This window comes from Caballeronia terrestris (genome assembly GCF_001544515.1).
Classification (GTDB): Bacteria; Pseudomonadota; Gammaproteobacteria; order Burkholderiales; family Burkholderiaceae; genus Caballeronia; species Caballeronia terrestris.
The window spans coordinates 1-40796 of record NZ_FCOL02000046.1 but is presented as its reverse complement, the minus strand read 5'-3'; the positions used below and the strand labels follow the sequence as shown (position 1 = coordinate 40796).

Below are 40796 nucleotides of genomic sequence, written 5' to 3'. Positions count from 1 at the left end.
GGCGCTCGACGGGCTGCAAGGCGTCGCGGGCGATGCATCGAAGAGGGAAGTGCTGGAAGAGGAGCGCGCGCTGCTCAAGGCGCGCTTGCAGTTGCTTGAACGGCAAGGCGTGGGCACGCGCTCGGTGTTCGGCAGCGAGGCTGCGCTCGATGCGGGCGAGATAGCGCGCTTGCAGGCGCGCATCGAAGAGAACAGCCAGAGGCTCGCGAGCCTCGGCCTGCCGATGGACGCGCTCGAACGCAAGTTCGAGCATGTACGCAGCGTGCTGGCCGAGCCGCAGGAGCGCGCGTTCGTCGAGGTGAAGCGGCTGCGGCTCGACCGGATGAACGTCGTGATGGACGACACGTGCACGCAGCCGGGCGATGACATCGAGTTCCGGCTCGCGCACATTCCGGGCACGCCGCCGGAGACGCGGGCGTTCTCGCTCGTGCGCATCGCGCGGGGCGGCCTGCTGCCGGCGAGAAGCCGTCTCGACGAAGCGGCGCGGCTGATTTAGTGTCCTTATCGGAAAAGCTGGGCCGAAGGAGACCGGTGCCGTGCGAGAACAGACATAAAGCCCGACCAGCTAAATGACGCGTTGTTACGAGGAGATTCACCGTGCCTATACTCACTCAAGAAACCTGCACGCCGCTGAGGATGAAGAGTACGCGGCAAGCTCAGGCATCCAACGTTGAGCAGGGGCGTCTCATGGCGATATCTCTCGTAGGCACTCGGGCCATTGTCGGACTGCTTTCGAGCATCGTGTTGCTCGTCTGGCAATCGCCGGCGTGCGCTGGCAATCTCAGCTTTCTTAAGGACACGCCGATCACGTACATGAAGCAACCCGACCGAGAGGTGCTCAACAAGTCTGCTCGTACGGCTCTCGATACCAAACAAGATGGCGAATCGCTCAACTGGAGCAATGAAGGAACGGGTAATCCCGTCGCCATAAGGGGAACGATCACGCCGCGCGATTCTGTGAAGGACGGCGAGCGCACCTGTCGGAAGTTGACGATCATCGCGGTTGCCAAAGGTCAGACGGAGACATGGGGACCCACTGCTTGCAGGACTGGCAAGGGCGCGTGGGAGGTACAGGAGCGATAGGACCACGTCCAACGGCGATCCTTGTGTGACAGGCGGCGGGGCCGCTTTGCGCAAGACACGTGGAGCACCGCAGGTCTGTTCGGGTGTTCTATATGGACAAGCCGAAATCGACTGTGGACAGCTCCACGACACCGACCGATTCATCCGGTTGTAACGAGGACACTCCCTTCGTCCGTGATGGCGAGAGGCATTGTTACCGGGAGGCCAGACTAAGGTCGATCAAGGTCGGGCCGCGGGCTGGCATGCCCGTTGTAGGACTGGAGCAGAACGATCGCGTGCAAGGCTCGACAAGGTGTGAGAGATTAATTTGCCTTTTCAGAAAACACGTCAATGCGGCGAATGCAAGCGTATTACGCGCCTGTCTAATGCTATGCACCGCACGCGTTGCAACATACATGTTGCGCCTTGACGTGCTGCCGGCCCGTCGCGATGCCCGGCCCGCGTGTCTTCGACTCTGGCAGCACGAAGCCATCGCCAAAGGACGACGACTCGTTTCGCAACACGCTCGAACTGTTGCCATTCGCGATTCTCGTGACGAACCAGCATGGCGAAATCGTGCTGGTCAATGCGGCATCGGAGAAACTCTTTGGCTCCAGCCGCGCCGAATTGATCGGCGCATCCGCCGATGCGCTCGTGCCCGGCTTGCGCGAGGGAACCCATGACGCGGTGCAGTATGACGCAGCTTCGGGTCGCGCCCTTCGCGCCCAAAGCGGCTCTCGCGACGTATTCGCCCGCCGTAAGGAAGGCACCGAATTCCCCGCCGAAGTCACGATCAATCCTTTGACGTCGTCCAGGAAAGCGCTGATGCTGACCGTCGTCATCGATCGGACCGAACGATACGAATTGCAGCGCCTTACCGCCGCAGGGGCGCTCAGGACGTTAACCCGTGGGCGCATTGTCTTTTGATGTCTTTGAACCTAAATTGTAGATGCATCTCCAGGAAATCGAGAAGCTTCGCTTGCAGCTTGTATAGCCGCGCTTACCGTCGAACCGGGGGGGGATTTCTGCTCCGGGGCTGCGCGTGTACCTGCCGCTGCGTCCGTGTTCCCGCTCATCGAAAGGTAACGCCATGGATGCAATCAAGATGTTCCTTGAAGTCCAGCGTCGTTCATGCTTTTTTCGCGGCTGTCCCGGCTATTACGTCGGCGAGGTCAGTGTCAAGGGGGCTCGTGGCTCGGACGCGGCGCTCTTCGTCAGGTAGCGAGATTGATGCTGTGGTATTCGGACGATCACCTTTTTATGCGAAACCGCGCTTGGTCGACGGACAGTTACTCGGAATAGTTAGGTTTCTGGCGACCTTCCTGCCGGAGAGCGATGGGAGCCTTAGCGTGGTCCAGCTCCAACCATGCCGGTTGCCTGGCAAGCTTAACGTGCCGTCGAGTTGGTCTCTCGCGGCAACATGCGAGGAGGCCACCGATGCAGCCCACGCCTACGGCCCGTAGGGTACTATCCAGAGAATTGCTCGATGTACTGATCCGTGCCGGGCTCATTTCTGTTCTCGCTGTATTTTGTTTTCGAATCTTCGTTCCGTTCCTTAATCTGATGGTCTGGGCGATGATCCTCGCGATCACGCTGTATCCGCTGCAAGCGAGACTGCGGGGAAGATTCGCCATCAGGGAGGGCCTTATCGCCACCCTGATCATCCTCATTGCGTTCGGCGTTATCCTCGCGCCGACATATATGTTGGGCGTCGCAGTAGCCGACTCGATCGAGCATGCGATGGCCGTCGTGAGGAGCGGCAGCTTCCGCATTCCACCGCCTGCGGAATCGGTGACCACCTGGCCACTCGTGGGTCAGCGAGTGTTCGACTTCTGGCAGCAAGCCTCCACCGACCTTACCGGTCTCGCGCACAAGTTCGCACCTCAGCTCAAGGATGCTGGCCGCGCATTGCTCGGAACGCTCACCGGCCTCGGCGCGGGGTTGCTGATATTCTTCGTCGCGCTAGTCATTGCTGGCATTCTCATGGCTCACGGCGAGAATGGCCGCCGCAGCGCGGTGCAGATCGCCTCGCGCATATCCGGCCCGGAGAACGGTCCGAAGATCACCGATCTTTGCACCGCCACGATCCGCGCAGTCGCTCAGGGCGTGGTCGGAATTGCGTTCATCCAGATGCTGCTCATTGGTGTCGCCTTCGTGCTCATGGGTATCCCTGGTGCCGGCCTGCTTGCGCTCGTCGTGCTGCTGATCGGCATCATGCAGTTACCCGCCACCCTGATCACGGCCCCGGTGATCATTTTCGTCATCGTCACCGAGGGCCTCAGTACAGCGACGATCGTCTTCTCGGTCTATGTCTTCGTCGCAGGCCTGGCCGACAACGTGCTCAAGCCATTGCTGCTGGGCCGTGGCGTCGCCGTACCCATGCCGGTCGTGCTGATCGGCGCGCTCGGCGGCATGGTCTCAGGCGGCGTCATCGGCCTGTTCATCGGTCCCGTGATGCTCGCGGTCGGCTATCAACTGTTCTGGCGATGGGTGAGGGACCAGCCGCAGTCGGAGCGCTCAAACGAACAGCAGCAGACTTGAACCGCCGGGACTGCTCGGTGTCACTACAATGCACCGGCGCTTCTGAAACCCGAGTGCTTGATCGCTTGATCTATGAGGCGCAGCGGGCCGAAATCAATTCAAAATTCGCTGCTGACTGTGAATGTCCGAAACTCTGCTCAGAGAGCGGATCTTGGCGTGTCAATGATTTCAGTCCTGCGGACGGCAGTTAGCGGCGATAGGGCGCGCTGTGCGTCTTGCTTCTGATTCAATATGCCTTCACAGTGGTTGCTGCCCGGAACCGCTGTATGGGCTGCAATTGCTCCGTGCCGTAGTGTGGGCGTTTTCGCAAGAAATGCGCTGGTGCCGGAAACACGATGGCGCGCAGCCCCTGTTGCGCAGACGCCATGATGCGTCGTTCCCTCCAACGGGCGCTACACCAGCAAGCTGGCGACGGGCTTGGCTGTGCTGGATTTCATCTAGGTCGAACTCCGGCCATAGCGACGCCGCGCGAATCCAAAAGCGCGTGAAAAGCCAGGGAGCATCATGACGCGACGGTCAAAATGCATCACCGCGCTGACAATGGCTGCACTATGTGGCCCGGCGGTTGCAACCGACGCCCCTCCGGGCGATGCCGGCGCACAATGGCAGATTGCAGTCGGGCCTTACCTGTGGTTGCCCACTGTGAGCGGAACGTTCCGGTTCACGCTTCCCGGAGGCGGTGCCGACGCGTCCAGCGGGCCGTACAACTATCTGCAGAACCTCAGATTCGCCTTGATGCTGCAGGGCGAGGCGCGCAAGGGGGAGTGGAGTGTTTTCGCCGACACCATCTACCTCAACTTCGGTCGGCATGAGAGTGCTGTCAATGCGACGAGCGGCGTCCTCGGCACGCGCGGAACGCAGCAGGACGTTCAGACGAGTTTCGCGGGAACGCTGGTCCAGCTGGGCGGGAGTCGTACTGTCATATGGCAGGAATGGGGACACGTCGATGCGATCGCGGGCATGCGCTATCTTGGTGTGAAGGGAACACTCGACGCAATGATCGGCGCGACAGTTGGCTCAGGACCGGGGGCCAGTGCGAACTTTCATGTCGGACAGATGCAGAACATCTTCAATGGTTTCGCGGGCGTACGCGGACGCGCGACGTTCACTCGGAACGGCGCATGGTACGTCCCTTTCTATCTCGACGTGGGGACGGGCACCTCAAAGTTCACATGGCAGGCCCTGACGGGGGTAGCCTACGCGACAAAGCGGGTCGACTTCGGCCTGCTCTATCGATACCTCGCATTTTATGGCTCGGGCGATCAACTCGTCCAAACGCTTCGCTTTAGCGGCCCAAGCGTGAATGTGACCTTCAAGTTCTGATCGCGATTCAGCGACCGTTGCTTGACTTCGCAACCCGATCTGCCTGAAAGCGAGACAATGAGTTGCGACGTTGCACCGGGCGAAACGGGCACGTTTGCGACACGGGTCGTGGGGCGGCCGACGAGTGCTCCGTTGTTGGCGGGCACGCCATTCGATCGGCACTGTCATCAATACTTGATGTCCCGTTTTTGCTGACGACCTTCCTGCTTCGAGTTGCGCTTGTCCTGCCGGCACTGGGAGTTACTCTTCTGGTCTGCGGCACGGCAGTCGACCTTGGTTGTGCGCGCTTCGTGTTTCGCGGCCTGGTTTGCGTTCCTGCCTTGTTGCCGCTGTTGCGACTGGTTGGTGGCCAGCGAAGCCCCCGATAGCGCCAGGAGTCCAGCGGCGGTGAGTGTTGCGGCCGTTCGCGCCCAGAGCTCGTTTTTTGATTCGACCATTTTCACGTTCCTGCGTCTTGGTTGAAATGGCGGTCATGTGTTGAGTAGAGCCGCCTTCGAATTTCGTGGAGAACCTCGACAAGAGCATCCGTCGCTCGCAGTCGATGATGGCACGAAAGCGTGCAACCGGTAGCGAATCAACCGTCGCGCCAGCAGGCTAGCCCGGTCGAGGGAACAACAGTCATTGAATATTGCTCACAGAGGCACTTCTTGGTTCATGCAAAAGAGCTTCCATGGCTGGGTGTCCGGCGCGCATGAATCCCCGCAGGCTGTCGTCTGTATGGCAGCGCACAGAAGAGAGAACGAGGCAGATGGATACTGGTCGCCCTACGAGGCCGATCACGGAATCCTGATGCGAGCCCACCTCTCTGTTCTCCCATGTCTTCTGTCTTTTCTGGTTGCCGGCTGCAACACGCCGCCGATTCCCCAGGGAAAGCCAGTCGATATCCCTACCGCTTTGGAGCAAGTGATGGAGGGCCTGTGCAACTTCAAGAAGAACCAGGCCGCACAAAAGCAGGACTGGGGCGTGGCTATCGACTCGTTGACTGTGGAACTTGAACTGACCGTCGACGGAACAAAGAATCCTCCGGTGGCGGTGGCTCCGGACGTTCAGTTCATCCCAACGGTCAGTTACGGGCAAATGATCACGGCGATCAGAGGAAGCAGGATCTCGGTTACGCTGAAGAATACTGGGGTCTCATCCGTCGACCTGAACTGCAGTGCGTCCAAGGCAGTGAAATAGGCGCGTAGCCTAAAGGCGCACTCGATCGCTTCTGTCCGAAGACGTCTCCCTCATGCAATCGCACCGGCGACCTGCGTCGTCGTCAACCGCCGCCACTGCGCCAAGCGGGTGACGAACTCCCGCTCCGGGGACGTGTCCCCGCCCGGTGGCACCGACCGGGGACACTTGAATGCCGTCAAGGGTAAGCGGCTCGGCAACTCACCTTGAATTTCGCTAAGAAGCTGTTGCGTAATTAAGCAAAGAACAGTGCGAGCTGTGACCAACACATTAAGGCGCAGGCTAGCGAAAGGAAGGCTTCATGAATATGAGGTCGGCCTCAAAAGCGAAGTGCAACACCTATCTCGTATAAGGTGTTGCAATGCCCGACAAACTTCGTACCAGCAGCTTCAACCTGAAGAACGCCTCGCCATCGCAAGCCTACGACTGCAGGATGTGAGTATCAGGGCCATGGCCCTGATACTCGGGCGCTCACCAGCCACCGTCAGATCTGTTTTATCGGCAGCTTGTTTGAGGGTGGTGAGCGCAACGACGTCTCCAGAATAGTTGAAAACTGCCTGCGCGAGTTTCTCGTGCGGTTCTCATGACTTGAAACACCGTCGGAAACATCGCGTCGAGAGTTAGGTGTTTCTTTTGCCGAAGAACGGTTTCGTTGATATTCCGACAGGCCCCGGTCTCGGGATCGCACTTCTGCCGGACGCGCAGAGAATTCGTCCGCCACTGTCCAAACCGATTTCGATGCGTCCGCACTATGACGGGTTCATTGTTGACCAGTAAGGGAGACCTTACCCACGAGCAGCGGGATTGCGCCTCCACCGGCCGAATCGAGGCTGTGGCAGACCGGCCGGCGAAAGCGGTTCGCTCTGGACCGCGCGTCGCACATCGCTGCACGGCGAAAATCCGACGAAAACCTACTGCGAAGCGTTGCTCAATGCCTTCCAAACGACCTTGGTCGCGGTACGAAACGCGACGAGGTCCGGCGCATTTCGCCCCGATCGTCGCAAGAACACGATCAGCCCCTGCCAGTGCGAATAAATGAGCGCGCCGCGCAGACGGCACTCGTCACGTGCGAGCGCGGGGTTGATTTCCGCGACGAGTTTGCTGAATACCTCCTGAAAGTCGCCGCTGACCCTGACCATCAGGTCTCGTACCGATGCCTGGTGCTCGGCGAGACACCAGACTTCGAGCGCGAACGGACTGACGACATTGTCCGGCCCCGTCAGAACGTCGAACGTTTCGTCGAGAAGCGTTTCCAGACGCGCTTCGGGCGACCGCAGCGCATCGTCGGCGAGAAGGCGAAATCGTTCGAGATAACGCTTTCCCATTTCTTCGATGGTCGATTGCAGTAGCGATTCCCTGCTGCCGAAGTAGTGCTGCAACGTGCTCAGGCGCACGCCCGCGTCCGCCGCGACGCGCCGTTGAGTAAAGCCGGCGTTGCCTTCACGCGCAAAGACGCGAATCGCGACTTCGAGAATCTCGGGAACGCGCGTCGTCCGGTTGCCGCGCGACTTCGACGCACCCTTCGCGTCCCTTCCACTGATGTCCTCGGACGTGATGCTCATGAGTTCCATATGGCCGATCTCCTGCGAACCGACTGGGGTCAGGCAAGCCGCGCTGCCTGCAACTCTATCAAACCAAAATTTGGTCAATCAACCCAATTATATAGGTCAAATCTGGTTTTGGTGCCAGGCCCATACGATTGTCCCTTGCGTAAATACGTAGAAGTAGCGCGTATACCCCAACTTCGAATGTCTTGATAATTGGTCACCAGACCACTAATATTTGGTCATTAGACCCATAAAAGCAGTTGCTCAAATATCAGGGCCAGCACGCAATCGCCTGCGGCACATCTGCCGGCAGAAAGGAGCATTGAAATGAACAGCCACGCAAGTTCATTGCATCGCCTGGTGGACAAATGGCTCGGCCCGACGCAAGCCACGCCGGCGCGAGTCGTCCGGATGACGCGCAGCGGTTCTCACCCGACGCGCTGCATACGCGTCGAAGTCGAGCGGCCGTCGGGTTCGCTCTCGGTCCTGTTCTTTCGCCACGACGACGGAACGTGGTGCGTGTTTCCGCCGACGAACCGTCGTCCGTCGATGAACGCATTGCGCTTCGCGGCCTGATGGCATCCGGGCGACCGGCCGCGCTGTTTTGGAAAGCCGTCCCCGGATTTACCCGTCCTTGACATCGCCATGCGAACGTAGCAGTATCGAATCAAAGGTTGATCCAATGAAAAAAAGATAGTTTCACTAGAAGCCTGATTCGAACTCGATCAACAGCGTCAAGGCGACACGCAAAATAGGAGAGGCGACGATGAGCAGCGCACTTGAGGGAACGAAGGTCCTCGACTTTACCCAGATGATGAACGGCCCTTTCGGCACGATGCTCCTCGCTGATTTCGGCGCGGACGTGATCAAGGTGGAACCGCCCGCAGGGGACACGATGCGCCTCACGGGCGAGACCTTCCTCGGCGACGATGCCGTCTATTTCCTCACGCTGAACCGCAACAAGCGCAGCGTCGTGCTCGACCTCACGGCACCGGAAGGACAGCACACCGCGCAGGAAATGGCGAAGCAGGTGGATATCGTCGTGGAGAATTTCCGGCCGGGCATCGCTGAGAAACTCGGCATCAGCTATGAAAAGCTGTCGTCGGCGAATCCGCGCCTGATCTATTGCTCGACTTCGGCATTCGGCCGAACGGGCGCCGACAGCATCCGCCCCGGCATGGACCCCGTCGTGCAGGCGATGTCCGGGATCATGCAACTGACGGGCGACGAGCAGACCGGCCCGCTGAAAACCGGCATGCCGTACGCGGATTTGATCACGCCGCTGCTTTCGACCATCGGCGTGCTCGCGGCGATCCAGTCGCGCAACGTCACGGGCCGCGGCCAGCGCGTCGACCTCTCGATGCTCGACGCGACCATCTTCAGCATGATCCCGCGCGACGCGTATTACTTCGCGACCGGCGAGACGCCGGGACGCATCGGCAACGCGCACTGGCAGATCGTTCCGTACAACACGTATCGCACGTCCGACGATCGCCACGTGATGGTGATCGCGCATACGGACAAGTTCTGGCGCGTGCTCGCGGCGGCTGTCGGCGCCGAAGCTCTGCTCGCCGACGAGCGCCTGAAGACGAAGGACGGGCGCCTCGCGCACCGCGATATCGTCGATGCTGGTCTGGCCGAAGCCTTTGCGAAACAGCCGCTCGCGCACTGGAACGAGAAGCTGCTCGAAGCGCAAGCGATGTTCTCGCCGGTGCTGAATTTCCAGGAAGTCTTCGAAGACCCACGCGTGCAAAGGGATCTGGTCGAGGAACTCGATCATCCGACGGCCGGCAAGTTCAAGGTCGTCACGAACCCGATCCGCCTGTCGGAGACGCCGACTTCGATTCGCCGTCCGCCGCCGACCATCGGCCAGCACACGGACGAGATCCTGCGCGAGTTCGGGCTGGCCGCGAAAGACGCGGAACAGGCGGCCGCAGCAACCTTGGGAACCGAGTGATGTCAGCCATGAACCCGTGCCACGACATCGGCTTGCCCGAACTCGCGCGCGATGAACCGCCGCTGAAGGGCGTGCGCGTGCTCGACTTGTCGCGTGTTCTTGCGGCGCCTTTCTGCGCGATGATGCTCGCGGATCTCGGCGCGGAAGTGACCAAGGTCGAGCACCCGAAGGGCGGTGACCAGACGCGTCACTGGGGCACGGCAATCCAGGGCGGCGAGCGCACTTACTACCTTGCGATCAACCGCACGAAGCAGTCGATTGCAATCGACTTCTCGAAGCCGGACGGCGCGGAGCTCGTCAAGGCGCTGGCCCGCGAGAGCGATATCCTCGTCGAGAACTATCTGCTCGGCACGCTCGAGCGCTACGGGCTCGGCTACGAAGCCTTGCGCAAAGAAAACCCGAAGCTGATCTATTGCTCTGTCAGCGGCTATGGGAGAACGGGTCCGAGTGCGCAACGTCCCGGCTACGACTCGGTAATCCAGGCTGAAAGCGGCCTGATGTCGATTACCGGTGAGCCGGAAGGGGAAGCGTCGAAGGCAGGCGTGCCGATCTGCGACATCACGGCCGGCATGTATGCGACGCAGGCGATCCTCGCGGCCTTCGTGCGACGCCTGCGCAACGGGCGAGGCGAAGCGATCGACATCGCGCTCTTCGACTGCACGCTCGCGAATCACGTCTCGGTGGCGGCCAACGCGCTGCTGTTGAACAAGGCGCCGGGCCGCTACGGCAACAGCCACGCCGACATCATCCCGCAAGGTCTGTATCACGCCGCCGACGGCCCGATCATGTTCCACGTCGGCAGCGACGTGCAGTTCGCGCGTTTCTGCTCGGACGTGCTCGACATGCCGGGTCTCGCCACCGATCCGCGTTTCATCGACAACGACGCACGCCGCGCCAATCGCGACGCGCTCGATGAACTGATGTCGGCGCGCCTCAGAACGCGTTCGCGCCACGAATGGGTGCCGCTCTTTCGAGGCGCGGGCGTACCGGCGGGCCTCGTGCAGAACGTGCTCGAAGCGCTGAACTCGGATGAATCGAAGGCACGCAACATGGTCTGCGAGATCGATCATCCGACCGCCGGCCGCATCAGCCTCGTGAACTCGCCGCTGAAGATGCAGGAAAGCTCGCTGGCACCGCCAAAAGCGCCGCCGCTCTTCGGCGAGCACACCGACCTCATCCTCGGCGAGAGGCTGCATCTCGACGCCGCCGCCATCGCCCGCTTGCGTGAACAAAACATCGTACGTTGATACAAGGAGACCTTTGATGGACGACTACAAAGCATCCGCGCCCGCCTTTCCGATGCGCCGCTGCCCGTTCGCCCCGCCGCCGGAATACGCGGAGATCCGCAAGAACGAAGGGCTCTCGAAAGTGACGATGCCCGATGGCACCGAAGCATGGATCGCAACCCGCTACGACGACGTGCGCGCTATCCTCGGCGACCCGCGCTTCTCGACGGCGCCCTCGACGCCCGGCTATCCGTTCATTGCGCCGGCCCGAGCGGCGTTGCTGAAAGCGGAGTATCCACCGACGATCATCCGCATGGATGCGCCGCAGCATACGAAGTATCGTCGGATGCTGTCGAAGGAATTCATGGTGCATCACATCGATGCGATGCGCCCCGAGTTGCAGCAGACCGTCGACACGTTGCTCGACGAGTTCATCGCGAAGGGTTCGCCCGCCGATCTATTCGAGGACTTCGCGCTCACCGTGCCGACCACCGTCATCTCGCGGATGCTGGGGGTGCCTTACGAAGACCGCGATTTCTTCCAGGAGCGCAGCAAGGCCAAGCTCGACCTCACGGCCGATCCTGAAGTGCCGGTGCGCGCGGGTGCCGAGATGCGCGAATATCTCGACCGCCTGATCACCGAGAAGATGGCGCATCCGGGCAACCGCAGCGATCTGATCAGCCGCCTCGTGACGAGCCAGGTCGTGCCCGGCCACATGACGCGCGAAGAAGCGCTCGCGACCATCGAACTGCTGCTGATGGGCGGCCACGAAACGACGGCGAACATGATCGCGCTCGGCACGCTGTCGCTGCTCACGCATCCCGAGCAGAAGGACGCGCTCGTCGCCGATCCGTCGCTCGTGCGCAATACGGTCGAAGAAATGCTGCGCTTTCACACGATCGTGCATTACAACGGCCCACGCGTCGCGATGGAGGATGTCGAGGTGGCAGGCACGCTCATCCGAAAGGGCGAGGGCGTGCTTGCGCTGATCACGGCCGCCAATCGCGACCCGAAAGCATTCGATCACCCCGACCAGTTCGACATCCGTCGCCCCGCGCTGCATCACGTTGCGTTCAGCTACGGCGTGCACCAGTGCCTCGGGCAACCGCTCGCACGCGCCGAGTTGCAGATCGTCTTCACGACGCTCTTCCAGCGCCTGCCGAAACTGCGGCTCGCCGTGCCGCTGGACGACATCAAGTTCCGCTACGACGCGTTCGTGTACGGCGTCGATGCATTGCCGGTCGAGTGGTAAGCGAATCAGCGAACCGGCTAACGTGTCCGCGCATCCCGCGCGGGCATGCAGCAACCATCAGGAGACAGACATGAAAATCAACGTTGACGCGACGAAGTGCATCGGTGCGGGCTTGTGCGTGGTGGCCGCACCGGAAGTCTTCAGCCAGAACGAGGATGACGGCCTCGTCATCGTCCTGCAGGAGAGCCCGCCGCCGCATCTTCACGAAGCCTGCCGTGAAGCGGCGCGCCTGTGTCCCGCGCTCGTGATCACGTTCGACGAATAAGCAGCGTCCGACGAGAGCCGCAACACGTTCACAAGGGTCATGACATGAATGACGCGGGAATCTTGATCATCGGTGCGGGGCAGGCCGGCTATCAGTTGGCAGTGTCGCTGCGCGACGCCGGCTACGACAAGCGCGTGGTGCTGATTGGCGACGAGCCGGATCTTCCGTATCAGCGCCCGCCGCTTTCGAAGGCGTTCCAGAGCGGCGACTGCGAAGCGGAGCAGGTCACGTTCCAGAAGGAACCCTTCTACGAGGGCCGCAGGATCGAACTGATGCTCGGCGTGCGCGTGCTGCATATCGATCGCGAGCGCCATCACATCTCGACCGGTGACGGTCGGCGCATCGAGTACGAGCATCTCGTGCTCGCGACCGGCGCGCGCAATCGGCTGCTGCCGGGCTGGGACAGTGCGACGTCGGGCCTACTGAAGCTGCGCACGCTGCACGATGCGCATGCTTTGCGTGAGGCGCTCAACCGCTCGAAACGCGCGGTGATCGTCGGTGCGGGTTTTCTCGGGCTCGAGTTTGCCGCCGTGGCCGCGAAGCGCGGCGTCGCGGTGAGCGTGATCGAAGCGAGTTCGAACCTGATGAGCCGCGCGGTCAGCGCACCCGTTGCCGAGGCGTTTCGCGAGCATCACGAGTCGCTCGGCGTCACCTTCAGCTTCGATAGCGGCGTCAAGCGCATCTGCACGGAAGCGGGCCGCGTGATCGGCGCCGAAACGACGGGCGGCATGCTGCACGAAGCCGATCTCGTGGTGGTGAGCATCGGCGTGGTTCCGAACGTGGAACTCGCGAAGGATGCGGGGCTTGAGATTGCGAACGGCATCGTCGTCGATCTGAATCTCGCGACGAGCGATCCGTCGATCTCCGCGCTCGGCGATTGCGCGGCTTTTCCGTCGCGCTTCGCGTTCGGCAACTGCCGGATCGAATCGGTGCAGAACGCCGTCGATCAGGCGCGCTTTCTCGCGCAGCGCCTGACCGGACACACGCACGGCTTCGAAGCTGTGCCGTGGTTCTGGAGCGATCAGGGCGGCGTGAAGCTCCAGATTGCGGGCGTCGCGATGAGCCGCCCCGACGAAATCGTCCTGCGCGGCGACCGCGCCGGCCTCAAGTTCTCAGCCTACGGATTCGCGAAAGGGCATCTCGTGGCGGTCGAATCGGTCAACCGTCCTGCGGACCACATCGCCGCGCGCAAACTGCTCGCCGCCGACGCGCCCGTCACGCCCGCGCAGGCCGCCGATCCGCAATTCGACCTGAAGACCGTGCTCCAGCCCGTCACCTAGAAAAAGGAGTGTTTGCAGATGTCGACGATTTACGAAAGCCTGGGCGCGCAGAGCGCGAGCTTCATCCGCGGGACGCACCGTCTGCTGATCGGCGGACGCTCGGTCGATGCGCAATCGGGCAAGACCTTCGACGTCTTCGATCCGGGCACGGGCGAAGTCGTCGCGCGCGTGGCTGAAGGCGATGCCGCCGACATCGATCTCGCCGTGCGTGCCGCGCGCCGTGCGTTCGAAACGGGCGACTGGGCGAAGATGAAGCCGGCGGACCGCACGCGCGTGATGTTCCGGCTCGCGGATCTCATCGAGCAGCACGGCGACGAACTCGCCGAGATCGAAGCCGTCGATAACGGCAAGCCGCTCGCGGTGGCGAAACGCGGCATCGCGGGCACGGCGGAAATGCTGCGCTATATGGCCGGATGGGCGACCAAGCTGAACGGCGAATCGGTCAGCGTATCGGTGCCGGGCGAATGGCATGCGTACACGACGCGCGAGCCGGTCGGCGTCGTCGGGCAGATCATTCCGTGGAATTTTCCGCTGTCGATGGCGATCTGGAAAATCGCGCCGGCGCTCGCGACCGGCTGCACCGTCGTGCTGAAACCCGCCGAACAGACGCCGCTCAACGCGCTGCGGCTCGGGCAGATCATCCAGGAAGCGGGCATCCCGGACGGCGTGGTGAACGTTGTGACCGGCTTCGGCGCGACGGCGGGCGCCGCGCTCGCGGCACACCCCGACGTGGACAAGATCGCGTTCACGGGGTCGACCGAAACCGGCAAGCGCATCGTCCAGGCCGCGTTGGGGAATCTGAAGAAGGTATCGCTGGAACTGGGCGGCAAATCGCCCGTCTTCGTCTTTCCCGACGCCGACCTCGATCTCGCGACGACGGGCGCGGCCAACGCCATCTTCTTCAACAGCGGCCAGGTGTGCTCGGCGGGCTCGCGGCTTTTCGTGCACCGGAAAGTGTTCGATCGCGTGATCGAAGGCGTCGTCGAGCATGGCGACAAGCTGAAAGTCGGTCACGGACTCGCGCCGGACAGCCAGATCGGTCCGCTGATTTCGAGCCAGCAGATGCAGCGCGTCAGCGCCTATATCCGCCAGGGCGAGGAAGAGGGCGCACGGCGCATGAACCGCAAGAGCGCGCCGGACAACGGCGGCTATTTCGTGCGGCCGACGGTCTTCATCGATACATCGACCAGCATGTCGATCTATCGCGAGGAGATTTTCGGGCCGGTCGTGTGCGCGATGCCGTTCGACGACGAGGATCTCGAAGCCATCGCGGCGGAGGCGAACAACAGCGAGTTCGGTCTCTTCGCCGGAATCTGGACGCAGAACCTGGGTGTTGCGCACAAGCTCGCGCGGCGCATCAAGGCAGGCTCGATATCGGTGAACGCGCATATGGTCAACGAGCCCGCGCTGCCGTTCGGCGGCTACAAGCAATCGGGCTGGGGACGCGAGCGCGGACGTGAAGTCCTTGACCTCTACACGTCCGTAAAGAGCATCGCGATCAACCTCGACTGACGGACCGCCGAGTCCGCACGCGCCCATCCTAAAAGATCAACACGATGACATCCTACGACTACATCATCGTCGGCAGCGGTTCGGCCGGTTCGGTGCTTGCCAACCGCCTGTCGGCGAATCCGTCCACGAACGTCCTGCTGTGCGAGGCGGGCGCGGACCTGCCGAACGACAATCTGCCCGCCGCGATTCTCGACAGCTACCCCGGCACCGCCTATCTGAACCCGAACTACCTGTGGCCCGGCCTGCAGGTGACGACGGTCGCCTTCCGGGATGGCACGCAGCCACGCAAGCTGCGCAAGTACGAGCAGGCGCGCATTCTCGGCGGCGGCTCGTCGATCAACGGGCAGTTTTTCAACCGCGGCGCGCCGAGCGACTACGACGACTGGGCGGCGCGCGGCGTCGAAGGATGGGATTGGGAAAGCGTGCTGCCGTACTTCAAAAAGATCGAGCGCGACATCGATTTCGACGGCCCCCTGCACGGCAGGTCCGGGCCCATTCCGGTGCGCCGGATCTTCCCGGACGCGTGGCCGAAACATGCGACGGCCGTGGCCGCCGCGCTCAAGGAATCGGGCTACGACTATCTGCCCGACCAGAACGGCGAATTCCGCGACGGCTATTTCCCGATCGCGATTTCCAATCTCGACGAACGGCGCGTGTCGGCGTCGATGGGCTATCTCGACGCTGCAACCCGCAAGCGGCCGAACCTCACGATCTGGACCGGAACCGAAGTCGCCGACCTCCTGTTCGAAGGGACGAAGTGCTGCGGCATCCGGCTCGAAACGGCGGGACGTCCCGCTGAAGTGCGCGCGCGCGAAGTGATCCTTTCGGCGGGCGCGCTGCAGTCGCCCGCGATCCTCCTGCGCGCGGGCATCGGGCCGGCGGCGCATCTGCGCGAGCAGGGCATCGCGATCGTCGCGGAGTCAAATGGCGTCGGGCAGCATCTGATGGAACATCCGTCCGTCGCGCTGGCTTCGTTCCTTCGCAAGCCCGCACGCGTGAACGACGCGACCCGCCGGCACATCCTGCTCGGCTGGCGCTATTCGTCGGGCATCGGCGGCGCGCCGGCGGGCGACATGTTCGTCTCGGTCGTCACGAAGACGTCGTGGCACGCGGTCGGCGAACGCATCGGCACGATGCTGATGTACGTGAACAAACCGTTTTCGAATGCGGGCGAAGTGAAGCTCGCGTCGCGTGACTGGCGTGCGCCGCCTTCGGTCGATTTCAACTTCCTCTCCGACGAGCGCGACCTCGACCGCCTCGCCGACGGCTTTCGCCGCATGGCGTCGGTGCAGGCGCTCGCGGCCGTTCGAGCCGTCACCGCCGACCCGTTCCCGGCGAGCTATAGCGAAAAGGTCCGGCAGGTGGCGCTGCTCAGCCGCCGCAACAAGGTAATCACCGATGTGCTCGCCACCTTGCTCGACGGCCCCGCGCCATTGCGGCGTTTCCTGATGACGCGCGTGATCGCGGGCGGCGCGACGCTCGCCGATCTCCTCGCCGACGATGCCGCGCTGCGCGACTTCGTGCGCAGCGCATGCGTGGGCGTGTGGCATCCGTCATGTACGTGCCGCATGGGTCCCGACGGCGATCCGCTCGCGGTGACCGACCATCAGGCGCGCGTGCGCGGCGTGCAGGGATTGCGCGTGGTCGACGCATCGATCTTCCCGCACATCCCGAGCGGCAACCTCAACTTTCCGACGATGATGGCCGCCGAAAAAGTGGCCGACATGATGGTCGGCCAGCGGGTTGCCGCAGCCGTTCAGGTGGCCTAGCGCGTCGGCGGATTCGCGGCGTCGCCGGGGATCAGTACGGCGCGGCCGCGGATCGTGCCGGCTTCGAGGGCATCGAAGGCGCGCATCGCATCGTCGAGCGGGAAGCGCGTGACGAGCGGCTTGATGTCGCCGCGCCGCGCGAGTGCGATCACCGCCGCGAGATCGCCGTAGGTGCCGCCATACGGGCATATGACAGAGACGCCGCGCGGCAGCGGATTGCCCGCCGAGCGTGCGACGAACGGATACGTGCCGCCCGAGAGCCCCACCACGCGTATCGCGCCCGAGCGTCCGACGATCGCCGCTGCGAGCCGCAGCGTCGCGTCGTTGCCGACGAAATCCAGCACGACGTCTGCGCCGAAACCGTCGGTCATCGCGACGATCTGGTCGGCGAGCGCTGGATCGTTCGATGAGAGCGCGACATCCGCCCACGGTCGCGCGGCCTCGATCGCCGCATCGGAGAGGTCGGTGGCGACGATGCGCGTGGCCGTCGTCGCACGCAGGATCTGCGCCGCGAGATTGCCGAGTCCGCCGAGCCCGATGATCACGGTCGTCGAGCCGGGATGCAGGAGTTCGGAACACGTGCGGATCGCGTAGTAGGGCGTGAGCGCGGCGTCGGTGAGCGTGGCGGCGATCGCGGGATCGAGATCGCCGATCGCAACCAGCGCGCTTGCGGGCGCGCACACGTATTCGGCCATGCCGCCGTTTTTCGTCACGCCCGGAGTCTGCGGAGGATTGAGCCGTCCGCCGGTGCGCCGGCATGCGTTCTGCCGCCCCGCGAGACACGCGCTGCACGCCCCGCAGGACCAGCACGGATGCACGACGACCCGGTCGCCCGGGCGCCATTGCGTCACGCCCGCACCGGTCTCCTCCACGACGCCCGCTATCTCGTGGCCGAGCGTGGTGCCGTCGGGCGTGCGCGAGTCGGTGGCGCTGCGAATATGCAGATCGGTTTGACAGAGGCCTGCCGCGAGGACGCGCAACACGACTTCGCCGGCTCCGGCGGACGGGATGGGCAAATTGGCGAGCGCGACGTCGCCCGGTGCGCGAAGTTGCACTCCGTGCATGTGACCACAAGGATGCGCTGACACTTTCTCTCCTTTTGAACAAGCCGACTCTACCGATGAACCCGCTGCCAGGGCACCAAGGTTAAACCCCGAGCCGAGGTTTCTTGACAGCCGAATTCGCACACCCCTATGATAAAGCCAAAGGTTCATCCAATGACACAAGCTTACTTTCAGGCGATTGCCTGAGCCACTATTCGGAGAAGACAATCCATGAAAACGCCACGACGCGCGACGCGCTCGAACCCGAGGTCCGGCTGGACGAAGCTCGCGGGACTGAGTCTTGCAGCGGCGCTTTCCGCCGCGTTCACGCTCACGGCGCGTGCGGCCGAGCCGATCCTGATCTGCTCGATCGACGACCGCAGCGGCGCCGCCGCCGACACCGGCACGCAGGGCTATCAGGGCGTGCAACTGGCGATCGACGAAGCGAACGCGGCGGGCGGCATCGCGGGGCACAAGCTGAAGCTGATCGCCTACGACGGCAAGACCGACCCGCAGCTCACGGCGACGTTCGCATCGCGGTGCGCCGAAGATGACAAGGGGCTCGTGATCATTGGCGGCAATCCGTCGGCGCCGGCGGCGGCGATGATCCCGATCGCGACGGAAAACAAGATTCCGTACTACATGCTCTCGGCCGGCACCGACACGCTGACCGATCCGCCCGCGCCGTATCACTTCCGCTTCGGGCCTGCGAATCGCCAGGACGCGGCGGCGATCGCCGACCTGCTCGCGCAGCAGGGCTTTAAACGCCCGGCAATCATCAACAACTCGCTGCCGTTCGGAACCGACGGTGCGCGTGCGACAACCGCCGCGCTCAAGAAGAAGAACATCACGGTGGTGGCGCAGCAGACCTACGACATCAACGCGACGGATCTCTCGCCGCAGCTCTCCAACCTGCGCGATGCCAAGCCCGACGTGCTGCTCGTATTCCCCTATCCCGCCGATGGCGCGCGCGTCCTGCGCACCGCACGCCAGCTCAACGTCACCGCGCCGATCATCGTGTCGCGCAGCGCGTTGCTCGATACGCTGCGCAAGCTCGCCGGTCCCGCGAGCGACGGCGTGCTGATCCCGAACACGGTCGATCCGTCGCGCGCCGATGTGCAGAAGTTCTTCGCGGTCTTTAACGCGCGCTTCGGTCCGCATCAGCCGACGCTCTATCCGGTGATCGGCTACGACGCGGCGAAAGCTGCGCTTCAAGTGATCGCGACGCCCGCCGTGCTGAAGGCGATCGATGCCGGCAACATCGAGGAAGCGCGCAAGGCATTCCGCGACGGCACCGACAGGCTCACGCAGTTCAAGGGCTTGCAGGGCGAACAAAACGCGAGCTATCACTTCGGACCGCAGCAGCACCATGGGTCGCCGGACGCGAACTGGTACGTCTTCATTCTCGTCGCGGACGGCGGAGCGCGCCTGGTCAAGCCCGACCTGAACAAGTTCAAGCCGCTTTAACCGATCGTGCGACGGCGGCCCGAGCTGCCGTCGCGTTCAGCCTTGCCCTCCAACCTGGCACACGCACATGGATAAAATCAGCGTCTTACTGCTCGCGGGCCTGACCAACGGCAGCGTCTACGGGCTGATCGGCCTGTCGCTGTCGCTGATCTACGGTACAAATCGCGTCATCAATTTCGCACAGGGCGACTTCGTGATGATCGGCGCGATGTCCGCGATCCTCTTCATGGTCACCTACGCGCTGCCCACGCCCATCGCGCTTCTCGCGGTGCTGGCCGTCGTTCTTGTTTGCTCGCTCGCGCTCGAGTTTGGGGTGTATCGCCCGCTCGTCAAACGCGGTGCGCCGCCGCTCACGATCATGATCGGCACGCTCGCTGCGGCGATCATTGCGAGCGGCATCGCGTTGCTGATCTGGGGCGCGAACCAGCTCTACGTGCCGAACATCCTGTCGCTTGAACCGATCACCCTCGGACCGCTCACGACCAATCTGCAGCAGATGGCGATCGTGGTGGCATTCGTCGTGTTCCTGCTAGTCACGTGGTTCCTGCTGTATCGCACGAGCTTCGGGCTGTGCATCCGCGCGACCGGTGCGCAGCCGCGCGTCGCGCAATTGATGGGCATCCGCTCGTCGCGCATCGTGCGCTTCGGCTTCATGTTCAGTGCATTCGTGAGCGGCATCTCGGGCGTGCTGATCGGGCCGCTTCTCGGCGGACAGGTGTCGATGGGCGTCGCGCTGACCGTCAAGGGCTTCATGGCGGCGATCCTCGGCGGACTTGGCAGCCCGTTTGCGGCGGCGGCAGGCGGTCTCGTGATCGGCGTGCTGGAAACGTTCGTCGCAGGCTATGGCAGCAGCCTCTACGCGGAACCGATCATCTTTCTTCTAATCCTTCTCGTCCTGTTGATCCGTCCGTTCGGGTTGCTGGGCGATTTCGAGGCAGTCCGGCGATGAGACAGGCATCCACCCAACCTTCCGCATGGCACGCGCGAGCGCCGTTCGTGCTTTTTCTGGTCGTCGCGGTCGCCACGCCGATGTTCTTCACCACCGGCTTTCAGTTGCGGCTGCTTTCGCTGATCTGCATCTACGCGGTGCTCAGCATGGGCTTCAACCTGCTCTACGGTTACGCAGGGCAGATCGCGATGGGCCATCAGGGCTTCTTCGCGATCGCGGCCTACGCGTACGCGCTGTTGCAACTGAAAGCGGGATTTCCGCCGCTCGTCGCGTTGCCTGCGAGCCTCGTGATCTGCGCGCTTGTTGCGCTTGTGATCGGCGTGCCGCTGCTCAGGCTGCGCACGCACTACCTCGCGATGGCGACGCTCTGCTTCGGCCTCGTGATCTCGGGCGTGGCGAATCGCTGGATCGACGTGACGGGCGGCACCGGCGGCCTCCTGATTCCGTCGATTACGATCGGCGAGAAGCCGATGGACCGCCTGACGCTCTACTACGTGATCGTCGCCGCGACGGCGCTCGTGCTCGCGCTGCAGAACTTCATCGTGTCGGGTCATCTGGGCCGCTCGCTGCAGGCGATCCGCGACGACGACAAGGCGGCTGCCGCGCTTGGCGTGAACGTCGCCGTGCAAAAGCTGCGCGTATTCGTGCTGAGCGCGGTTCTCGCAGGGCTCGCGGGTGTCGGCTTCGCGGTGGTCAGCCGGCAAGTCAGTCCGAGCATGGGCGAATTTCCGATCCTCGTATCGATGCTGACGATCGCCGTGGTCGGCGAACTCGGCACGCGCTATGGACCGATCCTCGGCTCGATCGTGGTCGTCATGGCGCCGCAGTTCCTCACGCGTTTCGGCGAGCTGGAAACGCTCGTCTACGGCCTCTGTCTTTTGTTGTTCCTGATCTTCATGCCGCACGGACTTTCAGGAATGTTCCGGTCGCTCACGGCGAAGCAGAGCGCCCGATTCGCGCGGCGCTCGCCGCCGCGCCTGCCTGCGCGGCACACCGTCAAGAAAGGAGTCGGACGATGAGAACGCAAGCCACACCGCGCACGCCGATCGAAGCGCCGCAACTGATGTCGATCCAGTCTGGCGTGAAGCGCTTCGGCGGCCTCGTCGCCGTCGACAACGTCACGTTCGAGGTCCGCCAGGGCGAGGCGGTCGGGCTGATCGGGCCGAACGGCGCGGGCAAATCGACGACGTTCAACCTCATCACGGGCGTCGACGGACTGTCCGCCGGCGAAATCTTCTTCCGGCAGGAAAACATCACGCATGCTCCGCTTCACCGGCGCAGCGCGATGGGCATGGCGCGCACGTTCCAGATCGTGCGTCTATTCAGCGGGCTGACCGTGCTCGAAAACGTGATGCTCGGCTTTCATCCGCAACTCGTCGATGGCTTCATCGCGTCGCTGCTGCGCTTTCGCAAGGTGGCGGCCGATGAGCGCCGCTCGGCCGAGCGCGCGATGGAGCTGCTGCAGTTCGTCGGTCTCGCGCAACGGGCGGACGATTTGATCTCGACTCTGCCGCATGGACAGCAGCGTCTTGTCGAGATCGCGCGGGCGCTGGCGAGCGAGCCCGGCATCCTGCTGCTCGACGAGCCGGCCGCGGGCCTCAACGACGAAGAGACGGCCGGGCTCGGCCGGATGCTGCGGCAACTCAACGACGACGGTCTCACGATCCTCATCGTCGAGCACGATATCGGATTCATCATGAGCCTGTGCCATCGGATCGTCGTGCTCGATCACGGCGCGAAAATCGCCGAAGGGGACGCGGCCTCGGTGCAGAGCAATCAGAAGGTCATCGAGGCCTATCTCGGAACGGGAGGCGTACATGCTAAAAATTGACGGACTGCGTGCCGGGTACAAGGGCACCGAGGCGCTGCACGGCATCTCGCTCGAAATACGCGAAGGCACGATCGTCTCAGCGGTCGGTGCGAACGGCGCGGGCAAATCCACGCTCATCAACGCCATCTCGCGCCTCGTCGATATCAACGCCGGATCGATGACGTTAAACGGGCGCGACATCGTCAAGCTGTCGGCGCCGGAGGTGGTTGAGCTCGGCATCGTGCAGGTGCCGGAGGGGCGGCAGGTCTTCGCCGCGCTGACCGTGGCGGAGAACCTGCGCCTCGGCTTTCACCGTCTGCGGCATCGCGGCGACAAGGCGCTCTTTCGCGATCGCCTCGACTACGTGTACGAGCTCTTTCCGAAGCTCAAGGAGCGCGCGGGGCAGCGCGCCATCACCCTGAGCGGTGGCGAACAGTCGATGGTCGCGCTCGGCCGCGCGCTCATGGCCGACCCGAAACTGCTGCTGCTCGACGAACCGTCGCTAGGACTCGCGCCGCTCGTGGTCGAGCGCATGTTCGAAGTGCTGCAAGTGCTGCGCCGGTCCGGGCTGACCATCCTTCTCGTCGAGCAGCACGCGGACGAAGCGCTGGCACTCTCCGATTACGGCTATGTGCTTTCCGTCGGCAACATCGCGGCGGAGGGCACGGGCGAATCGCTGCGCGATCACGAAGCGATTCAGCAGGCTTATCTGGGTTGATCGACTTGGAGAGTAGGTATGTCATGTGTGGATCTGGCGATCGTCGGAGGAGGGCTGGCCGGGCTCGTCGCCGCTAACCGGGCGGCGGAACTGGGCTGTTCCGCCGTGCTGCTCGAAGCGGGTAGCAAAGAAAAGTACGCCGCCAATTCGCGCTACGCAGGCGGCGTGTTTCATCTGGCGTTTCAGGACATCAAGTCCGACCCGGAGAGTCTCGAACGAGCGATTGCCGAAGCGTGTCCCGGCCTGCGCGATCCCGCACTGGCGGCTGCGCTCGCAACCGACGGCGCACGCGTCATCGATTGGCTGGCTCGGCATGGCGCGGAGTTCGGGCGGGGCGGCGAGTATCCGTTCATGAGCAACATGCTCGTGCCGTTCAGCTTGCGGGAGACGGGATTCCACAATCACTGGCGCGGCAAGGGCGGGGATTTGCTGCTGCAACGCCTTGAGGCATCATTTGTGGCGGCAGGCGGGCGCTTCATTCGCGGCGCGCGCGCAGAAGCGCTTCGCATGATCGATGGACGATGCCAGGGCGTAGTCGCTGCATTGCCCGACGGCACGGAAGGTGTGATCGAAGCGCGCGCCGTGTTGCTCGCCGATGGCGGATTTCAAGGCAACGCGGACATGGTGCGCGAATTCATCTCGCCGCGACCGGAGCATTTGTGCAAGCGCGGGGCGGGCACTGGAAACGGCGACGGGATCCGCATGGCGCGTTCGGCCGGCGCGGCGCTCGCGGGCATGGACAAGTTCTACGGCCACGTGCAACACAAAGACGCGCTCGACGACGAATCGCTCTGGCCGTATCCAGTGCTGGATATCGTGGCGTCGGCGGCGATCGTCGTGGATCGCAGCGGGCGGCGATTCACCGACGAAGGTCTCGGCGGCGTGGCGGTTGCGAACGCGGTCGCGGCGCTCGATGAACCGCTGTCGTCGTTCGTGATTCTCGATGAAGCGATCTGGGCGGGACCGGGCGGCGCATTCCTTCTGCCGCCGAATCCTGCACTAGAGCGCCTCGGCGCGACGATCCATCGAGCGGACGATATCGAGGCGCTAGCCTCGAAACTCGGCATGCAGGGAGAGACGCTTGCGCAGACCGTGCGGGACTACAACGCGGCGTTATCGAACTGCCATCCCGAGGCGCTGACTCCACGGCGCACCGTCAGGCTGGCGACCCTCGCGACCGCGCCATCGCCGATCGCTGGCCCCGGCTTTCTCGCGATCCCGCTTTGCGCGGGCATTACCTACACGATGGGCGGCGTCGTCATCGATGCGGATGCACGCGCACTCGACGAACAGCATCGCCCGATACCCGGCCTCTATGCGGCGGGCGCGACGACGGGCGGGATCGAGGGTGGCGCGAACGCGGGGTATGTCGGCGGCCTTGCGAAAGCGGCGGTGTTCGGTCTGCGGTCCGCCGAAAGCGCGGCTCGGGAGATAAGGGTATCCGTGTAAGTTCGCGCTGCCGCTGCTTGTTCACTCGCCGCGCTTGGTCTCCGTTTGCTGCAGGAGATAGTGCCGCTGCAAGGCCTTCAGATGCGTCTCCATCTCGTTTGCCGCTTTTTCCTCATCGCGTGCCGCAAGGTGCTTCAGCAAGCGACGGCGCGAAGGCATGACCGCACTGTCGGGCAACGGCGAGACCACTTGCAGCAACTGCTCGTGAATCTCGACGAGCGCATCGGTCAGGATCACGAGCACCGGGTTGCGCGCGGTGCGTGCGAGCAGCCGATGAAAGTCGAGATTGATCCGCACCCGTTCCGGAACGTCGCCCTTCGCGACGGCGAGCTCGCTCTGGCGGAAATTCTCGCGCAAGGCTTCAAAGTCTGCCTCCGTGCCGCGCTGGCAGGCAAGACGCGTTGCCGCCACGCTCACGATCAGCCGTGCTTCGGTCAAATCGGCCGGCCGGATCGCGCCGAGCCGGAACAGGTCCGAGAATCCGGCGATCACCGCGTCGCCCTGGCCTTCGCGAACGAAAGCGCCGCCCGTCGCGCCCTTGCGGAACTCAAGCACACCAGCCATTTCGAGCGAACGCAGCGCCTCTCGCACCGTGTTGCGGCTGAGGCTGAACTGCTCGGCAAGCTCCCGCTCCGGCGGCAAGCGGTCGCCCGGTTGCAGCGCACCGCTCGTGAGCTGTCCACGGATCTGGTCGGCGACGGCCTCGAACGCGCGTCGCGTCTGCACGGGCGCGTAGGCGGGCTTCGGACGCACACGCGCGACCGCGGTGTCTTCAGCAGCGGCTTCAATCGGGCGCTTCGGTGCGCGGGGGCTGGTGTTGGCTGTTTTCAATGGCTAATCCATTCATGTTGTCCTGTTGATCCTAACTCCCGCCGCGCGATTCATCAAGTCAGCAATCCCGCCGCCCAAATAAAGACTTCGCGCCTAAGCGGTTTCGCTACTTGACACGCTTCGCAACTTTCTGGAATATGATACCAATGGTTCATCCAATGCACCAACAGAAGGATGAACTAAGCGGATACGAATGGACGCACCAAAGCGCCCGCGCCGTTGAATGCAATGCGGGCAGCACAACCTTCAGAGGACGAGCGATGAGTGAAGACTTGAGAGACCTCGTGACGTACGAGGCGCGGGATGGCCGGGCATACATCACGTTTTGCCGCGACGAGAAGCGCAACGCGCTGACCTACGAAATGTTCGACCGTCTGATGGAGCATATCGAGCGTGCCGAGCGTGACGACGATGTGCGCGTCGTCATCTTCCGCGGCGAAGGTCGCGATTTCTCGACGGGGCACGATCTCGGCCAGGTCGGCGGCGCGGAATACGGGTTTTCGAAAGAGCCGGGCGCGCGGCGGCCGAGCCAGCGCATTCGTCTCAGCTTCGATAAACACCACGTCGAGCAGTTTCGCCAGATCCTCTATTGCACCAAGCCGACGCTCTCGTTGATTCAGGGATATTGCGTGGGCGCAGGTCTCTACATCGTCGAAGCGAGCGACCTCGCAATCGCCGCCGAAGACGCGAAGATCGGCCACCCTGAGCAAAAGATGGGACTCGCGGGCGCCTCGTACATGACGAGCATCAACATCCTCGCGATGGGTCCGAAGAAGGCGCGCGAAGTGCTGCTGCTCGGCGAAACCATGAGCGGGATCGAAGCCGCACGCATTGGGCTCGTCAACAAGGCGGTGCCTGCGAGCGAGCTGGAAGCGGCCGGCGAAGACTGGGCGGAACGCATCGTCAGGCTGCCGCGCGATGCGATCGCGATCGGCAAGGCCGCGACGCATCTCGCGCTCGATTCGCTCGGCATGACGTCGCAGTTCGTCCACGGTTATGTGATGCATGCGCTCGGCACGAACATCCGCTATGAGCCGGACGAAAACAACTTCATGAAGGAGCGCCGCAGCAAGGGCGTGACGGGCGCTGCGCATTCGCGCGAGAACCGCTACGACGGCGAGGCCAAGGAAGGCAAGTGAACCTGCCTAACCGATCCAGAAACAAACAGAGGGGACAGCATGCTTACTGAACTTACCGGTTCGTCGGCGGTGGTGCTCGGCGGAACGAAAGGCATTGGCCGGGCTTCGGTCAAGAAGCTTGCGCAGAGCGGCGCGAGCGTCGTCATCCAGGGACGCGACGAAGCGGCAGCGTACTCGCTGATCGACGAATGCAGCGCTTTTCCCGGCAAGCGCGTGTTCGTCAACAGCGACCTGCTGACTTACGAAGGCATCGAGCGCGCGGTGGAACAAGCGGTCGTGCAGTTCGGCAAGGTGGACATCGTGGTCGCGAGCGGCGGCCCGCGCGATCCCAAGCCGAAGCTCTTCGTCGACATGGCGCCAGACGAGGGGATCGCCTGCTTGACGAGCCGCCTGATGCCGCGTTTGAACGCCGTGCATGCAGCGACGAAATTCATGCGCGAACAGAAGTACGGAAAGATCGTCCTCGTCACGACCGATGCCGCGCGCATCCCGACGCCGAGCGAATCGATGATCGGTGCGGCCGGTGCATCGATCATGTTCCTCACGCGCGCGCTCGGCGCGGAGCTGGCCCATCTCGGCATCCGCATCAATTCGGTGGCGACCACGCTCACCACCGGCACGCCCGCGCACGACCGCTTTCTCGCGGCAAAGGATGCGGGCTCGCAGGAGGTGATCGTCAAGGCATTCACCAAGGCCGAGCAGCGCGTGAAGTTCAAGCTCAACACGGCCGAGGACCTCGCCGAATACATCCTTTATTTGTCGAGCAGGGAGTCGGATCAGGTGTCGGGATCGACCCTCAGCATCAACGGCGGTCTTTCCTTCCCGAGCTACTGAGCCGGGCAACCAGCACCGAATGACGGAGTGATTATGCGACTGAATGAAGAACTCGTTTCCATCCAGGACTCGGTTCGCCGGATGGTCCAGAAGGACATCGTGCCGCTCGTGGCCGGCATGGAAGCGAACGACCGCTTTCCGTCCGAACTGGTGCCGATCTTCGGCGACATGGGCCTGCTGCAACTGTGGCTTCCCGAGGAGTACGGCGGCCCGGGCGGCAACCTGAAGACCGTGTGCATCGTGAAGGAGGAGATCGCCAAGGTCTCGCTGGCCGCAGCCACACTGTGCGGCAACAACTCCATCTCGTTCATTCTGCCGATCCTCAACTTCGGCACCGAGGAACAGAAGCGACGCTGGCTGCCGCTCGCCGCCGAGGGGCGTCTCGTGACGGCGATTGCGGTGACGGAGCCGCAGGCAGGGTCCGATGTTTCGTCGATTCGCACGCGCGCGGTGAAGGACGGCAGTTCGTACGTGATCAATGGCCAGAAGAACTGGATCACGTGGGGCGGCTACGCGCAATACATCCTGCTCTTCGCGCGCACGTCGGAGGCGAGCGGGTCGGACGGCATCAGCGCGTTTCTCGTCGATACGAAGACGCCCGGCTTTCGCCTGGGTCGTCAGGAACACAAGATGGGCCGCCACGGCGCGCCGAATCACGAACTCTTCTTCGACAACATGCGCGTCGACGCCGACTGCATGCTCGGCGAGGAAGGCCAGGGCTTCAAGGCCTGCATGAAGGTGCTCGACTTGAACCGGCCCACCATCGCGGCGACGTCGCTCGGGCTCGCGCAGGGCGCGCTCGACGTCTCCGTGGCCTACGCGAAGGAGCGCAAGCAGTTCGGACGCGCGATCGCCGAGTTTCAGGGCATGCAGTTCAAGCTCGCCGACATGGCGATCAAGATCGAGGCCGCGCGCAGCCTGCTCTACAACTGCGCAGACGAAATCGATTCGGGCGATCACTCGCGCCTGAACATGCTCGCGTCGATCACCAAATGCTTCGTCACTGACATCGCGATGGAGGTCACGACCGAAGCGGTGCAGGTACTCGGCAGCTACGGTTACTCGAAGGAGTTTCCGGTCGAACGCATGATGCGCGATGCGAAGCTGAACCAGATCATCGAAGGGACCAACGAGATTCATCGGGTGATCGTCGCGCGCCGCCTGCTCGCGAACTGACCGGTCGATCTTCGATATCGACGAAAGAGGCTACGAGATGAAACCCCAACGCGCGATTCCCTGCGTCTACATGCGTGGCGGCACGAGCAGGGCGCTGTTCTTCCACGAGCGCGATCTGCCGGCTGACACCGATGCGCGCGATCCGCTTTTCTGCGCCGCGCTGGGAAGCCCCGATCCTGACGAGAGGCAGCTCGACGGCATGGGCGGGGGCATTACGTCGCTGTCGAAGATTGCCGTGATCGGGCCGCCGACGCACCCTGGCGCCGACGTGGACTACACGTTCGTGCAAGTCGATCCGCGCCGGGGTTCGGTCGGCTATCGCGGCAACTGCGGGAACATTTCATCCGCCGTGGGTCCGTTCGCGCTGGAAGAAGGACTCGTTGATGCAAGCGGCGAAGAAGCCGCCGTCGTGATCCACAACACGAATACGAAAAAGCTGATTCGCGCCCGTTTTGCGACCGTCAATGGATACGCGGCCGTAACAGGCGACTTTCGTCTGGATGGCGTCGCGGGTAGCGGCGCGCCGATCGAACTGGGGTTTCTCGATCCGGGCGGCGCGGCCACGGGCAAATTGCTTCCGAGCGGCCAGGCGCGCAACCGCCTGACGATCGAGTCGCTCGGGGAAGTGGAAGTTTCGATGGTGGACGCGTGCAATCCGGTTGTCATGATCGAAGCGAGAGCGCTCGGTTTGAGCGGCATCGAAACACCGGCCCAACTCAACGCCAATCCCCGCGCGATGCAGCTGTTCGAGCATCTGCGCGTGCAGGCCGCGGTCTCGATGGGACTCGTCGACGACCCCGCCGATGCGCGAACGAAGATGATGAACCTGCCGCTCGTCGCGCTGCTGTCGAAGCCCGCAGCGGTGCAAGACGGCATGCAGGCCGACGTCGTCGTTCGCATGATTTCGTCGGGGCAACCGCGCAAGGCGTCGCCGCTTACGGGCGCGATGTGTCTCGCGATCGCCGCGCAAATCGACGACACGGTGATTCACGACGTTCGGCTGCGTACGACCGCCGACGTGTCGCGCTTCGTCATCGCGCATGCGTCGGGACTGCTGCCGGTGGCCGCGCGGGTCGAGAAGCGCGATGGCCGATTCGAGGCCAGGGAAGCGATCGCGTTCAGGACGGCGCGCCGCCTGATGGATGGGCGCGTCTACGTACCGAACTGAGAAAAGCCCAAACGAACTGGAGAAGACACGATGAAAGTGATGGTCGCCGTCAAGCGGGTGCTCGACTACAACGTCAAGCCGCGCGTCAAAAGCGATGGCAGCGGTCTCGATCTCGCGAACGCGAAGATGTCGACGAATCCTTTCGACGAGATCGCGATGGAGGAAGCCGTGCGCTTGAAGGAGGCGGGAGTGGCAACGGAAGTGATAGCGGTGTCGTGCGGCACGTCGCAATCGCAGGAGACGCTGCGAACCGCGCTCGCGATCGGCGCGGACCGCGCGATTCTTGTCGAGACGAATGCCGACTTGCAGCCGCTGGCGGTCGCGAAGCTGTTGCGGGCGCTGGTGGAAAACGAAGCGCCGGGTTTGATCCTGCTCGGCAAGCAAGCGATCGACGACGACGCGAACCAGACCGGCCAGATGCTCGCCGCACTCGCGGGCTTACCGCAAGCGACGTTCGCGTCGAAAGTTTCGGTGCAGGGCGAACGGTTGATCGTCGAGCGCGAAGTGGATGGCGGCGCCGAGACGCTCTCGTTGCCAATGCCCGCTGTCGTCACGAGCGATCTGCGTCTGAACGAGCCGCGCTACGTGACGTTGCCCAACATCATGAAGGCGAAGAAGAAGCCGCTCGAAACCGTGAGTCCAGAAACACTCGGTGTCGATGTCGCGCCGCGTTTGGAGACCGTGTTCGTCGAGGAGCCTGCCGCACGCAAGGCGGGCGTCAGGGTGCCGGACGTGAGCGCGCTGCTGAACGCGCTTCGTGACGAAGCCAAAGTGTTGTGAGGAGAAAAGCGTGACCATTCTTGTTATCGCAGAACATGACAACCATGATTTGTCCGCGGTGACGGCAAACGTCGTCGCGGCTGCGCGTGAGATCGGCGGCGGAATCGACGTTCTCGTTGCGGGCAGCGGCGCGCAGGCGGTCGCGGAAGACGCCCTGAAGCTCGCGGGTGTGAACCGCGTGCTGCTCGCCGATGCGCCTCAGCTCGAAGGGCAACTCGCCGAGCATGTCGAAGCGACCGTGCTTGCAATCGCCCCAACGTATTCGCACATCTTGCTGGCGGCGAGCAGCCAGGGCAAGAACCTCGCGCCGCGTATCGCGGCGAGCCTCGATGTCGCGCAGGTCAGCGACATCGTCGGCATCGTCGATGCAGATACGTTCAAGCGCCCGATCTACGCAGGCAACGCGATCGCAACGGTCAGGTCCATCGATTCCATCAAAGTGATCACGGTGCGAACCACCGCGTTTGATGCGGCAGCATCGCAGGAGGCCGCCGCCATGCTCGAAACGGTCGTGGTGGAAAGAGGCAAAGACAACAGCCCGCAACTGATGGAACGAACGCTCGTCAAGCCCGATCGACCGGAACTCGGACAGGCGTCGACGGTGGTGTCAGGCGGCCGCGGCCTCGGCAGCGGCGAAAACTACGACCGCGTGCTCGCGCCGCTCGCGGACAAGCTCAACGCGGCGCTCGGCGCCTCGCGCGCAGCAGTGGATGCCGGCTTCGCGCCGAACGATGCGCAAGTCGGGCAGACCGGCAAGATCGTCGCGCCGCAGTTGTACGTGGCGGTCGGCATCTCCGGAGCGATCCAGCATCTCGCGGGCATGAAGGATTCGAAGGTGATCGTCGCGATCAACAAGGATAGTGAAGCCCCGATCTTCTCCGTCGCCGATTACGGGCTCGTGGGCGACCTGTTCCAGATCGTGCCCGACATGGTGGAGGGCCTGTGATGCATTCGAACCTTGCCAACCTCGACGGGAGCCGCCATGAATGAAGCCGTGATGTCCGACACCCTGCAGCGACAGGCGCTGGCCGAAGAACTCGACAGCTTCAACTGCCGCGTCGCACAACCGACCGACGGGCCGCTCTTCACGCGCGAACCGCAATCGGCAATGAAGGCGGCCCACTGGCAAGCAAGCGATCTGGAACGGCTGCTGGAAAAGATCGGCGCGAAGCTGAAGCTCGAAGCGGGCGGCCAGCGCAGAACGCTGCGTCTCGCGAATCGCGGCCTGCCGTTCGGCACGACGCCGACGATCTGGGCATCGATCCAGTACATCCTGCCCGGCGAGATCGCGACCGCGCATCGTCATACGGCGAGCGCGCTGCGCTTCATCATAAAAGGACGCGGCGCCGATACGATCGTCGACGGCGAGCGCTACGAGATGAACGAAGGCGATCTCGTGCTGACGCCCGCGTGGACCTGGCACGACCACGAGCACAAGGGCGATGAACCGATGATCTGGCTCGACGTGCTCGACATATCGCTCGTGCGCTCGATGCATGCAACGTTCTTCGAAGGCTCCGATGTGCCGCGACAAGCGGTGTCCGACATACCGGACCGCTCGTACCGGCACTACGGCAGCGGTCTGATGCGGCCGCTCAACGACACGAGCAGGCCGGCGCTCAATCCGCTGCTCGTCTATAGCGCGGGGCGCGCGCAGGAGGCGTTGCGTCTTGCCGCCGCGCTGCCGCCCGATCCGTTCGACGACACCGCGCTCGAATACCTGAACCCGCTGACCGGCGACTCGGCGCTGCCAACGATCGGCACCGCGCTGCAATCGCTACGGCCGGGCATGCATACGAAGGCGCATCGTCACACGGGCAGCGTCGTCTACTGCGTGATGCGCGGAAATGGCGCGACGATCGTCGATGGAACGACCTTCGAATGGGGCGCGGGCGATTTCATGTCGATACCGCCGTGGGCCGTGCACGAGCACATCAACCGCTCGGACGACACGCCCGCGATGTTGTTTCAGGTCAACGACTTCCCGGCCCTGAAGAAGCTCGGACTGTATCGCGAGGAAGCGGTGTAGCCCTGGCTTCCAGGCAACGCCACAACACGAACTCGAATTTTTTGGAGACTGCAAATGAAAACACCGGTATTGATCGTGGGCGCGGGCCCGATTGGACTGGCACTCGCCGGCGACCTGGGCTTTCGCGGCGTGTCGTGCATGCTCATCGAACGCAGCGATGGTCAGGTGATTCAACCGAAGATGGACATGGTCGGCGTGCGGACGATGGAATATTGCCGCCGCTGGGGCATCGTTCCGTGGGTTCACGAGGCCGGTTACAACCGCGACTATCCGCAGGATTGCGCATGGGTCACGGGCTTGAACGGCTACGAGTTCGGACGTGAAGTCTTTCCGAGCCCGAACGACGAAAAGTGTCCGCCGCAAAGCCCGCAGAAGCGGGAGCGTTGCCCGCAGAATTTCTTCGATCCGGTCCTGCGCCGCTTCGCACAGCAGACGCCCAACGTGACGATCTGCTACAACACCGAGATTGTCGAGTTCAGCGAGACGCCGGACGGCGTCACCGCAAAAGTGCGCGACACGCTGAGCGGCGAGGAGAGGGTGATCGAAGCGGGCTATCTCGTCGGATCGGATGGCGGCGCGAGTATCGTTCGCCAGGCGCTCGGCATCGGCATGACGGGCGAGCCGACGCTCACCCATACGACCAATGTCGTATTCCGCTGCAAGGATCTGGAAGCGCTGCACGACAAGCAGCGCGCCTATCGCTACATCTTCATCGGACCGGAAGGCACCTGGGCGACGCTCGTCGCGATCAACGGGCGCGACCAGTGGCGTTTCTCGCTCGTCGGCGACAACAGCCGGCAGACGCACAGTGAGGAAACCATGCGCGAGGCGATCGTGCGCGCGGTCGGCCGGGAATTCGACTTCGAGATTCTTTCGATGCTGCCGTGGGTGCGGCGTCAACTCGTCGCCGACCGTTATGGCACGAAGCGCGTGTTCGTCGCGGGCGACGCAGCGCATCTCACGTCGCCGACTGGCGGCTTCGGCATGAACACGGGCATTCAGGATGCGGTCAATCTCTCGTGGAAGCTCGCCGCGAGCCTTCAAGGCTGGGGCGGCGCGCATCTGCTCGAAACGTACGAGACCGAGATGCGGCCCGTGGCGATCCGCAACGTGTCGGAGGCGACCGGCAACCTGAAGCGCATGCTGTCGCCGCGTGTGCTGTCGCCGTCGAAGGAGATTTTCGAGGACGGTCCCGGTTCCGAAGCGGCGCGCATCGAGTTCGGCAACCAGTACACGGAGCTGATGAAGCGCGAGTGGTTCTCGATCGGCATTCACCTCGGCTACATGTACGAGGGCTCGCCCATCATCGTCCCCGACGGCACGCCGCAGCCGCCCGACGAAGTCTCGACCTACGTGCAGACGGCGCGGCCAGGTTCGCGTGCCCCGCACGCCTGGCTCGCGGAAGGCAAGTCGACACTCGATCTGTTCGGCAAGGAGTTCGTGCTGATGCGCTTTGAGAAGGACGCATCTGGCGTGAGCGCTCTCGAAGAAGCCGCGGCGGCGCGCAAGGTGCCGTTCAAGTCGGTCGAGATCGACAACGACGAAGCTCGCAAGCTGTACGAGCGCCGCCTCGTGCTCGTGCGTCCCGATGGTCAGGTGGCGTGGCGCGGCGATACGTTGCCGGACGATCTGCTCGCTCTCATCGATACGGTGCGCGGCGCGCAACGCACTCGCCTGGAAACGAAATCGGTAGAGCAGAGCGAGGCTTGAGTTGAAGGGCGGGGCGCGGACCAGATGCCGCGCCCCGCATTTTCCGGAGAAACCGTGATGAACGCGATGGCGAGAAACTGCTGGATGCACTTCACCTGCGCGATGATGCTGTGCGCGCTTGCCTATGCGGGAAGTGTTCCTGCCACCCTCGAAAGAGAGTAAGAGCGCCGAACTCAGGCGCTCATATGGCGTTCGAGAAACGGCAGGATCGCGCCGTTGAACGCTTCATTGCGATCGCCCGCGATCATGTGTCCCGCGCCCGGTACTGTGCCGACTTCAAGTTGAGGCAGACGCTCGCGCAGCTCGTCGATGCCGCCCGTCGTCACGACATCGCTTTGAGCGCCGCGCACGAGCAGCGCCGGAATCGTGATGTTGTGGCACATTTCGAGCAGCCGCTGTGCGTGCTTTTCGCGCTTTTCGTCGCTGCGTTCACGAAAGAAGCCTGGGTCCCAGTGCCAGTGCAGCCGGGGCGAGCCGACGCGGCTCGTCGGCGGCTACTTTCAGGTCGAAACGGAGCATGTGGCGCTGCTCTCGGGCCTGTTACCCGAACTGATCTTCATCCGCTCGTCCGACGAAGAAGCGGGGCGCCTCACTCGCGTACTCGAACTGATCGGCGAGGAGGCGCTGGGAGAGCGGCCCGGCCGCGATCTCGTGATGAGCCGGCTCGTGGAAGTGATGCTCGTGGAAGTGCTGCGGCGTCCGGTGCGGCACTTGGAAGGTCAGCGCACGGGATGGCTGAGCGGCATGGCCGATCCGCCCATCGCGACGGCGCTGCAAAAGATGCACGCGGACGTCGCGCGGCACTGGACCGTCGCTTCTCTGGCGAAGCAGGTAGGCATGTCGCGTGCCGTGTTTGCGCGCAGGTTCGCCGAACGCGTGGGTGTCGCGCCCGCAACCTATCTTTCGAACTGGCGGATCGCGCTTGCCAAGGATGCGCTCCTCAACAGCGAGCAATCGATCAGCGATATCGCGCTGTCCATCGGCTACCTCTCCGATAGCGCTTTCAGCACCGCGTTCAGCAGGATCGTCGGGCGCGCGCCGGCATCGTACAGGAGAGCAGGGCGAAGAGGCAGCGACGCCGCTTCGGTCTGACGGACGCTCGAAGCAGCCATAAGCGGATCTGCTCGAACCATCGTTTTTTAGTATTTTCCCTTCCAGCCCGCACGCCTTATCGTCTGCCCATCAACACGTCGTCCTGCATCGAGTTTTCGAAAGGTGCAGGACCTTCAATGACGGTCAGCGGAAAAACGCACGATGCTCAAGGTATGCATTTTCGGCGGCGGCGCAATTGGCGGATACATCGCGGGCCATCTCGCGCGCGCCGGATTGTGCGAAGTCAGCATGGTGGCGCGAGGCGCGACGCTCGATGCGATTCGCTCGAATGGCATACGGGTCGTCACACCCGTCGAGACGTTCAGCGTGCGTGTCGATGCGCGCTCCGATGCGCGTGAACTGGGCGTGCAGGATTATGTGTTCATCACGCTCAAGGCGCATCAGGTCGAGGGTGCGCTCGCACAGATCAGCAATCTCATAAACCACAACACTGTCGTGCTTCCTCCGACGACGGGCATTCCCTATTACTTCTTTAACGACGCTCCAGGGGAGCTGACAAATCGGCAAATGCGCCGTATCGATCCTGCAGGACGCCAGTGGCTCGCTCTACCACCGCGGCAGGTGCTGGGTTGCGTGTACTGGATCGGCGCGCATTCGATCGAACCGGGTGTGATCGCACAGGACGGCGCGAAGGCCGGCTGCCCGCTCGGTGAGCTGGACGGCAGCCGTTCGACGAGGGCGAATCGCCTGAGCGAACTGTTGAGCGCGAGCGGCATCGCATCGAAAGTAAGCGACGACATCCGCTCGGCGATCTGGATCAAGTTCGTCAACAGCCTGTGCTGGAATCCGGTCGCCGTGTTGACGCAGGCAACGCTCGGCGAAATGCGCGACGCGGGCGATGTCGTTCCCATCATCAAGGCGATGATGCGCGAAGCGGATGCACTCGCGGTGCGACTCGGTATTGCCATCGGTCCCGATCCCGACAAGCGCATCGCCATGACGTTAAGCGCGACGCATCACAAGATGTCGATGCTGCAGGACCTGGAAGCGGGGCGCGCGCTCGAACTGGATGCGCTCAGCGAATCGCTGAACGCCGTGCGTGAGCTTGCCGGCATGCCGACGCCCATGCTCGATTCCGTTCTCGCCATCGCACGGCTTCGCGCTCTAACGGCAGCGCGCCAAACCTGACTCTCATCGCGCTGTCCTGGCGCATGCATCACATTCAACCGATCGAAGGAGCAGCATCGATGACATCCCGTTCGTCCGAGTCTTTCCGGCGTCCGCTCGAAGGCTACAAAGTCGTCGAAGCGTGCAGCTATATTTCAGGACCGTTCTGCGCGCAGATGCTTTCTGATCTGGGCGCCGACGTGATCAAGGTCGAACCTCCGTCGGGCGATCCTTATCGCAACTTCGGGCACAGTTGGGAAGGCGTCGGCACTGTATGGACCAATTCGAACCGTGGCAAGCGAAGCGTGACCCTGGACCTCAAGTCCCCCGAGGATCTGTCGCGATTCAGGGCGCTCTTGAGCGACGCCGATCTCTACATCGAGAACTGGCGTCCGCATGTTTCGGCTTCGCTCGGCCTGAGCTTCGAGCACGTGAGCGAACTGAATCCGCGCATCGTTCAGCTGTCGATCACGGGCTACGGGCCGGACGGCGATCTCGCGAAGGAACCCGCGTTCGACGCGCTGATTCAGGGTCGCACCGGCCTGTTGAGCTATGAGGCGGCGGGCGGCACGCCGCGCGCGACGAACACGTTTCTCGCCGACAAGGTCGCAGCGGCTTTCGCCGCGCAGATGGCGTTGTCCGGCATTATCGCTCGTGACAAGTCGCAGAAGGCGATTCATCTCGAGACATCGATGCTCGACATCATGTCCTACTACAACTTCCCGGACATGTTCCATAACCGGACCTTCGTCGATGACGAAGCCGCAGTGACGCTCGCCCCGCAGCCCGTGCTTGCGACGAAAGACGGCTATCTGGTCCTCTCGCCCGTGACGGGCAAGCAGCTCAGCAGGACGCTGGATGCGATCGGTCATCCCGAATGGAAGGACGAGATCAAGCGAATCGCCAATCGCAAGGCGATGACTCATACGTTCTTCGAACGGGTCGCCGGACCGCTCAAGGACCGGACCACTGCCGAATGGCTTGAACGCTTTCGCGAACTGGACGTGCCGGCGGGCCCGGTGAACGAACCGTATGCGCATCTGAGCGACCCGCAAGTCGCGCATAACGAGCTCTACTCGGAGATGCAGACGCCCTCCGGAGCGGTTCGGGCAATCCGCTATCCGGCGCGGTTCAACGGCCACCTGCTGAAGCCCCGGCAGCCGGCGCCGACGCTCGGTGCGAGCAACGGCGAGTTGCTGATGGACTGATGCTTCGTCTGGCAATCAGGCAAAGAACGAAAGGAGGAGTCGACGTGCCGATCATGCTGAGAGGGTTCGAAGGAATTCGGGCCTACGTGGGCTTCGATCTGGGCAAGAGCAGTTGGGTGGAGGTCAGTCCCGAGATGCTTCGCGCGTTCGCTTCGGTGACCGATGACAGGGACGTGATGCTCGTCGACGACGGCGGGAGCGTCGCGCATGGCTATGTGCCGCTGTGCCTCATGATCCCGATGCTTCGCGACATCTACCTGCTGGAAGATATCGGGCCGGCCCGGGTCTGCGGAATCGATCGGCTGCGCTTTCGCGCGCAGGTCCCGGCGAGTTCCAGTATTCGGCTCGTCGTCAGGCTGAAATCGTTCGAAGCGACCGAGGAGGACGCGCGACTCACACTGCACTGTGAGATGGAGTGCGACGCCGCGCGAGAGGCGGTGCTGGACGGCGAGGTCTCATATCGGTTGATGCGGTCGTCGCGTTTCTTGGAGCCGCCCGTCGGGACGATTCGAAACGTGTGACGGGTGGAGAAGGAAGCATCGACGACAATCAATGACTCGCACCGGTTCCTGTTTTCGCGACACGGCTCTACAGCGTTGCGGGGCGTCTATTGCCGCGTAGACCCGCGCGCTTCCCCTTGCCTTCGGACGATACTTAGCCGGCAAGCGACCGACCGCAGGCTCCTTACTTCGGCCGCCCCGCGGCTACAGACCGAGCAAAGGTAATCTTCATCTGCCATCGACCGGTTCGGTCCGCGCGTTCCGGCGCAATACATCCGCAGGTACGCCGAAGGTTCGCAAGAATGCGCGTCGCATACGCTCCCGGTCTGCAAAGCCCGTTTCATTTGCCACCACGTTAATGGTGTGGCGCCCTTGTTCAATCATGAACCGGGCCGCTTCAAGCCGGAGTTGCTCAACGGCTTTGGCCGGCGGCAGACCGGTCTCGGCTAGAAACGAACGGCTGAACTGGCGGGGGCTTAGGTTGGCCACCGTCGCAAGCTCCTCGACGGTCAGGGCATTGCGCATATTCCGGCGGATATGTGCCAAGACTGATTCGATGCGATCGGACTTCGGCGTCATGTCGAGAAGCGCTGAATGTTGCTCCTGGCCGCCTAGCCGGCGTTGATTCATGACCAGAAGCCTGGCGACCGTCTTTGCTGCTTCAGGGCCGAGGAGAGCGAACGCGGCAAGCTTCGCGGCATGCGCAAAATAGGCGGTCGCGTCGATGAGTTGCGCCTGCATGACCGGGTACACAAAATATGCGCCGGTGACACCTTGCAGCGCCGCTTGCACGGCATGGCTGTCCAGCAGGTCGCCAACGATGACCTCGACGTCTCTCGCCCGCAGCGCGGAGGCTCGCTCGTCGTCGCGATGGACAAGGGCGCGCACGCGGGCACCCTTTGATAGTCGTCAACATGTCGCAGATCTCCGCAAAGGCCGACGCCCGCAGTCAGGCTGCGCTCGCGCACTGGTATGGCGAACGTGTGTTTGATTGGGCGGGAGTTCCGGTGACGCATCTTCGTCCAACTGTCTTCATGGAATGGCTGACGTATGGCTTCCAGTTGCCGTTGATCGCGAATCACAATGTGCTGCGAGCGCCCACCGCAAACGGCCGGCACGCGCCGATCGCCGCCGCCGATCAAGGTCGCGTAATCGCCAGCGTTCTTTTGGATTCCGCGCCTCATGCAGGCAAGACGTACCCGCTGTTCGGTGCCGAAGAAATGGATCACGAGGAACTCGCGCGAGCGGTCGGCATTGCGCTTGGGCGGCCAATCCGTTATGAAGCCGAGAGCTTCGAATCGTTCGAAGCCCGTCTTGCGGAGCTCGGGTTGTCAGCTCATTTCATTCAGCACATCACGTCGGTGTATCGCGCGTATCAGGCGAGCGAGTTCGCAGGCACGAACGACATCGTCGAACAGATCACCGGACAAAAACCGATGCAGGTACGCGAATATGTGATCGCAAACCACAGCCTCTTCCAGCCGGCAGTTTTCGGGTAGGCCGTAAGCTTCGAGAATCTCTGCGTAACTGCCGAGTCACCGGCAGGCTCACCCGAGCGACTGCCGGCGTACTGGTCGAGGCAGCGGGGTACGCGCGGCTTGAACTTGAGCGCACGCCGATGCCGCAGCGACAGCGGCAGCGACAGCGGATTGCCGGCGTTGCCATGAGCCTGCGATGCTGCAGTCGTTGAACCGTCGATGTGCCGACGTTCGTAACGAGGCGGATGCGCGTGTCCAAAGTTGGTGTTCAGCGTTCTATTTATCGTAGGGCGCATCGAGCGAGTGAAACTGCACGACGTTTCTCACAAACTCATGTGTTGAACAGACGCGCGATGCCGCCTTCGATGTGGTCGCGCATCGCGTTGCGCGCGCGATCCGCATCGCCGTCGTCAATTGCCTTGACGATCTGTGCATGCTCGTCGAGGACAGCTTGACGACGCGGAGCGACTGGGGTCGCACCGGAAAGATCCCGGACGAGACGAATGCTGAAGCTCATTTGCTCCAGAAGAGCGCCCAGCGTGTGCGCAAAAAACCGATTGCCGGTCGCCTGCGCGACCGCCATGTGAAAAGCGATGTCCTGGTCGATGCCGGATTCTCCACGCGAGAACGCTTCCCCCACTCTCGCATGGCATTTCCTCAACTTCGAAATGGCGAGCCGGTCGCTGACCGTTGCGGCGCATGCCGCACTTTCGCCCTCAAGACTTCGGCGAAATTCCAAAAAGCTTCTCACGTCGGGAATGCTTCCCAAATTCGCATACGACAGAATTTGCGAAGAGGCTTCCCTCGCACTCACGTAGTGGCCTGAGCCTTTGCGGGAATAGATTTTGCCTTCGGCGCGCAGCCGCGCAAGGGCCTGACGAAGCATAGGCCGAGAAACCCCGAAGCGCTCGGCCATGGTCTGCTCGCCGGGCAGGCGCCTCCCCGCCTGTAAATCTCCGCTTCCGATCAGGGCAAGCAACTGGTCGTATGCGTATTCGTCCCGCGTATGCACGGGAATCTCAGAAGAGGAGCGAAGCGAGTACATGGCATATCCGTAAAATGAGAATCTGTCAGACAGACTAACAGATTAAATTGACAGCCTGAAGGTGCGACCGACAGAATCGGTTCATCGTCAAGCCAACGCGGATTTTGCACCATGCCAAAGATCACCAACATACGGACAATTCGCCTGCCCGCGCGGCCGAAGCTTATTTGGGTGGAACTCGAGACTGATGACGGACTCACTGGCCTCGGTGAGACCTTTCGCGGTGCGCAGGCCGTTGAGGCCGTACTGCACGAGCTAGTACAACATCCCGTAAATAGGTTGAATAAGTAACCGCCTCGATTATCATGACGGGATGAGCCGAGGCCGCCATG

The 40796-nt window shown here is 63.0% G+C and carries 38 protein-coding genes and 4 pseudogenes; 34 read left to right on the top strand and 8 right to left on the bottom strand.

Features of this window, described 5'->3' with window-relative positions; all coding sequences use genetic code 11:
• From AWB67_RS40910 to AWB67_RS26560, 5 genes and pseudogenes are all read left to right on the top strand, one after another.
• Positions 1-496: pseudogene (locus AWB67_RS40910) on the top strand (hypothetical protein); the annotation flags it as partial.
• 191 nt (positions 497-687) lie between these two features.
• Positions 688-1083 (top strand): RT0821/Lpp0805 family surface protein, encoded by a 396-nt coding sequence (locus AWB67_RS26575; RefSeq protein WP_087659200.1) that lies wholly within the window; start codon positions 688-690, stop codon positions 1081-1083.
• Between the two features lie 429 nt (positions 1084-1512).
• Positions 1513-1989: a PAS domain S-box protein gene (locus tag AWB67_RS26570; protein ID WP_087659195.1), complete on the top strand. Its 477-nt coding sequence runs from the start codon at positions 1513-1515 to the stop codon at positions 1987-1989.
• Between the two features lie 510 nt (positions 1990-2499).
• Positions 2500-3603 carry an AI-2E family transporter gene (locus AWB67_RS26565; RefSeq protein ID WP_087659194.1) on the top strand — a complete coding sequence of 368 codons (1104 nt, stop codon included), beginning with the start codon at positions 2500-2502 and terminating at the stop codon, positions 3601-3603.
• 504 nt (positions 3604-4107) lie between these two features.
• Positions 4108-4926, top strand: coding sequence for a hypothetical protein (locus tag AWB67_RS26560; protein WP_125477681.1), 819 nt, complete (start codon positions 4108-4110; stop codon positions 4924-4926).
• A 167-nt stretch (positions 4927-5093) separates the two neighbouring features.
• Here the strand turns inward: AWB67_RS26560 and AWB67_RS26555 are convergent, their stop codons facing one another.
• A complete protein-coding gene (locus tag AWB67_RS26555) occupies positions 5094-5363 on the bottom strand; it encodes a hypothetical protein (protein ID WP_087659192.1) in 270 nt (89 codons plus the stop codon).
• Between the two features lie 184 nt (positions 5364-5547).
• On the opposite strand from AWB67_RS26555, the gene AWB67_RS26550 reads away from it, so the two are divergent.
• Both AWB67_RS26550 and AWB67_RS43770 read left to right on the top strand, forming a co-directional pair.
• The gene (locus AWB67_RS26550; RefSeq protein WP_374729853.1) at positions 5548-6105 is read left to right on the top strand and encodes a hypothetical protein; all 558 of its coding nucleotides are present in this window, start codon (positions 5548-5550) and stop codon (positions 6103-6105) included.
• Positions 6106-6450: 345 nt separating this feature from the next.
• Positions 6451-6603, top strand: a pseudogene (locus AWB67_RS43770) (helix-turn-helix domain-containing protein); the annotation flags it as partial.
• 410 nt (positions 6604-7013) lie between these two features.
• Here AWB67_RS43770 and AWB67_RS26540 read toward each other — a convergent pair.
• A complete protein-coding gene (locus tag AWB67_RS26540) occupies positions 7014-7673 on the bottom strand; it encodes a TetR/AcrR family transcriptional regulator (protein WP_087659191.1) in 660 nt (219 codons plus the stop codon).
• A gap of 303 nt (positions 7674-7976) precedes the next feature.
• Between AWB67_RS26540 and AWB67_RS26535 the strand changes: the two genes are divergently transcribed.
• From AWB67_RS26535 to AWB67_RS26500, 8 genes are all read left to right on the top strand, one after another.
• Positions 7977-8225: a hypothetical protein gene (locus tag AWB67_RS26535; protein ID WP_087659190.1), complete on the top strand. Its 249-nt coding sequence runs from the start codon at positions 7977-7979 to the stop codon at positions 8223-8225.
• A 190-nt stretch (positions 8226-8415) separates the two neighbouring features.
• Positions 8416-9606: a CaiB/BaiF CoA transferase family protein gene (locus AWB67_RS26530; protein WP_087659189.1), complete on the top strand. Its 1191-nt coding sequence runs from the start codon at positions 8416-8418 to the stop codon at positions 9604-9606.
• Positions 9606-10853, top strand: coding sequence for a CaiB/BaiF CoA transferase family protein (locus tag AWB67_RS26525; RefSeq protein WP_087659188.1), 1248 nt, complete (start codon positions 9606-9608; stop codon positions 10851-10853). The genes AWB67_RS26530 and AWB67_RS26525 overlap by 1 nt, the downstream gene beginning before the upstream one ends.
• 16 nt (positions 10854-10869) lie before the next feature.
• Complete coding sequence (locus AWB67_RS26520; protein ID WP_235025328.1) at positions 10870-12084, top strand: cytochrome P450; 1215 nt, start codon at positions 10870-10872, stop codon at positions 12082-12084.
• Positions 12085-12154: 70 nt separating this feature from the next.
• On the top strand, positions 12155-12349 hold the full coding sequence (locus AWB67_RS26515) for a ferredoxin (RefSeq protein ID WP_087659187.1): 195 nt from the start codon (positions 12155-12157) through the stop codon (positions 12347-12349).
• 44 nt (positions 12350-12393) lie between these two features.
• Positions 12394-13629, top strand: a complete 1236-nt coding sequence (locus AWB67_RS26510; RefSeq protein WP_087659186.1) for an NAD(P)/FAD-dependent oxidoreductase — start codon at positions 12394-12396, stop codon at positions 13627-13629.
• A gap of 18 nt (positions 13630-13647) precedes the next feature.
• Positions 13648-15141 (top strand): aldehyde dehydrogenase family protein, encoded by a 1494-nt coding sequence (locus AWB67_RS26505; protein ID WP_087659185.1) that lies wholly within the window; start codon positions 13648-13650, stop codon positions 15139-15141.
• A gap of 44 nt (positions 15142-15185) precedes the next feature.
• On the top strand, positions 15186-16910 hold the full coding sequence (locus AWB67_RS26500) for a GMC family oxidoreductase (RefSeq protein WP_087659184.1): 1725 nt from the start codon (positions 15186-15188) through the stop codon (positions 16908-16910).
• Here the strand turns inward: AWB67_RS26500 and AWB67_RS26495 are convergent.
• Positions 16907-17998, bottom strand: a complete 1092-nt coding sequence (locus AWB67_RS26495; protein ID WP_200822309.1) for an alcohol dehydrogenase catalytic domain-containing protein — start codon at positions 17996-17998, stop codon at positions 16907-16909. The genes AWB67_RS26500 and AWB67_RS26495 overlap by 4 nt on opposite strands.
• Before the next feature lie 186 nt (positions 17999-18184).
• Between AWB67_RS26495 and AWB67_RS26490 the strand changes: the two genes are divergently transcribed.
• From AWB67_RS26490 to AWB67_RS26465, 6 genes are all read left to right on the top strand, one after another.
• Complete coding sequence (locus AWB67_RS26490; RefSeq protein ID WP_087659182.1) at positions 18185-19420, top strand: ABC transporter substrate-binding protein; 1236 nt, start codon at positions 18185-18187, stop codon at positions 19418-19420.
• Positions 19421-19487: 67 nt separating this feature from the next.
• The gene (locus AWB67_RS26485; protein WP_087659181.1) at positions 19488-20369 is read left to right on the top strand and encodes a branched-chain amino acid ABC transporter permease; all 882 of its coding nucleotides are present in this window, start codon (positions 19488-19490) and stop codon (positions 20367-20369) included.
• Positions 20366-21388, top strand: a complete 1023-nt coding sequence (locus AWB67_RS26480) for a branched-chain amino acid ABC transporter permease (protein ID WP_087659180.1) — start codon at positions 20366-20368, stop codon at positions 21386-21388. The genes AWB67_RS26485 and AWB67_RS26480 overlap by 4 nt, the downstream gene beginning before the upstream one ends.
• Positions 21385-22200 carry an ABC transporter ATP-binding protein gene (locus AWB67_RS26475; protein ID WP_087659179.1) on the top strand — a complete coding sequence of 272 codons (816 nt, stop codon included), beginning with the start codon at positions 21385-21387 and terminating at the stop codon, positions 22198-22200. Before AWB67_RS26480 ends, AWB67_RS26475 begins: the two co-directional genes overlap by 4 nt.
• Positions 22187-22897: an ABC transporter ATP-binding protein gene (locus AWB67_RS26470; protein WP_087659178.1), complete on the top strand. Its 711-nt coding sequence runs from the start codon at positions 22187-22189 to the stop codon at positions 22895-22897. The genes AWB67_RS26475 and AWB67_RS26470 overlap by 14 nt, the downstream gene beginning before the upstream one ends.
• Before the next feature lie 18 nt (positions 22898-22915).
• Positions 22916-24346 (top strand): FAD-dependent oxidoreductase, encoded by a 1431-nt coding sequence (locus AWB67_RS26465; RefSeq protein ID WP_087659177.1) that lies wholly within the window; start codon positions 22916-22918, stop codon positions 24344-24346.
• Positions 24347-24367: 21 nt separating this feature from the next.
• Here the strand turns inward: AWB67_RS26465 and AWB67_RS26460 are convergent, their stop codons facing one another.
• Complete coding sequence (locus AWB67_RS26460) at positions 24368-25177, bottom strand: FadR/GntR family transcriptional regulator (RefSeq protein ID WP_087659176.1); 810 nt, start codon at positions 25175-25177, stop codon at positions 24368-24370.
• A gap of 260 nt (positions 25178-25437) precedes the next feature.
• Between AWB67_RS26460 and AWB67_RS26455 the strand changes: the two genes are divergently transcribed.
• From AWB67_RS26455 to AWB67_RS26420, 8 genes are read left to right on the top strand one after another with little or no spacing between them, the layout of a single operon-like run.
• Positions 25438-26316 carry an enoyl-CoA hydratase/isomerase family protein gene (locus tag AWB67_RS26455; RefSeq protein WP_235025327.1) on the top strand — a complete coding sequence of 293 codons (879 nt, stop codon included), beginning with the start codon at positions 25438-25440 and terminating at the stop codon, positions 26314-26316.
• 39 nt (positions 26317-26355) lie between these two features.
• Entirely contained in the window at positions 26356-27150 is a 795-nt protein-coding gene (locus AWB67_RS26450; protein WP_087659175.1) for an SDR family NAD(P)-dependent oxidoreductase, read from the top strand.
• Between the two features lie 33 nt (positions 27151-27183).
• Positions 27184-28326, top strand: a complete 1143-nt coding sequence (locus tag AWB67_RS26445) for an acyl-CoA dehydrogenase family protein (protein WP_087659174.1) — start codon at positions 27184-27186, stop codon at positions 28324-28326.
• Between the two features lie 37 nt (positions 28327-28363).
• The gene (locus tag AWB67_RS26440; RefSeq protein ID WP_087659173.1) at positions 28364-29494 is read left to right on the top strand and encodes a 2-methylaconitate cis-trans isomerase PrpF family protein; all 1131 of its coding nucleotides are present in this window, start codon (positions 28364-28366) and stop codon (positions 29492-29494) included.
• Between the two features lie 30 nt (positions 29495-29524).
• Complete coding sequence (locus tag AWB67_RS26435; RefSeq protein WP_087659172.1) at positions 29525-30274, top strand: electron transfer flavoprotein subunit beta/FixA family protein; 750 nt, start codon at positions 29525-29527, stop codon at positions 30272-30274.
• Positions 30275-30284: 10 nt separating this feature from the next.
• Positions 30285-31220 carry an electron transfer flavoprotein subunit alpha/FixB family protein gene (locus tag AWB67_RS26430; RefSeq protein WP_087659171.1) on the top strand — a complete coding sequence of 312 codons (936 nt, stop codon included), beginning with the start codon at positions 30285-30287 and terminating at the stop codon, positions 31218-31220.
• A gap of 36 nt (positions 31221-31256) precedes the next feature.
• Positions 31257-32303 (top strand): cupin domain-containing protein, encoded by a 1047-nt coding sequence (locus AWB67_RS26425; RefSeq protein ID WP_087659170.1) that lies wholly within the window; start codon positions 31257-31259, stop codon positions 32301-32303.
• Positions 32304-32357: 54 nt separating this feature from the next.
• Entirely contained in the window at positions 32358-34013 is a 1656-nt protein-coding gene (locus AWB67_RS26420; protein ID WP_087659169.1) for an FAD-dependent oxidoreductase, read from the top strand.
• Positions 34014-34186: 173 nt separating this feature from the next.
• Here the strand turns inward: AWB67_RS26420 and AWB67_RS39715 are convergent, their stop codons facing one another.
• Positions 34187-34396, bottom strand: a complete 210-nt coding sequence (locus tag AWB67_RS39715; RefSeq protein WP_125477680.1) for an alpha/beta fold hydrolase — start codon at positions 34394-34396, stop codon at positions 34187-34189.
• Between AWB67_RS39715 and AWB67_RS26415 the strand changes: the two genes are divergently transcribed.
• The 4 genes from AWB67_RS26415 to AWB67_RS26400 all read left to right on the top strand — a co-directional run bounded on the left by AWB67_RS26415 (position 34383) and on the right by AWB67_RS26400 (position 37962).
• The gene (locus AWB67_RS26415; protein WP_087659168.1) at positions 34383-35105 is read left to right on the top strand and encodes an AraC family transcriptional regulator; all 723 of its coding nucleotides are present in this window, start codon (positions 34383-34385) and stop codon (positions 35103-35105) included. The two genes, AWB67_RS39715 and AWB67_RS26415, sit on opposite strands and share 14 nt — an antisense overlap.
• A 162-nt stretch (positions 35106-35267) precedes the next feature.
• Positions 35268-36254 carry a ketopantoate reductase family protein gene (locus AWB67_RS26410; RefSeq protein ID WP_087659167.1) on the top strand — a complete coding sequence of 329 codons (987 nt, stop codon included), beginning with the start codon at positions 35268-35270 and terminating at the stop codon, positions 36252-36254.
• 59 nt (positions 36255-36313) lie between these two features.
• Positions 36314-37441 carry a CaiB/BaiF CoA transferase family protein gene (locus AWB67_RS26405; RefSeq protein WP_235025326.1) on the top strand — a complete coding sequence of 376 codons (1128 nt, stop codon included), beginning with the start codon at positions 36314-36316 and terminating at the stop codon, positions 37439-37441.
• A 44-nt stretch (positions 37442-37485) separates the two neighbouring features.
• Positions 37486-37962, top strand: coding sequence for a hotdog family protein (locus tag AWB67_RS26400; RefSeq protein ID WP_087659166.1), 477 nt, complete (start codon positions 37486-37488; stop codon positions 37960-37962).
• Positions 37963-38169: 207 nt separating this feature from the next.
• On the opposite strand, the pseudogene AWB67_RS26395 reads toward AWB67_RS26400, so the two are convergent.
• Together AWB67_RS26395 and AWB67_RS43425 are read right to left on the bottom strand one after the other, a co-directional pair.
• A pseudogene (locus tag AWB67_RS26395) lies at positions 38170-38613 on the bottom strand (helix-turn-helix domain-containing protein); the annotation flags it as partial.
• A gap of 24 nt (positions 38614-38637) precedes the next feature.
• A pseudogene (locus AWB67_RS43425) lies at positions 38638-38832 on the bottom strand (NmrA family NAD(P)-binding protein); the annotation flags it as partial.
• Between the two features lie 23 nt (positions 38833-38855).
• Between AWB67_RS43425 and AWB67_RS26390 the strand changes: the two are divergent.
• Positions 38856-39440: a Rossmann-fold NAD(P)-binding domain-containing protein gene (locus AWB67_RS26390; protein ID WP_200822308.1), complete on the top strand. Its 585-nt coding sequence runs from the start codon at positions 38856-38858 to the stop codon at positions 39438-39440.
• 310 nt (positions 39441-39750) lie between these two features.
• Here AWB67_RS26390 and AWB67_RS26385 read toward each other — a convergent pair whose 3' ends face one another.
• A complete protein-coding gene (locus AWB67_RS26385; protein ID WP_087659164.1) occupies positions 39751-40464 on the bottom strand; it encodes a FadR/GntR family transcriptional regulator in 714 nt (237 codons plus the stop codon).
• Between the last annotated feature and the right edge of the window lie 332 nt (positions 40465-40796).

What these genes read in the sequence shown, in the direction of transcription:
- AWB67_RS26505 (WP_087659185.1), top strand. Translation starts at nt 13,648, where the DNA reads ATGTCGACGATTTACGAAAGCCTGGGCGCGCAGAGCGCGAGCTTCATC.
- AWB67_RS26450 (WP_087659175.1), top strand. Translation starts at nt 26,356, where the DNA reads ATGCTTACTGAACTTACCGGTTCGTCGGCGGTGGTGCTCGGCGGAACG.
- AWB67_RS26485 (WP_087659181.1), top strand. Translation starts at nt 19,488, where the DNA reads ATGGATAAAATCAGCGTCTTACTGCTCGCGGGCCTGACCAACGGCAGC.
- AWB67_RS26445 (WP_087659174.1), top strand. Translation starts at nt 27,184, where the DNA reads ATGCGACTGAATGAAGAACTCGTTTCCATCCAGGACTCGGTTCGCCGG.
- AWB67_RS26410 (WP_087659167.1), top strand. Translation starts at nt 35,268, where the DNA reads ATGCTCAAGGTATGCATTTTCGGCGGCGGCGCAATTGGCGGATACATC.
- AWB67_RS26465 (WP_087659177.1), top strand. Translation starts at nt 22,916, where the DNA reads ATGTCATGTGTGGATCTGGCGATCGTCGGAGGAGGGCTGGCCGGGCTC.
- AWB67_RS26490 (WP_087659182.1), top strand. Translation starts at nt 18,185, where the DNA reads ATGAAAACGCCACGACGCGCGACGCGCTCGAACCCGAGGTCCGGCTGG.
- AWB67_RS26500 (WP_087659184.1), top strand. Translation starts at nt 15,186, where the DNA reads ATGACATCCTACGACTACATCATCGTCGGCAGCGGTTCGGCCGGTTCG.
- AWB67_RS26510 (WP_087659186.1), top strand. Translation starts at nt 12,394, where the DNA reads ATGAATGACGCGGGAATCTTGATCATCGGTGCGGGGCAGGCCGGCTAT.
- AWB67_RS26475 (WP_087659179.1), top strand. Translation starts at nt 21,385, where the DNA reads ATGAGAACGCAAGCCACACCGCGCACGCCGATCGAAGCGCCGCAACTG.
- AWB67_RS26415 (WP_087659168.1), top strand. Translation starts at nt 34,383, where the DNA reads ATGTTGTGGCACATTTCGAGCAGCCGCTGTGCGTGCTTTTCGCGCTTT.
- AWB67_RS26570 (WP_087659195.1), top strand. Translation starts at nt 1,513, where the DNA reads ATGCCCGGCCCGCGTGTCTTCGACTCTGGCAGCACGAAGCCATCGCCA.
- AWB67_RS26480 (WP_087659180.1), top strand. Translation starts at nt 20,366, where the DNA reads ATGAGACAGGCATCCACCCAACCTTCCGCATGGCACGCGCGAGCGCCG.
- AWB67_RS26560 (WP_125477681.1), top strand. Translation starts at nt 4,108, where the DNA reads ATGACGCGACGGTCAAAATGCATCACCGCGCTGACAATGGCTGCACTA.
- AWB67_RS39715 (WP_125477680.1), bottom strand. Translation starts at nt 34,396, where the DNA reads ATGTGCCACAACATCACGATTCCGGCGCTGCTCGTGCGCGGCGCTCAA.
- AWB67_RS26535 (WP_087659190.1), top strand. Translation starts at nt 7,977, where the DNA reads ATGAACAGCCACGCAAGTTCATTGCATCGCCTGGTGGACAAATGGCTC.
- AWB67_RS26385 (WP_087659164.1), bottom strand. Translation starts at nt 40,464, where the DNA reads ATGTACTCGCTTCGCTCCTCTTCTGAGATTCCCGTGCATACGCGGGAC.
- AWB67_RS26455 (WP_235025327.1), top strand. Translation starts at nt 25,438, where the DNA reads ATGAGTGAAGACTTGAGAGACCTCGTGACGTACGAGGCGCGGGATGGC.
- AWB67_RS26425 (WP_087659170.1), top strand. Translation starts at nt 31,257, where the DNA reads ATGAATGAAGCCGTGATGTCCGACACCCTGCAGCGACAGGCGCTGGCC.
- AWB67_RS26515 (WP_087659187.1), top strand. Translation starts at nt 12,155, where the DNA reads ATGAAAATCAACGTTGACGCGACGAAGTGCATCGGTGCGGGCTTGTGC.
- AWB67_RS26440 (WP_087659173.1), top strand. Translation starts at nt 28,364, where the DNA reads ATGAAACCCCAACGCGCGATTCCCTGCGTCTACATGCGTGGCGGCACG.
- AWB67_RS26435 (WP_087659172.1), top strand. Translation starts at nt 29,525, where the DNA reads ATGAAAGTGATGGTCGCCGTCAAGCGGGTGCTCGACTACAACGTCAAG.
- AWB67_RS26555 (WP_087659192.1), bottom strand. Translation starts at nt 5,363, where the DNA reads ATGGTCGAATCAAAAAACGAGCTCTGGGCGCGAACGGCCGCAACACTC.
- AWB67_RS26405 (WP_235025326.1), top strand. Translation starts at nt 36,314, where the DNA reads ATGACATCCCGTTCGTCCGAGTCTTTCCGGCGTCCGCTCGAAGGCTAC.
- AWB67_RS26470 (WP_087659178.1), top strand. Translation starts at nt 22,187, where the DNA reads ATGCTAAAAATTGACGGACTGCGTGCCGGGTACAAGGGCACCGAGGCG.
- AWB67_RS26420 (WP_087659169.1), top strand. Translation starts at nt 32,358, where the DNA reads ATGAAAACACCGGTATTGATCGTGGGCGCGGGCCCGATTGGACTGGCA.
- AWB67_RS26575 (WP_087659200.1), top strand. Translation starts at nt 688, where the DNA reads ATGGCGATATCTCTCGTAGGCACTCGGGCCATTGTCGGACTGCTTTCG.
- AWB67_RS26540 (WP_087659191.1), bottom strand. Translation starts at nt 7,673, where the DNA reads ATGGAACTCATGAGCATCACGTCCGAGGACATCAGTGGAAGGGACGCG.
- AWB67_RS26525 (WP_087659188.1), top strand. Translation starts at nt 9,606, where the DNA reads ATGTCAGCCATGAACCCGTGCCACGACATCGGCTTGCCCGAACTCGCG.
- AWB67_RS26520 (WP_235025328.1), top strand. Translation starts at nt 10,870, where the DNA reads ATGGACGACTACAAAGCATCCGCGCCCGCCTTTCCGATGCGCCGCTGC.
- AWB67_RS26530 (WP_087659189.1), top strand. Translation starts at nt 8,416, where the DNA reads ATGAGCAGCGCACTTGAGGGAACGAAGGTCCTCGACTTTACCCAGATG.
- AWB67_RS26390 (WP_200822308.1), top strand. Translation starts at nt 38,856, where the DNA reads ATGTCGCAGATCTCCGCAAAGGCCGACGCCCGCAGTCAGGCTGCGCTC.
- AWB67_RS26565 (WP_087659194.1), top strand. Translation starts at nt 2,500, where the DNA reads ATGCAGCCCACGCCTACGGCCCGTAGGGTACTATCCAGAGAATTGCTC.